The 57,671-nt window shown below is 59.7% G+C and carries 45 protein-coding genes, 1 tRNA gene and 7 pseudogenes (2 of these 53 running past the window's edge); 27 read left to right on the plus strand and 26 right to left on the minus strand.

Annotated elements, in window-relative coordinates; all coding sequences use genetic code 11:
• Together selB and ACIPIZ_RS00465 are read left to right on the plus strand one after the other, a co-directional pair.
• Nucleotides 1-1,495 carry the 3' portion of a selenocysteine-specific translation elongation factor gene (selB, locus tag ACIPIZ_RS00460; protein WP_253485327.1) on the plus strand. It extends 422 nt beyond the left edge of the window, so 1,495 of the gene's 1,917 nt are visible here — the last part of the coding sequence; the start codon falls outside the window, past its left edge; it ends in the stop codon at nt 1,493-1,495.
• A gap of 6 nt (nt 1,496-1,501) precedes the next feature.
• Nucleotides 1,502-1,597 (plus strand) — tRNA-Sec (locus ACIPIZ_RS00465).
• A gap of 227 nt (nt 1,598-1,824) precedes the next feature.
• On the opposite strand, the gene ACIPIZ_RS00470 is transcribed toward ACIPIZ_RS00465, so the two are convergent.
• From ACIPIZ_RS00470 to ACIPIZ_RS00485, 4 genes are all read right to left on the minus strand, one after another.
• Nucleotides 1,825-2,115: a type II toxin-antitoxin system RelE/ParE family toxin gene (locus tag ACIPIZ_RS00470; protein ID WP_401163265.1), complete on the minus strand. Its 291-nt coding sequence runs from the start codon at nt 2,113-2,115 to the stop codon at nt 1,825-1,827.
• Nucleotides 2,108-2,353, minus strand: a complete 246-nt coding sequence (locus tag ACIPIZ_RS00475) for a type II toxin-antitoxin system ParD family antitoxin (RefSeq protein WP_401163266.1) — start codon at nt 2,351-2,353, stop codon at nt 2,108-2,110. The genes ACIPIZ_RS00470 and ACIPIZ_RS00475 overlap by 8 nt, the downstream gene beginning before the upstream one ends.
• Nucleotides 2,354-2,524: 171 nt before the next feature.
• Entirely contained in the window at nt 2,525-3,820 is a 1,296-nt protein-coding gene (locus tag ACIPIZ_RS00480) for an OprD family porin (RefSeq protein WP_401163268.1), read from the minus strand.
• A gap of 393 nt (nt 3,821-4,213) precedes the next feature.
• Entirely contained in the window at nt 4,214-5,596 is a 1,383-nt protein-coding gene (locus ACIPIZ_RS00485; RefSeq protein ID WP_064389922.1) for an aspartate aminotransferase family protein, read from the minus strand.
• A gap of 154 nt (nt 5,597-5,750) precedes the next feature.
• Here ACIPIZ_RS00485 and ACIPIZ_RS00490 point away from each other — a divergent pair, with 154 nt between their 5' ends.
• Entirely contained in the window at nt 5,751-6,356 is a 606-nt protein-coding gene (locus ACIPIZ_RS00490) for a TetR/AcrR family transcriptional regulator (RefSeq protein ID WP_253483895.1), read from the plus strand.
• 15 nt (nt 6,357-6,371) lie between these two features.
• Here the strand turns inward: ACIPIZ_RS00490 and ACIPIZ_RS00495 are convergent, their stop codons facing one another.
• Nucleotides 6,372-7,649 carry an OmpP1/FadL family transporter gene (locus ACIPIZ_RS00495; RefSeq protein WP_401163270.1) on the minus strand — a complete coding sequence of 426 codons (1,278 nt, stop codon included), beginning with the start codon at nt 7,647-7,649 and terminating at the stop codon, nt 6,372-6,374.
• A gap of 132 nt (nt 7,650-7,781) precedes the next feature.
• Between ACIPIZ_RS00495 and ACIPIZ_RS00500 the strand changes: the two genes are divergently transcribed.
• The 5 genes and pseudogenes from ACIPIZ_RS00500 (at nt 7,782) to ACIPIZ_RS00520 (ending at nt 12,582) form a co-directional block, all read left to right on the plus strand.
• Nucleotides 7,782-8,897 (plus strand): AI-2E family transporter, encoded by a 1,116-nt coding sequence (locus ACIPIZ_RS00500; protein ID WP_122854750.1) that lies wholly within the window; start codon nt 7,782-7,784, stop codon nt 8,895-8,897.
• 96 nt (nt 8,898-8,993) lie between these two features.
• Complete coding sequence (locus tag ACIPIZ_RS00505) at nt 8,994-10,607, plus strand: mechanosensitive ion channel family protein (RefSeq protein WP_401163272.1); 1,614 nt, start codon at nt 8,994-8,996, stop codon at nt 10,605-10,607.
• A 50-nt stretch (nt 10,608-10,657) separates the two neighbouring features.
• Nucleotides 10,658-10,915: pseudogene (locus ACIPIZ_RS00510) on the plus strand (aspartate-alanine antiporter); the annotation flags it as partial.
• Nucleotides 10,916-11,204: 289 nt separating this feature from the next.
• On the plus strand, nt 11,205-12,002 hold the full coding sequence (locus ACIPIZ_RS00515; protein WP_105706307.1) for a DUF2092 domain-containing protein: 798 nt from the start codon (nt 11,205-11,207) through the stop codon (nt 12,000-12,002).
• Nucleotide 12,003: 1 nt separating this feature from the next.
• Complete coding sequence (locus ACIPIZ_RS00520) at nt 12,004-12,582, plus strand: hypothetical protein (RefSeq protein WP_105706309.1); 579 nt, start codon at nt 12,004-12,006, stop codon at nt 12,580-12,582.
• Here ACIPIZ_RS00520 and ACIPIZ_RS00525 read toward each other — a convergent pair whose 3' ends face one another.
• Complete coding sequence (locus ACIPIZ_RS00525) at nt 12,583-13,176, minus strand: hypothetical protein (protein WP_064389933.1); 594 nt, start codon at nt 13,174-13,176, stop codon at nt 12,583-12,585.
• A gap of 115 nt (nt 13,177-13,291) precedes the next feature.
• A complete protein-coding gene (gene proP, locus ACIPIZ_RS00530) occupies nt 13,292-14,794 on the minus strand; it encodes a glycine betaine/L-proline transporter ProP (RefSeq protein ID WP_064389934.1) in 1,503 nt (500 codons plus the stop codon).
• 168 nt (nt 14,795-14,962) lie between these two features.
• Between proP and ACIPIZ_RS00535 the strand changes: the two are divergent.
• A pseudogene (locus tag ACIPIZ_RS00535) lies at nt 14,963-15,331 on the plus strand (DUF2252 family protein); the annotation flags it as partial.
• A gap of 5 nt (nt 15,332-15,336) precedes the next feature.
• On the opposite strand, the gene ACIPIZ_RS00540 reads toward ACIPIZ_RS00535, so the two are convergent.
• Nucleotides 15,337-16,425: a helix-turn-helix domain-containing protein gene (locus ACIPIZ_RS00540; RefSeq protein ID WP_241088784.1), complete on the minus strand. Its 1,089-nt coding sequence runs from the start codon at nt 16,423-16,425 to the stop codon at nt 15,337-15,339.
• 47 nt (nt 16,426-16,472) lie between these two features.
• Here ACIPIZ_RS00540 and ACIPIZ_RS00545 point away from each other — a divergent pair, with 47 nt between their 5' ends.
• The 8 genes from ACIPIZ_RS00545 to ACIPIZ_RS00580 all read left to right on the plus strand — a co-directional run bounded on the left by ACIPIZ_RS00545 (nt 16,473) and on the right by ACIPIZ_RS00580 (nt 28,332).
• The gene (locus tag ACIPIZ_RS00545) at nt 16,473-17,456 is read left to right on the plus strand and encodes an ABC transporter substrate-binding protein (RefSeq protein ID WP_401163274.1); all 984 of its coding nucleotides are present in this window, start codon (nt 16,473-16,475) and stop codon (nt 17,454-17,456) included.
• 61 nt (nt 17,457-17,517) lie between these two features.
• Entirely contained in the window at nt 17,518-18,636 is a 1,119-nt protein-coding gene (locus tag ACIPIZ_RS00550; protein WP_064389938.1) for an aryl-sulfate sulfotransferase, read from the plus strand.
• Between the two features lie 161 nt (nt 18,637-18,797).
• Nucleotides 18,798-21,038, plus strand: coding sequence for a TonB-dependent receptor (locus tag ACIPIZ_RS00555; protein ID WP_401164216.1), 2,241 nt, complete (start codon nt 18,798-18,800; stop codon nt 21,036-21,038).
• Between the two features lie 84 nt (nt 21,039-21,122).
• Nucleotides 21,123-22,412: an NAD(P)/FAD-dependent oxidoreductase gene (locus ACIPIZ_RS00560; protein ID WP_401163277.1), complete on the plus strand. Its 1,290-nt coding sequence runs from the start codon at nt 21,123-21,125 to the stop codon at nt 22,410-22,412.
• A gap of 25 nt (nt 22,413-22,437) precedes the next feature.
• Nucleotides 22,438-22,995: a helix-turn-helix domain-containing protein gene (locus ACIPIZ_RS00565; RefSeq protein WP_105706322.1), complete on the plus strand. Its 558-nt coding sequence runs from the start codon at nt 22,438-22,440 to the stop codon at nt 22,993-22,995.
• 22 nt (nt 22,996-23,017) lie between these two features.
• Nucleotides 23,018-24,364 carry a glutamine synthetase family protein gene (locus ACIPIZ_RS00570; protein WP_401163278.1) on the plus strand — a complete coding sequence of 449 codons (1,347 nt, stop codon included), beginning with the start codon at nt 23,018-23,020 and terminating at the stop codon, nt 24,362-24,364.
• A 408-nt stretch (nt 24,365-24,772) separates the two neighbouring features.
• Nucleotides 24,773-27,022, plus strand: a complete 2,250-nt coding sequence (locus tag ACIPIZ_RS00575) for an AAA family ATPase (protein ID WP_122662019.1) — start codon at nt 24,773-24,775, stop codon at nt 27,020-27,022.
• Complete coding sequence (locus ACIPIZ_RS00580) at nt 27,019-28,332, plus strand: McrC family protein (protein WP_122662010.1); 1,314 nt, start codon at nt 27,019-27,021, stop codon at nt 28,330-28,332. The genes ACIPIZ_RS00575 and ACIPIZ_RS00580 overlap by 4 nt, the downstream gene beginning before the upstream one ends.
• 188 nt (nt 28,333-28,520) lie before the next feature.
• On the opposite strand, the gene ACIPIZ_RS00585 is transcribed toward ACIPIZ_RS00580, so the two are convergent.
• Both ACIPIZ_RS00585 and ACIPIZ_RS00590 read right to left on the minus strand, forming a co-directional pair.
• Nucleotides 28,521-28,937: a hypothetical protein gene (locus ACIPIZ_RS00585; protein WP_401163280.1), complete on the minus strand. Its 417-nt coding sequence runs from the start codon at nt 28,935-28,937 to the stop codon at nt 28,521-28,523.
• A gap of 71 nt (nt 28,938-29,008) precedes the next feature.
• Nucleotides 29,009-29,204: pseudogene (locus ACIPIZ_RS00590) on the minus strand (LysR family transcriptional regulator); the annotation flags it as partial.
• Nucleotides 29,205-29,324: 120 nt separating this feature from the next.
• Between ACIPIZ_RS00590 and ACIPIZ_RS00595 the strand changes: the two are divergent.
• The gene (locus ACIPIZ_RS00595) at nt 29,325-31,184 is read left to right on the plus strand and encodes an ABC transporter ATP-binding protein (protein ID WP_253483869.1); all 1,860 of its coding nucleotides are present in this window, start codon (nt 29,325-29,327) and stop codon (nt 31,182-31,184) included.
• Nucleotides 31,185-31,244: 60 nt separating this feature from the next.
• On the opposite strand, the gene ACIPIZ_RS00600 is transcribed toward ACIPIZ_RS00595, so the two are convergent.
• Both ACIPIZ_RS00600 and ACIPIZ_RS00605 read right to left on the minus strand, forming a co-directional pair.
• Nucleotides 31,245-32,543, minus strand: a complete 1,299-nt coding sequence (locus ACIPIZ_RS00600; protein ID WP_401163283.1) for a carbohydrate porin — start codon at nt 32,541-32,543, stop codon at nt 31,245-31,247.
• 105 nt (nt 32,544-32,648) lie between these two features.
• Nucleotides 32,649-35,054, minus strand: coding sequence for a glucose/quinate/shikimate family membrane-bound PQQ-dependent dehydrogenase (locus ACIPIZ_RS00605; RefSeq protein ID WP_401163286.1), 2,406 nt, complete (start codon nt 35,052-35,054; stop codon nt 32,649-32,651).
• Between the two features lie 373 nt (nt 35,055-35,427).
• Here ACIPIZ_RS00605 and solA point away from each other — a divergent pair, with 373 nt between their 5' ends.
• Both solA and ACIPIZ_RS00615 read left to right on the plus strand, forming a co-directional pair.
• On the plus strand, nt 35,428-36,606 hold the full coding sequence (gene solA, locus ACIPIZ_RS00610; protein ID WP_064389958.1) for an N-methyl-L-tryptophan oxidase: 1,179 nt from the start codon (nt 35,428-35,430) through the stop codon (nt 36,604-36,606).
• Entirely contained in the window at nt 36,603-37,382 is a 780-nt protein-coding gene (locus tag ACIPIZ_RS00615) for a MetQ/NlpA family ABC transporter substrate-binding protein (protein ID WP_122854761.1), read from the plus strand. The genes solA and ACIPIZ_RS00615 overlap by 4 nt, the downstream gene beginning before the upstream one ends.
• A gap of 43 nt (nt 37,383-37,425) precedes the next feature.
• On the opposite strand, the gene ACIPIZ_RS00620 is transcribed toward ACIPIZ_RS00615, so the two are convergent.
• From ACIPIZ_RS00620 to ACIPIZ_RS00630, 3 genes are all read right to left on the minus strand, one after another.
• Entirely contained in the window at nt 37,426-38,328 is a 903-nt protein-coding gene (locus ACIPIZ_RS00620) for a bestrophin family protein (RefSeq protein WP_150648013.1), read from the minus strand.
• A 100-nt stretch (nt 38,329-38,428) separates the two neighbouring features.
• Nucleotides 38,429-39,478, minus strand: coding sequence for an acyltransferase family protein (locus tag ACIPIZ_RS00625; protein WP_401163288.1), 1,050 nt, complete (start codon nt 39,476-39,478; stop codon nt 38,429-38,431).
• A gap of 123 nt (nt 39,479-39,601) precedes the next feature.
• Nucleotides 39,602-40,138: a family 16 glycosylhydrolase gene (locus tag ACIPIZ_RS00630; protein WP_253483864.1), complete on the minus strand. Its 537-nt coding sequence runs from the start codon at nt 40,136-40,138 to the stop codon at nt 39,602-39,604.
• Between the two features lie 184 nt (nt 40,139-40,322).
• Here ACIPIZ_RS00630 and ACIPIZ_RS00635 point away from each other — a divergent pair.
• Nucleotides 40,323-41,051, plus strand: a pseudogene (locus ACIPIZ_RS00635) (NAD-dependent epimerase/dehydratase family protein); the annotation flags it as partial.
• Between the two features lie 115 nt (nt 41,052-41,166).
• Here ACIPIZ_RS00635 and ACIPIZ_RS00640 read toward each other — a convergent pair.
• The 4 genes and pseudogenes from ACIPIZ_RS00640 to ACIPIZ_RS00655 all read right to left on the minus strand — a co-directional run bounded on the left by ACIPIZ_RS00640 (nt 41,167) and on the right by ACIPIZ_RS00655 (nt 44,596).
• Nucleotides 41,167-42,165, minus strand: a complete 999-nt coding sequence (locus ACIPIZ_RS00640; RefSeq protein WP_122661998.1) for an NADP-dependent oxidoreductase — start codon at nt 42,163-42,165, stop codon at nt 41,167-41,169.
• A gap of 46 nt (nt 42,166-42,211) precedes the next feature.
• Nucleotides 42,212-42,493, minus strand: a pseudogene (locus ACIPIZ_RS00645) (alpha/beta fold hydrolase); the annotation flags it as partial.
• A 175-nt stretch (nt 42,494-42,668) separates the two neighbouring features.
• Nucleotides 42,669-43,457, minus strand: coding sequence for an SDR family NAD(P)-dependent oxidoreductase (locus ACIPIZ_RS00650; protein WP_401163290.1), 789 nt, complete (start codon nt 43,455-43,457; stop codon nt 42,669-42,671).
• Between the two features lie 38 nt (nt 43,458-43,495).
• Nucleotides 43,496-44,596, minus strand: a complete 1,101-nt coding sequence (locus tag ACIPIZ_RS00655; RefSeq protein ID WP_064389978.1) for an alkene reductase — start codon at nt 44,594-44,596, stop codon at nt 43,496-43,498.
• A 149-nt stretch (nt 44,597-44,745) separates the two neighbouring features.
• Here ACIPIZ_RS00655 and ACIPIZ_RS00660 point away from each other — a divergent pair, with 149 nt between their 5' ends.
• On the plus strand, nt 44,746-45,333 hold the full coding sequence (locus tag ACIPIZ_RS00660; RefSeq protein ID WP_205895497.1) for a TetR family transcriptional regulator: 588 nt from the start codon (nt 44,746-44,748) through the stop codon (nt 45,331-45,333).
• 9 nt (nt 45,334-45,342) lie between these two features.
• On the opposite strand, the gene ACIPIZ_RS00665 is transcribed toward ACIPIZ_RS00660, so the two are convergent.
• The 5 genes from ACIPIZ_RS00665 to ACIPIZ_RS00685 form a co-directional block, all read right to left on the minus strand.
• The gene (locus ACIPIZ_RS00665; protein WP_401163293.1) at nt 45,343-46,347 is read right to left on the minus strand and encodes an XdhC family protein; all 1,005 of its coding nucleotides are present in this window, start codon (nt 46,345-46,347) and stop codon (nt 45,343-45,345) included.
• A 12-nt stretch (nt 46,348-46,359) separates the two neighbouring features.
• Nucleotides 46,360-47,712: a c-type cytochrome gene (locus tag ACIPIZ_RS00670; protein ID WP_401163296.1), complete on the minus strand. Its 1,353-nt coding sequence runs from the start codon at nt 47,710-47,712 to the stop codon at nt 46,360-46,362.
• Between the two features lie 17 nt (nt 47,713-47,729).
• Nucleotides 47,730-49,982: a molybdopterin cofactor-binding domain-containing protein gene (locus tag ACIPIZ_RS00675; protein WP_401163298.1), complete on the minus strand. Its 2,253-nt coding sequence runs from the start codon at nt 49,980-49,982 to the stop codon at nt 47,730-47,732.
• Nucleotides 49,982-50,437: a (2Fe-2S)-binding protein gene (locus ACIPIZ_RS00680; RefSeq protein ID WP_007915396.1), complete on the minus strand. Its 456-nt coding sequence runs from the start codon at nt 50,435-50,437 to the stop codon at nt 49,982-49,984. The genes ACIPIZ_RS00675 and ACIPIZ_RS00680 overlap by 1 nt, the downstream gene beginning before the upstream one ends.
• Nucleotides 50,438-50,514: 77 nt before the next feature.
• Entirely contained in the window at nt 50,515-51,447 is a 933-nt protein-coding gene (locus ACIPIZ_RS00685) for an AraC family transcriptional regulator N-terminal domain-containing protein (protein ID WP_401163300.1), read from the minus strand.
• Between the two features lie 230 nt (nt 51,448-51,677).
• Here ACIPIZ_RS00685 and ACIPIZ_RS00690 point away from each other — a divergent pair, with 230 nt between their 5' ends.
• The gene (locus ACIPIZ_RS00690) at nt 51,678-52,922 is read left to right on the plus strand and encodes an MFS transporter (protein WP_122854786.1); all 1,245 of its coding nucleotides are present in this window, start codon (nt 51,678-51,680) and stop codon (nt 52,920-52,922) included.
• Nucleotides 52,923-52,938: 16 nt separating this feature from the next.
• On the opposite strand, the gene ACIPIZ_RS00695 is transcribed toward ACIPIZ_RS00690, so the two are convergent.
• On the minus strand, nt 52,939-53,400 hold the full coding sequence (locus tag ACIPIZ_RS00695; RefSeq protein ID WP_401163302.1) for a hypothetical protein: 462 nt from the start codon (nt 53,398-53,400) through the stop codon (nt 52,939-52,941).
• 463 nt (nt 53,401-53,863) lie between these two features.
• Between ACIPIZ_RS00695 and ACIPIZ_RS00700 the strand changes: the two genes are divergently transcribed.
• The 4 genes and pseudogenes from ACIPIZ_RS00700 to ACIPIZ_RS00715 form a co-directional block, all read left to right on the plus strand.
• Nucleotides 53,864-55,201, plus strand: coding sequence for an MFS transporter (locus ACIPIZ_RS00700; RefSeq protein ID WP_401163305.1), 1,338 nt, complete (start codon nt 53,864-53,866; stop codon nt 55,199-55,201).
• A 24-nt stretch (nt 55,202-55,225) separates the two neighbouring features.
• Nucleotides 55,226-56,488: a gallate dioxygenase gene (locus tag ACIPIZ_RS00705; protein WP_401163308.1), complete on the plus strand. Its 1,263-nt coding sequence runs from the start codon at nt 55,226-55,228 to the stop codon at nt 56,486-56,488.
• A gap of 123 nt (nt 56,489-56,611) precedes the next feature.
• Nucleotides 56,612-56,806: pseudogene (locus tag ACIPIZ_RS00710) on the plus strand (OprD family outer membrane porin); the annotation flags it as partial.
• Nucleotides 56,806-56,904, plus strand: a pseudogene (locus tag ACIPIZ_RS00715) (hypothetical protein); the annotation flags it as partial. The pseudogenes ACIPIZ_RS00710 and ACIPIZ_RS00715, both read left to right, overlap by 1 nt.
• On the opposite strand, the gene ACIPIZ_RS00720 reads toward ACIPIZ_RS00715, so the two are convergent.
• Nucleotides 56,879-57,671: the 3' portion of a LysR family transcriptional regulator gene (locus tag ACIPIZ_RS00720; RefSeq protein ID WP_401163310.1), read on the minus strand. It continues 443 nt past the right edge of the window; the window shows 793 of its 1,236 coding nt (coding positions 444-1,236); its start codon lies beyond the right edge, outside the window; it ends in the stop codon at nt 56,879-56,881. The pseudogene ACIPIZ_RS00715 and the gene ACIPIZ_RS00720 overlap by 26 nt on opposite strands.

Consider the following 57,671-nt stretch of genomic DNA (forward strand, 5'->3'; position numbering starts at 1 on the left):
GGCGCCGATCCTGACCGTGTCGAGTCTGAGCGGGCAGGGCATTGATGGGTTACGCGAGGTGCTGCTGCAGACGCAACGTGAAGTGCTGGAACGCAACCGCGACGGCGGTTTTCGTTTGGCGATTGATCGGGCCTTCAGCGTTTCCGGCGCGGGCATTGTGGTCACCGGAACGGCGTTGTCCGGGGTGGTTTCTGTTGGCGACAAACTCACCCTCGGGCCTTCCGGAAAGTCGGTCCGGGTTCGCGGCTTGCACGCGCAAAATCAGCCCACGGAACAGGCCTTCGCTGGACAACGAGTGGCGTTGAATATCAGCGGTGAACGCCTTGAACTGGCGCAGATTCATCGTGGCCAGTGGTTGCTGGCGGAATGGCTAAATGCACCGACCCAGCGCGTCGACATTGAATTCCGACTGTTGCCCGGCGAACGCACCTTCGAACACTTTCACCCGGTGCATGTGCACCTTGGCACACAGGATGTGATTGCCCGCGTCGCGTTGCTCGAAGGCCCACGATTGAGCGCCGGTGAACGCATGTTCGCGCAATTGCTGATCAACGCGCCGGTGCACGCGGTGAAGGGCGATCGCCTGATCCTGCGAGACTCCAGCGCCCAACGTACTCTCGGCGGCGGGCGCGTACTCGATCCCTTCGCCCCGGCGCGCCAACGCCGCAGCCCCGAGCGTCTGGCGCAACTGCATGCGTTACTGAGCAGCGACAGCCTCGAGCAAGCCTTGCCCGTGCTGTTAAATCACAGCGCCGGCGGCCTCGACCCGCTGCGGCTGGAACGCCAATTCAATCGCCCGCGCTCGAGCTGGTCACTGCCGGAAAACGTAAGGTTGATCGAAAGCCGACAGGGCCCGGTGCTGTTCAACCTGCAGCGCTGGGGCCAGCTGAAATTCAACTTGCTGGAGCAACTGGCGAAGTTTCATGAACTGGAGCCCGACCAGATGGGCCCGGATCGTGATCGACTGCGGCGCTTCAGCGCACTGGCGCTGGAGCGGTCGACATTTGCCAGTCTGCTCGATGAACTACGCGAAGCGGGTGTGATCACCAGCACTGGCCCGTGGCTGCATCTGCCCGATCATCAGGTGCGCCTGAATACCGAAGACGAAAGCCTGTGGCTACAGATGCAGCCGTTGTTTGAAAACGCAGGATTCGATCCGCCGTGGGTACGCGATGTGGCGAAAATGCTCGGTCAGGACGATGCCGTGGTGCGCCTGCTGTTGCGCAAATTGGCGCGGCTGGGATTGATGCACCAGGTTGTGCGCGACCTGTTTGTCAGCGACACGGTGTTGCGGCAGATGGCCGCCGTCTTGTTGAAACTGGCCAAGGAAAATCCGTCGATCCAGGTGACAACCTTCCGCGATGCGCTAGGCTTGGGACGCAAACGCTGTATTCAGTACCTCGAATACTTCGACCGCCTCGGTCTGACCCGACGCCTCGGCGAATCCCGCCAGATCCGCCCCGACAACGCGCTGGCTAACGCCTGCGCACACTGAGTTCAAGGAAGGCAATCGCGCCCGGTGGCGCGGCCGGGCTTCAAACCCGGTTGGGGACGGCATCCGTTCCCGGGCAGGTTCGACTCCGGCTGCCTTCCGCCAATTACCAAAAAGCCAAAGAACGGCTGCCGTTGATTGATCGTTCCCACGCTCCGCGTGGGAATGCAGCCCGGGACGCGCTGCGTCTCATCCAGAGCCGAACGCGGAGCGTCCGTTGAGGCATTCCCACGCAGAGCGTGGGAACGATCAAAGAACCTGTGGGAGCGAGCTTGCTCGCGATGGCGGCTTTCCAGATCGATTAGATTTAGCGGGAGTAAAAAGGGGGCGAATTAGAGATTTCGCTGCGCTTCCATTCGGTCATGCAAGACTCTGATGATCGCAATCCCGTAAGCAGTGATTCGGAAATAAATCATGTGCCGCTCCACGCGACAATGGCGGTAGCCTGCACGTATATCGTCGCAGGCTGGCGCCGTTTTTGGCCGCTCGGCCAACTGCAAGAACGCAGAGGTGAGGGCGTCGATGTAATTATTGCCTTGATCCACGCCCCACTGGCGTGCGGTGTATATCCAGATTGCCTCCAGGTCAGCTTCGGCAGCGGGCGTAAGACGATATTCAGTCATGCTTGGTTAACATTCTCCGCTTGAATGCAACGGGATCGAATGGGCGAGGTTTTCCACTGGACTCACCCTCGCGAAGAGCTGCGCGAATTGTGTCGATCTCAGCGCTACGCTCCTGCTCACGGCGGATAAGATCGCGGATGTATTCGCTATCGTTGGTGTAATGCCCCGCCTCAATCTGCGCTTTGATCCAGTTGTCTTGCTGGTCGGTGACGGTGATGGTTTTGCGTACGGTTCCCATGATTTGGGCCTCCAGACAGATGGGCGACTGCGTGCAAATTATCATACTATTGGTGCGCTATCGAGCACTCAGGCCTGTCGGTCAAGCTATCCAAATCGCGCAGGAATGTTAGGGTTTTGGGTGCCGAATTACATAAACGCTTCTGTTGAAGATGTTAATGAACGAGCGGATTCAAAACCCCAACGGGTACTGCACCACCACATAAACCCGGTCAATATCATCCCCAGCCTGCGCCTCATTGGCCCTATGCGAAACATGCGATAGCTGCACCGACAAATCCTTCGCCGCGCCCGATTGCACGATGTATTTCAGATCAATATCCCGTTCCCAATGCTTGCCGCCATCACCTTGCTGTGGCTGATATTCGCCGCTGTCGGCATCGAACGGGTTGTAGGCGCCGCCCTGTGGCGCGTGGGTACCGTCGATGTGGCTGCCGGTGACGTAGCGGGTCATGAAAGTCAGGCCGGGGATGCCGAAGGCGCCGAGGTCGAGGTCGTAGCGCGCTTGCCAGGAGCGTTCGCCGGCGCCGTTGAAGTCGGCATATTTGATCGAGTTGGCGAGGTAGATCGAGTCGCCGCCGACGAAATCGAACGGTGTGTCGCCATTGACCCGTTGCCAGCCGAGCATCACGCCGTGCGCACCGTAAGTGTATTTTCCGGAGAGGCTGAACGCCGTGTTGTCGATGGCGCCGGCCAAGGCTCGACCGGTGTCGCGGGTGCGGTAGAGGTTGGCGTCCAGCAGAACTCCGGACTGCTTGAAATGCAGATTGCCGTAGTACTGGTGCCAGGTGTCGCTGAGTTCCGAGGCATACAGCGAACCGCCGACGGGGCTGTCGCCGAACAGATCCGCGCCGAGGAAGCTGATCCCGCCGGCTTCGGTGTTGGCGCCGTAGCCATAGAAGTCGCCACGACCGGAGGAACTGTCCTGGTTCTTGAAGGTGGTGAAGTGCCCGGCGACGAGATTCACGTTGTCGATTTCACGGCTGTTTATTAGAAACCCGGTGGCGTATTCCGGTTGCAAACGTTTGTCGGAGGTGTCGAAAACTGGCGTTTCCACGGTCATTTCGCCGAACGCCAGGGTAGTGCGCGACACCTTCAGTTTGAACGCGCCGCCTGCGTCGGAGTAATTCGATTCGCTGCGACCGCTGCTGTCGACCGGTAGCAAGCCGGTGCCGGAATGTCCTTTGCCGCCATCCAGTTTCAGACCGAGAAAAGCGTGAGCATCGACGCCGAAACCGACACTGCCTGGCGTGAAGCCCGAGGTGAAGGTGCCAATGAAGCCTTGCGCCCATTCCTGTTTGTAGTTTTTGCCGGCGGGCGAGGGTGAGCGGTAGTCGTTGCTCAGGAAGAAATTGCGGCTGAGCACTTCGGTTTTCGAATCGTCGAGAAAACCGCTGGCACTGGCGGTTGCCTGCAGACCGCAGAGCAAAGTGAGCAGGCTGAGACGCAAAGGGGCATGGTCGATCATGGTCAGTGGCCAGCAATTGAATTGGCTGAATGATCGAGGGATATCCGCTGACAAGATTGAGCCGATGTGCTGAATTGCACTGACGCCATCGCCAGCAGGGCTGGCTCCCACAGGGTTTTGTGTCGGTCACAAAATTCAGTGGGTAACCCAAATCATTATGGGAGCTGGCTTGCCAGCGATGGCGGTGGGGCAGTCAATGGAGGTGTTGACTGTGCTGCCTCATCGCTGGCAAGCCAGCTCCCACAGGGTTTTGTGTTGACCACTAAAATCATGTGCAGCACTGATCATTGTGGGAGCTGGCTTGCCAGCGAAAGCGGTGGGGCATTCAACATCCATGTCACAGAACCACCGCTTTCGCGAGCAGGCTCGCTCCCACAGGAGATGGAGGGTGGTTTACAGGACGCCGTACTCCCGGGCGGTACGGTCGACAGCGATGCGGGTCTTGTCGATCAGTTCGTCCAGCTCGGCGCGGGTGGCGATCAATGCCGGGGCCATGATCATTCGGCCCAGCGTCGAGCGAATGATCAAACCTTCTTCAAAACCAATCGTGCGGCAACGCCAGGCGATGTCGTTCTCGTTGGCAAAACGCTTGCGCGTCGCCTTGTCTTGCGCAAACTGCAACGCTGCCACCAGCCCCACACCCTGAATCTCGCCCACCAACGGATGGTTGCCGAATACTTCGCGCAGGCAGTTCTGCAGATACGGGCCGGTATCGTTCTTCACCTGAGTGACCACACCTTCATCGCGCAACGCCTTGAGGTTGGCAATGGCCACCGCAGCGGCAACCGGATGGCCGGAGTAGGTGAGGCCGTGAGCAAACACGCCACCTTTCTCGACCAACGCTTCAGCCATGCGCCGCGACAGAATCAAACCGCCCATGGGGATGTAGCCGGAGGTCAGGCCCTTGGCGATCGACAAGGTATCCGGTTCAAAACCGAAGGCCTGATGGGCAAACCATTCGCCGGTGCGGCCAAACCCGCCAATCACTTCGTCCGCGCACAGCAACACATCATATTTGCGGCAGATCCGCTGAATCTCCGGCCAGTAAGTCGCCGGCGGAATGATCATGCCGCCCGCGCCCTGGAACGGTTCGGCAACAAACGCGGCGACCTTGTCGGCACCCAGTTCGAGAATCTTGTCCTCCAGTTGCTGCGCAGCCTTCAGGCCGAATTGCTCCGGTGTCAGATCGCCTTCGTGGGCAAACCAATACGGCTCATCAATGTGCGCAACATCCGGGATAGTGCCGCCCATCTCATGCATGAACTTCATGCCGCCCAGTGCCGTCGCGGCGAGGGTCGAGCCGTGGTAGCCGTTCCAGCGGCCGATCATGATTTTCTTCTCGGGCTGACCCATCACCTGCCAGAACTTGCGCACGGTGCGGATCAGCACTTCGTTGGCTTCGGAGCCGGAGTTGGTGTAGATCGCGTGGCTGTAGTGCTTGGGCAGCAGACTGAAGAGCAGCTCCGACAGCTCGATCACCGCCGGGTGGGTGGTGTGGAAGAACATGTTGTAGTAGGGCAGTTGTTCCAGTTGTTTCGTCGCTGCTGCGGCCAGATCCTTGCGTCCGTATCCGAGATTGGTGCACCACAGACCGGACATTCCATCCAGATAACGATTGCCGTCGTTGTCCCACAGCGCCAGGCGATCACCGCTGACCATCACCCGCGGGCCTTCCTCGTTGAGGGCTTTCTGATCGACGAACGCGTGGATGTGGTGGGCGGCGTCGGCATCCTGATAATCACGGGTACTGCGGGTCGGATCGAATTCGGCGGACATGGCTGATCTCCAGAAATGGGCGAGTGAGTGCGTTCATACCAGCGGAGCACGGCTAATATTTGTCACTTTAAAATATTTTTGTAAAGAAAATATTTGTCGATGAAAAAAGATATCCGTAGGCTGAGCAGCATTGGCAAGGATCATCAGAGGCAACATGAGCGGACTCAGAGAGCGGCAAAAGGAACAGCGCAGGCAAGTGATCGCCGAGGCGGCGCTTGAACTGTTCAAGACCAACGGATTTGCCGCGACGACGCTGGATCAGATCGCCGTGCAGGCCGGGGTGTCCGCGCCGACGGTGGTGAATTATTTCGGCGGCAAGCAGGAAATTTTGCTCGCGTTGCTCAAACAACCCGACGAACAGGCCATGCGCGAGGCGCGGGCAAATCTGGACGATGACAGCGATCCGCTTGAAGCACTGTGCAAGTTCGAGCAGTTGATGACGGATTACCAGTTGCAAGCCATGCCAGCCTCGCTGTGGCGGGAACTGGCGCCGTTTCTGCTCACGGGCGAATTGGCCGAGGCGTTGAGCCCGTGGAATGCGGCAGTGATTGAAGAGACGAAAGCGCTGGTGGAGCACTTCCAACGGGCAGGGAAGGTGCGCGAGTCGATTGATCTCGATGTGGTCGCAACGCTGTTCAATCAATACGCGAACATGGCGTTCATTCGACTGGCAACCCAGGAAACTCCGGACAGAACCGCGCATGCGTTGCACATGCGCGGCGTCCTTAACCTGTTATGTCACGGCATGCTGGTGAGTTGAACACGGGCAAAATCTTTAAAACCGCCATGTGACGCCGCCGCCAACAATGTGCAACGCACTGTTGGGATAGCTGCCCGACAACGTCTGCCCATTGCGTTTGGTCTGCTGCACGTCCATATCGCCGAGCCAGACCAGCGTGTAATTAAGGTTAAGGTCGGTGTCTTCGGCCAGTTTGTAGCTCAGCCCGGTCGCCAGCCGCCAAGTCTCGTTCATCGGGTTGTCGACGGTGCGATCCTTGTCCTTCACGGCAGAACTGTCGTAGCCCACGCCCATGTTCCAGCGCAGTTTCGGGCTGATCTGGTTTTGCGCTCCGATCGACAGGTGCCAAGTGTCCTGGTATTTGCGGTCGATCGCCCGGGACACGTCACCGGCGGCGCTATCCACCGATACGCCGATGTCGGCAAATTCGCTCCAGTCCTGCCAGTTCACCGAGCTCAACAACGTCCACTGCTCGTTCAACTGATGGGCGATGCTCAGGGTCGCGGTCTGCGGAATGTTCATGTCGATTTCGAGTTCGTCGACGTCCAGCCTCGATAACGCCAGATTGAGCAGTGGGTTGCGCACGCCATGCACTGAAGGCGAGTCCTTGAACTCAAGCTTGACCTTGCTGGTGTAAGCCAGACCCACGGTGGTGCGCTCGTTCACCTGATAGCGCAGGCCCAGGTTGATCCCGGTGCCGATGTCGGTGTCTTTGTACTGCAACTTGCCATCCTCCTGGAACGGCGTACCGGGCAGGAAGGCGTTATTGTCGATGGCCATTTTTGTGTAGTAATAGCCATAGACCAGGCGCGGGCCGATGCCCATCGACAGGTCGTCGGTGATCTTGTAGGCGAAGGTCGGCTGCATTGAAATGCCGATCAGCGTCGATTCCTGGCTGAAATAGCGGCCGGCCCAGTCATCGTCGTATTTCACGCTCAGACCGAAGTTGCCATACATGCCGAAGCCGATACTGGCGCGGTCGTTGAGCTCATGGCTGATAAACAGACTGGTGCCCGGCAGGATCGGCAGCGGATTGCCGCCCTCGTTGCCGGAGAAATCGTTGTCGCCGTCGCGATCAAAGCCCAGACCACCGAATATGGCCTGACCGGTCAACGAAACCTGCGTGCCCTTGAGCGCGGCGATACCCGCCGGGTTGCTCATCAGCACGCTGGGATCGGTGGCCAGCGCCGCCGATCCGGCATTGGCCAGCCCCGCGCCTTCCTGTCCCGCTTCATACAGATCAATACCACCTGCCAACGCAGGACCAGATGAGCCCGCCAGCGCGAGAATAATCAGGGAATGCGTAGATTTCATCCCGGCGTCCTTATCAATGAAGATCAGCCTTCAGGTTTAGTCGCGAATTGGCCAGAGCACCAGTCGAGACGATTTGCCCGTTGTGAACTAGGCTCAGGTCGGTTCAACGCTGGCCCAATCAGGAGAGCCGAAATGGAAGACAAACCGCTGATAGCGTTCCAGAGTTCCAGAGCACTGCTGGATGTGCTCATACGTGCCGGTCTGATTACCGTGCTGGTGCTGTTCTGTTTCGACATCTTCCATCCGTTCCTCAATGTGATGCTGTGGGCGCTGATCCTGGCCATCACCTTGTATCCGCTGAATCAGAAGCTCGGCGCCAGGCTCGGTAACCGCTACGGCTGGGCCGCCATCGTACTGGTGCTGCTCGGGCTGTTGATTCTGATGGTGCCGCTGAGTCTGCTCGGCGCTTCCGTGGCTGACTCGGTGAAAGTCGGCATGCACACGCTGGAGGCGGGTTCGTTCGAAATTCCGCCACCACCGGCCAGCGTCGAGACCTGGCCGCTGATCGGTGCGCCGCTCTTCGGCATCTGGCAGCACGCTTCGCAGGATCTGAGCTGGGCTTTCAAGGAGCTGGCGCCGCACCTGAGCAGTTGGGGCAAAGTGCTGCTGCATCAGGCCGCCGGTGTCGGCGCAGGCATCGTGGTGTTTGTCGTCGCGATGATTGTCGCGGGGCTGATCATGACCCACGGCGAAAGCGGTCACCGCACCGCTGTCGCCATCACCACGCGGATCTCCGGCCCGGTGCGCGGCCCGCAGATCGCCGAACTGTGCACCTCGACCATTCGCGCTGTGGCACAAGGGGTGGTGGGTATTGCTTTCATTCAGATGCTGTTGATCGGCGTGGCGCTGGTGATCATGGGCATTCCGGCCGCCGGCATTCTGGCCCTGATGGTGTTGCTGCTAGGCATCATGCAACTGCCGGTGCTGCTGATCACCATACCGGTGGTGATTTATGTCTTTGCCCACGACGGCGTCAGTGCCGGCACCGTCATCTTTACCGTGTGGATGATCGTTGCCGGGCTTTCCGACAACGTGCTCAAACCGATGTTGCTGGGGCGCGGCGTGGCGGTGCCGATGCCGGTGGTGCTGATCGGCGCGTTGGGCGGGATGGTCACCAGTGGCATCATTGGCCTGTTCACCGGGCCGGTGATTCTGGCGGTCGGCTATGAATTGTTCATCGGCTGGGTGTATCAACCCGCCGATGTCAGCCGTGTTGTCGAAGACAGCCCAACGGAAAATCTGCCGTGACACTTATTGATTCGAGGAAATCTGACAACCGTTCATCGCTCAACTACGCTGGCTTACGTATCCCTATCTGACACTTGGGCGTAAGGAAACAGGCGCATGCGAAGCAGGCTGCTGACGGTTTGGATAGTAGTGTTTGCGGCGCTCTGGAGTGGACTCGGCTGGGCGGTCGATGACGCGGCCAAACCGGCCGGCGAGGCGGTTGAGCTGAAGGTGGCCAACCGCAGCATCATGTTGTTTCGCGCAACCATTCTGGGGGAAGCACCGGCCTCGCGGGTCAAACGGGCGAAGATGGTGATCAGCGAGGCGCTGGACGAAAACCCGACGCTGAACATCACCACCGACTCGATCCAGAACAGTTACATGGTGCTGATCGGTGACAAGCGGGCCTTTATCGTTGCGCCGCAGGATGTCGACAGCCTGGCCTATTCGTCGGTGCAACAGGCCGCCGAAGGCGCAGCGGAAAAACTGCGTCAGGTGGTCACTGAAACCCGTGAAGCGCGCAACCTGCAGATGATCCTGCGCTCACTGGGGCTGGCCGCCGTGGCCACGCTGATTTATGTTGCATTGCTGTGGTGCCTGGCGTATCTGCGCCGCAAGCTGCTGGCAAAACTCCCCGCGCTGATGGATCGCCACACCCGGGCGCTGAAAGTCGGACGGGTGCAACTGATCGATTCCAACTTCCTCTATCCCTTGGTCAGCCGTTTGCTCTTGCTGCTGCGCTGGCTGCTGATTTTGCTGTTGACCTATGAATGGCTGGGTTTCGTCCTGTCACGCTTCCCCTATACCCGGCCATGGGGCGAAAGCCTTAACAACTACCTGTTCGAGCTGGCGGGGTATTTGTTGCAAGGTATTGTTGATGCGATTCCCGGATTGGGCGTGGCGCTGGCGATTTTCTTCATTGCCCGTGGCGTGACTGCGTTTACCCGACGCATCCTGAGGCGCATGGCCATGCCCGGCACCTTCAGTTGGCTCAACCACGAAACCCTGCAACCGACTCAGCGCCTGACGGCTTTGGCAATCTGGCTGTTCGCCCTGGCAATGGCTTATCCATATCTGCCCGGCGCCGGCACCGATGCCTTCAAGGGGCTGTCGGTGTTGATCGGCCTGATGATTTCCTTGGGCGCGACCAGTGTCGTCGGGCAGGCCGCAGCCGGTCTGATCCTGACCTACACACGCACCTTGCGTCCCGGCGAGTTCGTCAGGATTGGCGACTACGAAGGCACTGTCACCGAACTGGGCATGTTCACCACACGCATCCGCACGGGGCTGGGTGAAGTGCTGACGCTGCCCAACTCGATGATCACCGGCACCGTCACCAAAAACTACTCGCGCACCGTGCAGGGCCCCGGTTATGTCGTCGATACGGTGGTGACCATCGGCTACGACACACCGTGGCGTCAGGTCGAGGCGATGCTGCTGGAAGCGGCCAAGCGCACCCCCGGCGTGCTGGAAGATCCACCGGCGCAGGTGTTCCAGACCGCGCTGGCGGATTTTTATCCCGAATACCGCCTGGTCGCGCAGGCCATCCCGAGCCAGCCACGTCCGCGCGCGGTGTTGCTGAGCATGCTCCACGCCAATATTCAGGACGTGTTCAACGAGTACGGCGTGCAGATCATGTCGCCGCACTATCTGGGCGACCCGCAACAAGACAAGTGGGTGCCAAGGGACAAGTGGTACACCGCGCCGGCTCAAGAACCGAAGGATCAGTGATCGCTGCTCAAGGGAGTTCGCCCCATGCTCGAATTTATCCTTCACGCCTTGCGCGCCACCCGGAAATCGGCGCGTTGCCGCCAGCGGCGCAGTGGGCGTTTTCCGAGTTCGGCTTGACCGCGTTTGGCGCGGTGGTGGGCTTGCTCGCTGGGCCGGCGGCGTTTGCCGCGATGAAAGAGCAGGGGTTGGCGCTATTGCTGTCCGGCGCGGTGGTAACGATTTTACCGCCGCTGGTGGCGCTGTATTTCGGCCGCTACGTGCTGCGCCTGCACCCGATGATTCTGTTTGGCGCACTGGCCGCGGGTAGACGCGTACGTGGTCATCGGTGGCCATGCGGTGCACCTGATCCTGTGCAACATAGGCCAAACCTCAGGGGGGCGGCGATCAGCCCGGACAGCCGCGCTTCATAGCAGCAGGCGCTGGCTTCGCTGGTTTGCAGGCGCGAGGTGATGTCCGGCTCGTCGAGGGTAATCATGGTTTCGACATCAGCGCGCAGGGGATTTGTGCGCATTGGCGCAGCCCGATACTGGCGTCTAGGCTGGACAGTCAGTCGCCCATTCGGGCGTCACGCCCAACGCAGGGACAGGAGCGGAACCGATGAAAGCCCCAGTCAGTATGGTCTGCCTGATGTTCACGCTGGTTCTCGCGCCGGGGGTCCGTGCCGATGATCCGCCCGCGACACCGGCCACACCCGTAACCGATGCGGCGGACGACACGCCGCTGGTCAACCCGCAGGTGGTCGACAAGCTCATCGACATGGGCGATTACCTGCGCAGCCTGGCGAAATTCCAGGTCGACGCCCAAGTCTCGCGGGACACCGTTCTGGAGTCGGGGCAGAAGATCAAGACCGAGTCGGTCAACACTCTGAAAGTGGTCGGCCATGATCGTCTGTATGCGAAAAGCGAAGGCGATGTGCGCACCCGAGAGTTCTTCTACAACGGCAAAAAACTCACCCAGTATTCGCCCTATCTGCAGTACTACACGACGGTGGACGCACCGGCGACCGTCGCGCAAACCCTGCACATGGTCGAGAACTACTATGGCGTGCAAGTGCCGATGGAGGATCTGTTTCTGTTCGGCAGCGACCAGGCGCAGATCGATGCCTTGAAAGCCGCGCTTTACGTCGGGCCGTCGATCATCAAGGGCCAGCTGTGCGACCACTTGGCGTTCCGCCAGGAGGGCATCGACTGGCAGTTGTGGCTGACCCGCTCGGACAAACCGTTGCCGTGCAAACTGGTGATCACCACCACTGACGACAAGACCTATCCCGAGTACAGCGCGGTCTACCAGTGGAACCTCAAACCGACGATTCCGGACAGCCAGTTCACCTTCAAACCGGGCAAGGGCGATGTGGCGATTGCGATGAAAAAAACCAGCGATCAGGGAGGGCAGTGACATGCACAAGTCAATGACGTGGAGTCTGTTGATCTCGCTGGCCACCGCAATGTTGTTGACCGCAGGTTTGGTCGCTGAGGCGGACGCCCGGGGGCAACGTGCCCAGGGCCATGCCCGCGCCAACGTCAACCGTGCGCCGGCGCCTCATGCGCAACGGGCACAGCGCATCAATGCGCCGCAGCGCGCCAACCATGTGAACGCCGGTAATCGGGTCAATTCGGGCAATCGGGTGAATGCCGGCAACAACGTCGGCAACCGCACCTACGTCAATAACAGCAATCGCAACGTCAACCGTGACGTCAATATCGACAACCATCGCGACGTCGACATTGATGTCGATGGGCATGGTCGTTATGGCTACGACGATCACTATCATCCGATCGCAACGGCCGCCGCCGTGACCGCGACGGTAGCGGTGACAGCGGCAGTGGTGGGCTCGATCTTCACCCCGGCGCAAATGCCCAGCAGTTGCGTGCAGGTGATTCGCTACAACGTCGCCTACATGCAGTGCGGTTCGACCTGGTACCAGCCGCAGTACCAGGGCAGCGATGTGACGTATGTGGTGGTCAACGCGCCGTGATCAGGCTTTCGGTACCCAGGGTTGCATCAGCGCGAGCATGCCGCGACCGCCTCGGCGCAACCCGGTGGCCAGGGCCAGCCACGACAGTTCGGTGACAATCACCTCACTGGCGGGCACCAGTCGGACTTCACCGGAGGTGCCGCCGGCAGGTCCGCCGTCGGGCATGAAGATCGTCAACCAGTCATCGACGCTTTCGACGATCAGGCACGGACGCCAGCCTTCGCCTTCAGCAATGATGCCGACCTTGGAGCCGTCCTCGTTTTCCAGCCCGGCGAATCGTGCGGTGGTGTCCTTGAACAACTGGTAGCCCGGCAAGTTGCTGAGCAACTTGTTTTCCGTGGCTTCCATGGCTCGCGCCGCCACTGAAGTGCGCGCCAGCAACCCGGCAAGAAAACACAGCACGATCAGGCCGATCAATGTCGCCAGACTGATCAGCGTGACGCCGGCCACGTCGTAATCCTTGAACATCGGCAGCAGCTTTTCCACCGGCCCGCGCAGCAGGTGAATGGCTTTTTCGAGCAGCACGACGATCAATACCAACGGCAGGATGAACAACAGACCACCGATGACGGTGGTCTTGATGAACTTGAACATGACGGCTCCTTGAATGACGGGCGATCCGCGTTCAAGGCTAGCTGATGCAGGCGAGGGGGAGGGCAAAGATGAAAAATGGCGAGGGAGTTTGCTCCCTCGCCACGTTGACAGCGCCTTAGTTGATCCGTGGATGCTGTTGCACCAGATCCTTGCGCTTGGCTTCCAGTGCGGCGATTTCTGCGTCGATGTCTTCGATTTTCTGCTCGATGTTGTCGTGGTGTTCTTGCAGCAATTCCTTGGCTTCCTCCAGGTCGGAAGCCGCCGGCGCTGCGCCACGCAGCGGTTTGTTGGCGGTTTCTTTCATGGTTACACCGGTGACAAGGCCGACCACGGCAATCACCATCAGGTAATAGGCCGGCATGTAGAGGTCGTTGGTGCTTTCGACCAGCCAGGCCACGGCGGTCGGGGTCAGGCCGGCGATCAGCACCGAGACGTTGAAGGCACTGGCAAGTGCGCTGTAACGAATGTGGGTCGGGAACATCGCCGGCAGGGTCGAGGCCATCACGCCGATAAAGAAGTTGAGCAGCACGGCGAGGATCAGCAGGCCGGAAAAGATCAGGCCGATACTGCCGCTGTTGATCAACATGAACGCCGGAATGGCAAACAGGAACAGGCCGATGCTGCCGACCACAATGAAGGGCTTACGGCCAATCTTGTCACTGATAAAACCAATCAACGGCTGCACAAACAACATGCCGACCATGATCGCGATGATGATCAACACGCCACGGTTTTCGCTGTAATGCAGGTTGTGCGACAGGTAACTCGGCATGTACGTCAGCAGCATGTAGTAGGTGACGTTGGTCACGGCGACCACGCCGATACAGGTCATCAGGCTGCGCCAGTGCTTGGTCGCGACTTCCTTGAACGAGACTTTCGGGCCGCCGGCGAGGCCTTCGCGGTCACCTTGTTCGAGTTTCTCGACGTGCTGTTGGAAGGCCGGGGTTTCTTCGAGGGCGTGACGCAGATAGAGGCCGATCATGCCCAGCGGCAGGGCGAGGAAGAACGGCAGACGCCAGCCCCACGATTCGAATTGCTCCTCGCCCAGCGTGGTCGAGATCAACACCACCACGCCGGCACCGAGGACGAAACCGGCAATCGAGCCAAAATCCAGCCAGCTGCCGAGGAAGCCGCGTTTGCGGTCCGGCGCATATTCGGCGACGAAGATCGATGCACCGGTGTATTCACCTCCGACCGAGAAGCCTTGAGCCATCTTTGCCAGCAACAGCAGGATCGGTGCCCAGATGCCAATCGAGGCATAGGAGGGAATCAGGCCGATGGCGAAGGTGCTCAGCGACATGATCACGATGGTCGCAGCGAGGACTTTCTGTCGTCCGTACTTGTCGCCCAGGGCACCGAAGAACAGACCGCCCAGCGGCCGGATCAGGAAGGGCACCGAGAATGTCGCCAGTGCGGCGATCATCTGCGTGCCGGGGTCGGCGCCAGGGAAGAACACTTTGCCGAGCACATAGGCGACAAAGCCGTAGACACCAAAGTCGAACCATTCCATGGCGTTGCCCAGCGCGGCGGCGGTGATCGCTTTGCGCATCTTGGCGTCGTCGACGATGGTGATGTCTTTCAAACCGATTGGCTTGACGGTTTTCTTGCGTGATTTCATCCGGGTTTTCTCTTTGCTGATCCATCTTGCCGCGTAGATGCCATCTATTTGATGGCGCGTGCTCTTTGGCTCAGATACATGAGGACACGAAATAATTCAGTGCTTGGCGCTTTTTTTCCCTGAGGAGAGTGTAGGAGCTGTCGCAAGGATTGCCTTGAGCGCGGAACTCTCGGCGTAGGCAAGGGCGATGATGAGGAATATTGCCTGCTCGACATCAAGGAAGCCGTCGGCGCCGCTGCACCTCGAGCCGCCCGATTTGTCCGCGAACTGTTGCCGCAGGACATGAAGCTGGAACTCGATCAGTTGAGTCAGCGCGATGCGATGCTCGCGGCCGGGTATCTGGCGCGGGTCGTCGGCGTCGCGCATGCCCGGCAAATGGATCTGGCTACTCGATCCGAGTGGATGGCGGATCTGCAAACCTGCCGAACCAAACGTCTGGATGCGCCGTCCTGGCTGTGGACCAGTGTCGTGCAACTGGTTGGCAATCACGAAAAAGGCTATCTGGAATACTGCCGGCGTTACGCGCTACAGCATTGACCGCGTTATTGGGCGAGACCCGCCAGCGCAATCCCCAACGGCTGACCCGCACCCGACGCGGCGGCCTTCATTTCATTGCGATAACCGTGCGGGCTGGTGCCCAAGTGCTTCTGGAAGGCGCGACGCATGCGCTCCTCGCGGCCAAAACCCGCTGTTTCGGCAATGCGCTTGATCGGTTCGCTGGTGGTTTTGAGTAATCGGGTAGCGGTCTCCAGCCGCAGGTTCTCCACCGCTTGCGCCGGGGTTTCGCCAGTGGCGGCGACATAGGCGCGGGCGAAGTGACGGGGGCTCATGCCGAACTGCTCTGCCAGCCGTTCGACGCGCAAATCACCGTTCAGATTCGCCGCAATCCACCCGTGCAGCCGGGCCAGACGCACATCCGGATCGGTGCGCAGGGCTTTCGATTGAGCATTCAGCGAAGCGCTGAGCTGCGGTTGTTCGGCATCACGCCACATAAACACCGTGAAATACCGCGCCAGTGCGAGTGCCGTGTGGGCACCGAGATCCTGTTCGACCAGGCCGAGGGCCAAGTCGATGCCTGCCGTGGCGCCTCCGCATGTCCAGAGGTTGCCATCGTGCAGATAAAGCGCGTCGGTGTGGCAGTGCACAGCGGGGTAACGCGCTTGCAGTTCGGCGGCGAATTTCCAGTGCGTCACTACTTGCCGACCATCGAGCAGGCCGGCTGCGGCCAAGGCAAAGGCACCCGTACCGATTGAACAGAGCCGACGGATATCAACGGAGCGGCGCCGCAGCCACGCGCAGGCCTCTTCGTCGGCTTCGAGGGCGGCCATGCCCGGTCCACCGGCGACGATCAGGGTGTCGATCAGCGGGACGATGTCATCGATCTGCTCCAGCGAACAGGTGGTCACGCTGATCCCGGAAATCGACATGACCTGACCGCCTCGCGGCGAGGCAATCAGCAAGCGGTACGGTGGGCTTGCGCTGTACGGCTCACCCAACACTCGCGCAATGGCGGCGAACACTTCCAGCGGCCCGGCGGCATTGAGCAGCAGCAGATCATCAAAGGCCAAAACCACCACGGTGCGTGTGTCCGCTGTGGCAGCAAAGGAGGGGTGTTTGGCATGGAGCGACACGGCGGGCCTCGACATACTGAAATCACTGCACAAATGAGCCTCCGACAATGCCGGTAAAACTTCCTGCTGCCAAGCGTCTGCTGGCGCTCCCCCTAAAAGCGCTGCTGTGCAGCGTTGCCTTGTTGTTCAGCCAAGCGCCGTTCGCCGTTGCCGAACCGTTGAAGGTCGGCGACCAAAGCGGCCTGACTCAAGCCTTGCTGCACGCCGCCGGCGAAGATCAAAACCTTGGCTATGCGCTGTCCTGGCACCCGTTTTTGGCAGGCACCACCATGCTTGAGGCGCTGAGCGCCGGTGCTATCGATGCCGGTGTGGTGGGCAACGCGCCGCCGGTGTTCGCTCAGGCGGGTGGCTTTGATGTGCGCATCATTGGCGTCGCAAGCGGTGCGCAAAACAACAATGCACTGCTGGTACCGGAAGGTTCGGCAGCCAAGCAGGTTTCCGATTTGAAAGGCCAGCGCATCGCCGTGGCCAAGGGCAGCAGCGGGCATTATTTGTTGTTGGCTGCGCTGCAACAAGCGGGCCTCACCCCACGGGAAGTGAACATCGCCTATGTCAGCCCGGTGGATGCGCAAAATGCCTTTGCCAGTGGCAAGCTCGATGGCTGGGCGGTCTGGTATCCGTTCGTTGGTCAGGCCACCTCACGTGGGGCGCGGGTTTTACTGGATGGCAGCGCATGGCCGGAAACCGGGCTGAATTTTACCGTCGCCAGCCTCAAGGCACTGGACGATCCGCAACGGGCAGCATCGTTAGGCGATCTGCTCGCCAGACTGGCCCGAGCCCAAGCGTGGGCCACCGCGAACCCGCAGGCCTGGGCCGAGGTGTTCGCGCAAACCACTCGACTCCCGGTTGCCCTGGTGCAAGAGATGCTCGCCAAACAGGCGCTGCGTTACGTGCCGATCGAACCTTCGGTCATCGCCTCCCAGCAGCATCTGGCCGACCTGTTTGCCAGCGAACACCTGATTCCGCGACCGCTGCAAGTCGAGCAGATCTTCGACGACCGCTTCAACCCGTTACTGCCGCAAAACCCATAACCCATTCAGTTCACCTTGCCGCGTTGCTCGCGGCGCGGATTCATACGCCTGGAGAAAAGTGATGCCTGCTCTCGAAACCACCACCCTCAAACGCCGCAAGACCGGGCTGATCGCAGTCGATCCTGCGCGCAGCGCTGGCGGCTACACGCTGTTCGCCCCGCAAACCGCAGACGGCAACGTGTTCCTTATCGACCTCGATGGCGAAGTCGTCCACCGCTGGAAACTGCCGCAGCGCCCCGGCCGCGACGCAGTGATCCTGCGCAACGGCAACCTCGGCTACAACGGCAACCATCCGCATTCACCCGACCTGTTTCCGGGCTGGTCGGTGTGGCACGGCGGCGCGTTCAGCGAAGTGACGCCGGACGGCGAAGTGGTTTGGGAACACACGGATCTGCTGCATCACCACGATGCGCAATGGCTGGACAACGGCCATCTGCTCTACACCACGGCCGAGCCGTTGAGTGCTGAGCTGGCCCGTCGGGTGGTCGGTGGGATTCCCGGCAGTGAGGCGCCGGGCGGGGTGATCTATGCCGATGTGGTCAAGGAAGTCGATCGTCAGGGCAATGTGGTTTGGGAATGGCGCAGCTGGGAGCATCTGCAACCGGAAGACTATCCGCTGCACGAGGCCTTCGAACGTCACCACTGGCCGATGACCAACGCAGTGACGCCGGGCCGCGACGGCAAGGTGATTCTCAGCCTGCGCAGCGTCTCTTCGGTGATTGCCATCCAACGTGGCAGCGGCGAAGTGCTGTGGCGTTTGGGTCACGATCTGGTGGCACAGCAGCATTGCCCGAGTGAACTGGAAAACGGCAACGTGCTGGTGTTCGACAACGGCATCTTCCGCCCGCACGTGAGCATGCCGCACTCGCGCATTCTCGAAATCAACCCGGCGACGCAACAGATCGAATGGCAGTACGCCGATACGCCCGGCTACGCGTTTTTCACGCCGTTCATGGGCGGCGCGCAGCGTTTGCACAACGGCAATACGCTGGTGACCGAGGCCAACTTTGGCCGCTTGTTCGAAGTCAGCCCGGCGGGAGAAGTGGTCTGGGAATACGTCAATCCGCACTTCGCCAGCTACCCCGATGCCGCCTCCCGCCGTTATCTGCCGGGGGAAAACAACGCGATCTTCCGTGCCCATCGTTATCAGCGCGCCGACCTGCCTTGGCTGCGTGACTGAGCACGCCCGAACCTCCACCGCAACGATCACGCTCACGCAGGCCACGCGCAGCGAAGTATCGACTCCTCTCGAAGAGCGGCTTCAGGCCGCTCCAGGAATCACCGATGAAACTTCTTTATTCGCGCAACGTTAGCGCTGGCGCCCTGGGTTTGTGCTCGTTAATGCCATTACTCCCGGCAACCGCCAGTGATCTGCCCAACAACAATGATGTGCTGCAAACCGTCACCGTCGAATCCCGGCGCCGCAGCGAAGACGCGCAGCAAGTGCCCACGGCGATGAGCGTGCTTGGCGCGCAAACCCTCGAGGAACAACGCCTGTATCGCCTGCAGGATTTGCAGCAGGCGATGCCCAGCGTCAACGTCGCGTTCATGCACGCCCGGCAATCGAGCCTGTCGATTCGCGGCTTGGGTAACAATCCGGCGAGCGATGGCCTGGAAGGCAGCGCCGGGATTTATCTGGACAACGTTTACCTCGGTCGCCCCGGCATGGCGGTGTTCGACCTGCTCGACGTCGAGCAGATCGAACTGCTGCGCGGCCCGCAAGGCACGTTGTTTGGCAAGAACACCACGGCAGGCGTGCTGAACATCACCACGCGCCGGCCGTCATCGACGCCGCAAGGCAGCTTCGCCAGTTCGGTGGGCGAGGACGGTTATTCGCAGAATCAGGCAAGTTTTTCCGGCCCGCTCAACGACACGCTCAGCGGTCGCATCGCCGCCTACAAAACCCACGAAAACGGCTACGTGAAAAACGAATTCGACGGCCACACCCTCGGTGGCGGCGTGCGTCAGGGCGTGCGCGGCCAACTGCTGTTTCAACCCAATGACGATTTCAATCTGCGCTGGCTCGCCGATTATCATGAAGAGGATTCCAGCGCTGGCACGCGCTCGTTGTTCAGCACCGGGCCGACCATCAACGGCTTCAACCGTTATGAGCAACGCGCCGCCGCGGTCGGGGCGACGCTGGTAGACGGGCGTCGGGTCAATCTGGACGCCGATCAGAACGTCACGGTGTTCCAGGGCGGCACGTCACTGGAGGCGAACTGGAATCTGCGCAACGATTACACACTGACCTCGATCAGCGCTTATCGCTGGTGGGATTTCACCCCGCGCAACGACGATGAGTTGAACGTTGATGTGATGCACAACGTCGGGCAATCAGCGCGGGACAAACAATACTCCCAAGAGATCAGGCTGGCCTCGCCGGTTGGCGAACACTTCGATTACGTGCTCGGCGCTTATTACTTCCGCCAGGAAATGAGCAACAAGGTCTTCACCGATTACGGCCCCCTCGCGGACACCTGGAACGGCACCCCGCAAGGCGCGCTGAACAACGTCACCAGCGTCGGCCACGGCGATGTCGACACCGACAGTTTCGCCACGTTTGCCCAAGGCACTTGGCACCTGACCCCGGTTTTGGATTTCAGCCTCGGTGTGCGCGGCACTTATGAACGCAAACTGGCGCAGGTCACGCGCAACGCTCCGGTCGGCGGAGCCGGGGTCAGCGGCGCAGCAGCGGCTGCCAGGGCAGGGCGGAGCGGTGCTTACGATTCCGGGGATCTGAGCCTTTATAGCTTCAGCCCTTCGGCGCTGGCGAGTCTCGCCTGGCATGTCAGCGATGAGGTGCTGGCGTATGCCTCGTTGTCCCACGGCGAGAAATCCGGCGGGGTCAATCTCAGTGTGGCGAGCGCGCCAGTCGCCGGGGCTGATTCGCTGTTGATCGGCAGCGAGCGGGCCAATGACGCCGAACTCGGCATAAAAACCACGCTGCTCGATCAGCGTCTGTTGCTCAATGCCAACCTGTTCTGGACCGTGGTGCACGGCTATCAGACCAACGCTTATGACGACGTCAATCTCACCAGTTACCTGACCAACGCCGGCACCGTGCGCAGCCGCGGTCTGGAACTGGACAGCAGTTGGCGGCCAATCTCGGGGCTGACGATCAACGTCAATGGCTCGTTCAACGACGTGCGCTATCTGTCTTACGACGAGGCGCCGTGCCCGGCGGAAGTCGCGCTGCGCCCAGGCGCGCCGGCCGCTTGCGATTTGAGTGGGCACGCGGTGGTCGGTGCGTCGAAATGGATCTTCAACAGCAATGCCAGTTATCAATGGAACCTGCAAAATGGCCTGCAGCCCTACGTCAATGGCAGTTACGCGTGGCGTTCCCATGCGGTCGGCACCGTCGATGATTCCCGCGAGGCGCAGTTGCCGGGTTATGGTCTGGTCAACCTGTCCGGCGGGGTGCGCGGCGATTGGGGCAAAGGCCAGTGGGACGTGTCGCTGTGGTTGAAAAACGCCTTCGACAAGACCTATTACACCACGCTGTGGAATTCACCCAACGGCGCTTACACCGGGGTGTTGGGCACCCCGCGCACAGTGGGCATGACGGCGCGATATGACTTTTGACCGGAGCAACTGCGGGTTGCCTGCATGAAATTATTTCTGTAGATTTTCATGAAATTATAAAAAGATAATTTCATGAGGTCGCGAATGTTTCAGCAGTCCAGCCAGCACGTCGACAGTTATTACGCTCACAGTTGCGCCGATATTCTGCGCGATCGGCCGGTTCTGGAGGGCGAGCAGAACGCCGATGTGGTGATTATCGGCGCCGGTTTCAGCGGGCTGCACACGGCGCTGCGACTGGCGCTGGCCGGTAAGCGCGTGACCGTGCTCGAGGCCAGCCGTGTGGCGTGGGCGGCCTCGGGGCGTAACGGTGGACAGGCGATTCTCGGCTGGTCGTGCGACATGCCGCCGCTGGAAGCTGCGCTCGGCCATGAACGCGCCAAGCGTTTGTGGGACGGCATGCGCTGGGCGTCTGAAGAACTGCGCGAGTTGCCGGGTCGGCATGGCTTCGATTGCGACTATCGGCCAGGGCACTTGTGGACGTCAGTGATGCCGCGTCGGGTCAGTCTGCTGACCGAATGGCAACGCGAGGCCAGCCACAAATGGGGCCACGATGACTTGCAGTTCATCCCCCGCGAACAATTGTCCGAATGGGTCGCCAGCGATCGCTATCAGGCCGGGTTGTACGACCCGCACGGTGCGCACCTCAATCCGCTGAAACTTGCATTGGGCCTCGCTGCCGCCATCGAACAGGCCGGCGGGCGCATCTACGAACAAAGCAAAGCCTTGAGTTATTCGCGCGAGGGCGCTGGCTTCCGGGTCGTCACTGAACGCGGTTCCGTCCGTGCCGATGTGCTGGTGCTGGCCTGCAACGCTTACCTCGATGAACTCGACCCGCAACTGTCCAGTTGCATTCTGCCGGTGGGAACTTATCAAGTGGCCACGGCGCCACTGACATCCGAGCAAGTGTGCGCATTGCTGCCGAGTAACGTTTGCGTGACCGACAACCAGTTCGTCCTCGATTATTTTCGGCGCACCCCCGATAACCGCTTGTTGTTCGGCGGCGGCTGCACCTATCTGGGCGGCATGCCCAAGGATATCGCTGCGGCAACCCGGCCGTTTCTTCAGCGCGTATTCCCGCAGATCAAAGGCGTCGAGGTGGAATTCGCCTGGGGCGGGCACATCGATCTGACTCTTAAACGCACGCCGGATGTCGGTTGCGAGGGTAACCGTTACTGGCTGCAAGGTTATTCCGGTCATGGCGTGTTGCCGACGCTGGCCGCTGCGCGTGCAGTGTCCGACGCGATTCTCGGCAATACGGACGAATTGGCCTTGTATCAGGGCCTGAGCAATGGTCGTTTCCCCGGCGGCAAACATTTCGCAGCACCGCTGGAGGCGATCGGCAAAGCCTGGTATCGCCTGCGTGACAGCATTTGAAGAGGCCATTTCTGGATACCCGACGATGAACAAGCAAGAAGAAATCGCCGCGCTGGCGATCCTCATCCACGACCTGCGCAAGCACAAGAAGTGGACCCTGAAAGAACTGGCCGACAAGATCGGTCGTTCGGTGGGGTTTCTCTCGCAAGTCGAGCGCGGCTTGTCGCGGCCCACCGTCGCCGATCTGACCGCGATCAGCGAAACCTTCGGCGTACCAACCACCTATTTCTATAGTTTGCCCAAGCCTAAAGAGCTGCCGTGGGTTACCCGCCCGGACGAGCGCCGCACGCTGTATTACGCCAACGGCATCACCGACATTCTGGTGTCGCCGCAGATCCGCGCCTCGTTCTCCATGCTCGAAAGTCATCTGGAAGCCGGTGCGAGCAGCGGCGAGCGCCATCTGACCGACAGCTCGGAGCAGGGCGGTTACGTCCTCGAAGGCGAACTGACGCTGTGGCTGGGCGACGACGAAGACCCGGTCACCCTGAAGGCCGGCGACAGTTTCCAGTTCGACAGCCATACCCGCTGCCGCTACGGCAACCTCACCGAGCAGCTCACCCGAGTGCTCTGGGTCTATACCTGAGAATAATAAAAGGATGAACACGATGGACGCTGTCTGCGCCGGTTTGCTCGCTGAAGTACGTGCGTTTCGCCAACGCTACCCCGAGGTGCGTTATGTCGACCTGATCTCCCTGGACATTCCCGGGCACTTCTACGGCAAACGCTACCCGGTCGACATGCTGGAAAAAGTCGCCGCCGGCAGCGCCCTGAAACTGCCGCAAAACTGCGTATTGCTGGGCGTGCAGGGCGGTTTGTTCGAGATCGGCGATTACTGCTTCCACGACGGTGACCCCGACGCCGTGCGCCGTCTGGTGCCGGGCACACTCAAACCGGTGAGCTGGGAAGCGCAGCCCTTGGGGCAGATGCTGATCACCTCGGACGGCACTGAAAAACCGATCGAATTCGAACCCCGCGAAGTCCTCGCGCAAGTGCTCAATCGGCTAGCGCGCAAAGGCATTCACCCGGTGGTCGCGTTCGAACTGGAGTTCTACCTGTTCGATAAAAAGCTGCGCGACGGCCTGCCGCAATTCCCCCGCGATGAACTGAGCGACGACGCCGACGATCAGCCGAACATGCACATCGAACGTCTGTCACGCTTCGCCCCGGTGCTCGACGAAATGGTCGAAGCCACACGCGCCCAAGGCATCGACGCCACGGTGATCACCGCCGAACTTGGCCCGGGTCAGTTCGAAATCAACTTCGGCCACCTCGACGACGGCCTGCGCGCAGCGGACTGGGCCGCCTTATTCTGCCGCAGCACCCGTGGCGTTGCGCTGAAACACGGCTACCGCGCCAGTTTCATGGCCAAGCCTTATCTGCAGCACCCCGGCAGCGGCATGCATGTGCATGTCAGTCTGTACGATGCCGACGGCAACAACTTGCTGGCGGCCAACGAACAACAAGCGCTGCGCCACGCCGTTGCCGGCTGCCTGGAACTGCTGCCACACAGCATGCCGATCTTCGCCCCGAACCAGAACGCCATGCGCCGCCTCGGCGGCACGGTGAACACCGCGACCAAAGCCAGTTGGGGCTTTGAGGATCGCGATGCGTGCTTGCGGATTCCCGAGTCGGATGAGAAGAACCTACGGGTTGAATATCGACTGGCGGGAGCGGATGCCAACCCTTATTTGGTCCTGGCAGCGATCCTGGTGGGGTTGGAGCATGGGCTGGAGGCGGGCAAGGAACCGATTGCGCCGCTGAACGAAGATCGCAACAGCGGCATTGATTTCCCCAGGGAAATGTTCGAAGCCGTACGCGCGATGCAGCATCAGCCGCAGTTGCGGGCGGGATTGGGCGGGGAGTTTGTGGATGTGTATTGCGAGAATAAACGGCAGGATCATTTGGCGTTCATGCAGGAGATTGGGGCGCGGGAGTATCGGTGGTATTTGTGAGGGGGGGGGAGGGATCTCGCATCAATGCTTATCCAATCTCAGCTTTGGAAAGCTCGGATTGATTACTCCATTCCTGAGCAGTTCACCACCGGAAGGGGTACGAGGCCGGATTCGACTCCAACTCGTCATGTCATAATGATATTGTAAGGGCTGAACGCAAGGCGCAATAACGCCTGGGCTTATCCCAGCGAGAACTACTGCGATGATTCCAGGTTACTCAGAGGAGGAGTTTTGCATGACCGTCCGAGCACCCGTGCGTCTAAATAACGCTAATTCGACTCCGCCACGCCATTTTACCCAACGGATCTTCGGTCAGTTAACTCTGCCGAAAGCTAAAACAATGCTGGAGAAAACCCCGTGAGCGATGCGCAAGGAAAGCTATTTAAAGATTGGCTGATCAACAAGGGAATGGCTCTAAATACCGCTAACAATTATCTGTCTGGGGTTAATACGGTCTCCAAGCATTTTGGCAGCAATGTTCTGCTGACCCACGACCTCGAAGAATTGCAAAAGCTGAACCGCGATTACGGTCCTGCGGGTGAGCACGCCAAAATTGGCTCCAGCAACAGTAATAACGTCCAAAGCGGATTGCGGCAGTGGCTGGAATACCAAAGACACTTTCAACAAGGAGCAATTGAAGGCTATGCCGATAAACGGGTCCTTCAGTTACTGAGCAAGGGAACGGCGGAAGAGCAGGTATGGTTTTGGGCATTAGTAAGGTGTTTCCGCGAGCGATACCCAAAGGCCGATCACTGGACGGTGAACATCAATCCTGCGGACATCCGTATTGGTGTTCGGGAACTGGACAGCCTGAAAGGGAAACCTGTGTTCACACTATATTGGTACGGAGGGGGAATTCGTTGCTCTGTGCGGGGAATTGCCGATCATCGTGCATTGATGGAAGCAAAAGAGCAGGACTGGGAAATTGACTCGACTTACTACCCCGAGTTAGCGGACATGGTCAAATGGCTCGACTCAGTAGACGAAGCACTTGAGGGAAAGCAACTGACCCTGATCGGAATGGGACTAGTACCCCGCAACTATGGTCAAGCCGAACAGGAAGATTCTGAAGTGATGACAAGAGATCAAGTGACAGAGCACGCCCTGAATCAAATTCTATTCGGTCCGCCCGGCACCGGAAAAACCTATGCCACCATTAACCAAGCGCTTGCTATTCTTGCTCCGGAATTTTTAGCGCAAAACAGCGGCAGTGACTCCGAGACGCGCGAACGCTTGAAGAAGGAATTCGATCGGTTCGTGACTGCTGATCGCTTGCGCTTCGTGACCTTTCATCAGAGCTTCAGTTATGAAGATTTTGTAGAGGGGATTCGAGCAGATTCTGACGCAGAAACCGGACAGTTGAGATATCCAATTGAAGCTGGCGTATTCAAGCGTATTTGTGATGACGCGCGAACGCAGCCAGCTACTGACCTAGGTGTTCGAGCCAACCCGGCAATCTGGAAAATTTCCATTGACGGTACAGGAAACTCTCCCAGCAAGAGCTATTGCCTGGCTAACGGCGAAGCACGCATTGGCTGGGGAAAGACCGGCGATCTACGAGAGAATTACGAACAAAATCCCTATTACCGGGACTTGGGTGCGGGTGATAAGGGAACTCTTAATTATTTTTCAGAGCAGATGGCCATAGGGGATATCTTATTGTGTATCCATTCGGCTGAGCAAATCGGTTCGATTGGCGTGGTAACAAGCGAATACCGGTATGAGAAACAGGTACCCACCGGGGTGATTTCGAACTATCAGCATGTACGTTCGGTGCGCTGGCTATATCGCGATATTAATTTACCTATCCTACCGCTCAACGATAGCCGGCAATTCACCCTGAAAACCGTGTATGCCATGAACCGTTTCACTTGGGCAGATTTGCTTTCCTATCTGCAGCAACAAGGAGTGCAGCCAGTGGAGCCGACAGTGGTTGCCTCGAGTACGGACGTTCCGTATGTGCTTATTATTGATGAGATCAACCGAGGTAACGTTTCACGTATCTTCGGTGAGCTGATTACCCTGATCGAACCCTCTAAGCGAGAGGGTGCAGAAGAGGCGCTCAGCCTGAAACTGCCGTATTCGAAAAAGCCTTTCAGCGTGCCCAAGAATGTCTACCTGATCGGCACCATGAACACTGCCGACCGATCACTCGCAGGTTTAGACATTGCTCTACGCCGACGATTTATATTTAAGGAAATGCTACCCCAGCCGGAACTCCTGGATGGTTTACTGGTGGAGGGCGTGGATATTGGCCAACTGCTAAGGGTGATGAACCAGCGCATCGAGGTATTGCTGGATCGCGAGCATTGCCTTGGACACGCCTACTTTATGCCGTTACTGAAAAACCGGAGTCTGGAGAAGTTGGAACTCATCTTCCGTAACCAAGTACTCCCTTTACTACAGGAGTATTTTTTTGAAGATTGGCAGCGCATCCAGTGGGTATTCAATGATCATCGTAAGCCTGAAGACGACTGCTTTGTGCTTCGAAAGAAACTGAATCTCACCTCGTTGTTCGGCGAAAAGGTTCGCGCAGAGGATCAGGTCTGGCGTATTAACGGTCTTGCATTTAACCGTGTCTCTGCTTATGCGGGCGTAATCGAATGCAAAACCCACGCGGGGGAGTCCGTCGAGTCGCGCGAGGGGTTAGAGGTTTGAATGCTCACGTTACCGTCCGTGAGTACGCGAGGCTCACGACAACTGCGGTTCCGCCTGATGATCTCGACTGTGCTCAGATATCTGAGACTGCCTTCGACTGGCTGTGCGAGCTGAGCGCAAGCTTTAGGAAGGGGGGCGCAACCTTACTCCAGGTCGAAGGCCGACGCTCGCTCAAATGGGACAGCTACGTGGGTGTAATTGAAACGCCTTGTGGCACAGTTCTGGAGATATTGCCCAAGCATTTTGAGAAGCATGGCTGCAAAGCCAAAAGTCGAAACCTGCTGCGCAAATTAATTCAAGTGTCCTTATCGCTGAAACCGCGCCAGGTTTCGGAGGCAGGGTTGGAGCTTTTCAATGCCCCGATTACGGAATGGGTAATAAGACAGTTCTTGGGGGAGCTGGAACACCTGGTGAAGCGTGGTATTCGCTTCGACTATCAGCGCGTTGAAGAAGACCAGCGATTTTTGCGTGGCCAACTCAACGTGCTGGCACAGATTCGCCAGCCGCCGGGGCGACAGCATAACTTTCAGGTCCGTCACGATGTGTTCTTACCGGACCGGGTTGAAAACCGTTTGCTTAAACTTGCGTTGGAATTTGTGGCAAAGAGCACTAAGGACGCCGCCAATTGGCGATTAGCGAGTGAGCTGCGCACCATTTTGGCAGAGGTGCCTGTAAGCCGGCAGGTGACACGAGATTTGCGTGCTTGGAGTCGCGATCGCTTGATGGCTCATTACCAATCAATCAAACCTTGGTGCGAGCTGATCCTTAATCAGAAAATGCCAATTGCCGTGAGCGGCGAATGGCGGGGGATGAGCCTGTTATTCCCCATGGAGAAACTTTTTGAGCGCTATATTGAGAACTGGCTGCGAACCCAGTTAAAGCCGATTGCCGAGTTAAAACCTCAGTCGGCTAGCCAATTTCTGTGCGATCACGACAACGCTCGTATGTTCTGCTTGAGGCCGGACTTGCTCATCGATACGCCGGAGCAGCGCTGGATTCTGGACACCAAGTGGAAACGCCTCGATATGTACAGGAGTGAGAAGAATTACGATCTCAGCCAGAGTGATTTTTATCAGCTTTTCGCCTATGGCCATAAATATCGAAATAGCAAAGGTGTACCGAGACTGGTACTGATTTATCCATACTGGTCAGGGTTGCAAGGAGCGTTACCGGTTTTTGATTATGGTGATGGCATGAGTTTGTGGGTACTGCCCTTTGATCTGGATAATGACCGGTTGCTGGACGCGAGCACTGCGGGTATCCCTCTGAAACAAGACACGCTCTACGCAGCGTTGGAGATGAGCGAATAAGCTGTTACCCGCCGGTGGATTACGCACATTTGGGATGGAATCAGTAGCCCCTGCTAAATTAGGATATACATCGGCTAGGGCGCTTGAACACCTTGCTCAAGATGCCCTGTCCGTATAAGCCAACGGCAAGAATCTATATCACCGGGTGAGACTTGCTGCGATCGGAGAGTTGATATAACGCGGAAAACTCAGTCGCTGCCCATGCCTCTTTTGCGCACCCAATTGATCACCAGCAAAACCCCTGCCGCGATCCCTTGCGTCCCGCACATGACCCAGATCAGAGCTGTGTGAAAAAGGAACCAGGAACTCAACCCCAACAGCACTGACAGCACGACCCCCAGCAAAAGCAGTGGCAGGTACCGTACCGTGGGGGCGTCTTCCAGTGCGTCAGCGAAGATGCTCCAGCAGGCCCATTGTGAGTACAGGGCGAGAATCAATACCAACAGAACCCACCACCCGCCTGTTATTGGTTCTGAAGTGAACACGGCGATCAGAAACGCGATGACACTCCACAGGGTAAAAACAAACGTGGTGCTGGCCGGCACGGTGTAGGCGGGAAGGGCTAGGGCGATCTGGATCAGCTTGAGAGTTTGCAGTCGAGTCATCACTACGCGCTCCTTGCGAGAACATTGAACAACGCCGATGGCTTGCGAAGTGACTATAGATCAGCGCTTCACCGGGTGCGTGCTGACGGTGTCACGAGATAAAGCCCGCCGCGCATCATGTGCCACCGCGGCAACAACGCGACCAGACGCCCGTCCGCCAGGCATTCACTGGCGATGAACTCGGGAAGTTCGGCGAGGGCCGAGCCGTCCAGCAAGGCTGGCATAAGCGTCAGCGTTGGTCGCCCGCAGCGGACCGTTAGTGAGCACAGTTGTACACGAGCCAATCACCGGCCGTGTTGAACACACACACACACACACTTTTTCACAAAGACCTCCTATGCACCAATCAATGGCAAAATCCCCCTTTGATCGGTTTGGAGACCCCACATGCTTCGTCTATTCGAACGAAGACTCGACCCTTTCCCTCCTGACGAGGTGCCGCCACCGCCCACCGGTCTGGCGCGGTTCCTCTGGGCTTGTACCCGTGGCGCGCGTGGTTATGTGCTGGCCTTGGCGCTGCTCAGTGCCGCGGTGTCGATTTATGAGGCGTGGCTGTTTTCCTTCCTCGGGCAGGTGGTTGATTTGCTCTCGACCTGGCAGGCCGGCGGGGAAGCGGCGGCGCAGGAGACGCGGGTGTTGTGGGGCATGGGCATTGTCATGGTGCTCAGTGTCGGACTGGTGGCGTTGCGCACCATGGTGCAGCACCAGATTCTGGCGATTAACTTGCCGTTGCGGCTGCGCTGGGATTTCCATCGGTTGATGCTGCGGCAGAGCCTTTCGTTTTTCTCCGACGAGTTTTCCGGGCGAGTCACGACCAAGGTGATGCAGACCGCTTTGGCAGTGCGCGATGTGTTGTTCACGCTGATCGAGATCCTGCCGGGGATCGGTGTGTATTTCATTGCGATCATTGCGCTGGCCGGCGGCTTTGCGCTGAAGCTGATGTTGCCGTTCCTCGCCTGGGTGATTTTGTTCGGGCTGGCGATGTGGTACTTCGTGCCGCGTCTGGGCAAGGTCGGGCAGGAGCAGGCCAATGCGCGGTCGATGATGACCGGGCGGATTTCCGATGCCTACACCAATATCACCACGGTGAAGCTGTTCTCGCACTCCAATCGTGAAGCGCATTTTGCGCGGGCGGCAATGGAGGATTTCAAGCTGACAGGGTTTCGCCAGATGCGTCTGGTCAGCCTGTTCGAGATCGTCAATCAGGCCCTGGTGGTGGCGTTGATCATGTCGGCGGGCGGTTATGCGCTGTGGCTCTGGCATCAGGGCGAGGTCGGCGCCGGTGCGGTGGCGGCCATCACGGCCATGGCGTTGCGCATCAATGGCATGTCGAACTGGATCATGTGGCAGATGACGTCGCTGTTCGAAAGCATCGGCACCCTGCACGACGGCATGGAGACTCTGACCCAGGGCACCAAGGTGCAGGACGCGCCGGATGCCCACGTACTGAAGACGTCCGGAGGCGCGGTGACGTTCGACAACGTCAGCTTCAATTACAACGGCGAACGGCAGGTGCTCGATGGCCTGAACCTGAGCATCCGCCCGGGGGAAAAAATCGGTCTGGTGGGCCGCTCCGGTGCCGGTAAATCCACACTGATCAACTTGCTGCTGCGCTTCTATGACGTCGACCGCGGGGAGATTCGCATCGACGGCCAGAACATCGCGCAAGTAACCCAAGACAGCCTGCGCAGTTGCATCGGCATGGTCACCCAGGATACGTCGCTGCTGCACCGTTCGATTCGCGACAACATTGCCTATGGCCGGCCCGATGCGACCGACGCGCAGATTCGCAGCGCGGCAGCCAGCGCTCAGGCCGATGAGTTCATCAGCCAACTCAGCGACCGCCAGGGCCATACCGGCTACGACACCCTAGTCGGTGAGCGCGGGATCAAGTTGTCCGGTGGCCAGCGTCAGCGTGTGGCGATTGCCCGGGTGATGCTGAAGAATGCGCCGATCCTGCTGCTCGACGAAGCCACCAGCGCGCTGGATTCAGAAGTCGAAGTGGCGATTCAGGAAAGCCTCGACGAGATGATGCAGGGCAAGACCGTGATCGCGATTGCTCACCGCTTGTCGACGATTGCAGCGATGGACCGCCTGATCGTCATGGACGAAGGGCGCATCATCGAACAAGGCACCCACAGCGAACTGCTGGAACGCAACGGCGTGTATGCGCGGCTCTGGCAACATCAGAGCGGCGGGTTCCTCGGTGAGGATCAAGGCGTGGCGGAGGTTCTGGATCAGGCCTGATGTTCGAACACAAAAAAACCGGCATTGCGCCGGTTTTTTTGTGCCTGCAAACCCGAGGGTTTACAGCGACGCTTTCACCTGCAGACCAAACACCAACGCATTGTCGATGTCCTGCCCGGAGAACGCGCCCGGCTCGATGATGTATTGCATGTTCGGACGCAGGGTCAGCCATGGCGTGGCTTGATAGCCGTAGCCGAGCTCGATCAGTTGTTCGGCGCTGTCCAGGTTCGGGAACGCGGCGCCATTGTCCAGCGCGGCGTCTTGCTGCACATCGCGGCTGCGCGGGTTCGGCACGGCGCGACCGTAGCCCAAAGCGACGGTGTCACGCGGGCGACCTTCGAACGGTTTGTACAAAACCACGCCGGTGCCGTACCACTTGCTGAACGGCGAAGCCGCTTCGCTGGCCGCCGAATATTGGCCGAAGGCATGCAGGCTGCGGCCTTCGGACGACTCCGAGCGCCACACGGCTTGATCGACCAACAGATAATGACCACCGCGACCGGAGACTTCTTTACTGCTGCCGATGCGTTTCACGTCGGAGCTGTCGTAGTAGTAACCGACTTTATATTCACCCGGCAGCTCGCCCGCGTGCTTGTACACCAGCTCGATCGGCACCACGGTGCCGGTGGTGTGTTTCGGGCCCAGGTGCCAGGCACGGCTGGAGTTGCCGTTGCTCTCCGGATCGACGTTGAACGCGGCCACGCGCAATTGCCACGACGGCGACAGATCGTATTTCACCCGCACACCCAAGTGCGCGTTGGGGTAGTTGGTCCAGCCGCTGCCACCAGACATGTTCAGCGGGTGACCGCAGAAACCGGCGTTCATGAAGTTGCACAGAATGCCGCTGTCGAGGCCACCGAGGTCATTGCCCATGGCCATGTAACCGAATTTCACGTTGAGCGCCGGGGTGAACAGGCTGCGCTCGTAGCTGAGTTCGGTCAGGCGCGTGTACAAGCCGCCGTAGTTTTCCTGGATCGGCAAACGGTTGCCGACCAAGTCTTCCGAAGCGCTGTTGCCGCGACGGTCATTGATCGTCAGTTGGACTTTACCGGCGTTGTCGAAGCCATACAGTTTGCTCAGATCGAACTGCACGCCGAGCTTGATGTTCTGCGAGTAGCGCGCCGAGCGATGCAGGCCACCGTCAGCGTTGTAGGCTGTTTCGCCGCTGTAATCGCCGGTGAACTTGATGCCTTGTTCATCCATCTGGTGACGCAAGCCACCCCAGTCGCCGGTCAGGGTGCTGCGGCTCAACAGATCGGCATCGTTGTCCGCCAGCGCGGGGAGGGTGGTGGTGCACGCGACGCCCAGCAACAGGCCTTTGAACAGGTCGGAACGGGAAAAACCAACAGCCGATAGCATGTAAATCTTCCTGCGGAAAACATGAGCAATAAGGGGGAAAGCAGCGCGGCACCCGAAGGTGCCGCGCTCGAAGCAAGCGTCCGCGCTTAACGTGGACGCAGTGGTTTACGGCAAGGCGTAAGCCATCACGTAGTCGCCGCGATCGGTCGACTGACGCGCGCCACCGGCGGTGATGACGATGTATTGCTTACCGGTTTTCGGCGAAACATAGGTCATCGGGCCGCCCTGGCTGCCGACTGGCAGGCGTGCTTTCCAGACTTCTTCACCGTTGCCGCTGTTGAACGCGCGCAGGTAGAAGTCCTGGGTGCCGGCGATGAAGATCAAACCACCTTGGGTCGACAGGGTGCCGCCGAGGGTTGGCAGACCAATCTTGATCGGCAAGTGCATGCGGATACCCAGTGGACCGGTGTCTTCAACGGTGCCGACCGGAACCTGCCAGGCGATTTTCTGGGTCTTCATGTCGATCGCCGTCAGCGTGCCGAACGGTGGTGCCTGGCAAGGAATGCCGGCTACCGACAGGAAGCGGTTTTTGTTCACGGCGTAAGGCGTGCCTTTCAGCGGAACGGCGCCCATACCAGTGTTCAGCGCTTCGCCACCGCCAGCGGCCTGGCCTTTGTTCTGCGACGGGATCATTTGAATCCACAGACCCAGGCGCATATCGTTGACGAAAATGAATCCGTGTACCGGGTCAGTGGAGAGGCTGCCCCAGTTCATGCCACCCAGCGAACCCGGGAAGCTCAGCGATTTGTCCATGCCCGGCGCGGTGTACAGGCCGTCGTAGCGCATGCCTTTGAAGTCGATGCGGCAGAGCAATTGGTCGTACGGCGTGGCGCCCCACATGTCCGACTCGGTCAGGTGCTGGGCACCGATTTCTGGCATGCCCACCGATTTCGGCTGAGTCGGGGAGTACGGTTCGTTCGGGATGTTCGCCGCTTTCACCGGGACTTCTTTAACGTCGGTCAGCGGTTTGCCGGTGGCACGGTCGAGCACGTAGATCTGCCCGGCCTTGGTGCCGATGACCAGCGCCGGAATGCTTTTGCCGTCCTTGGTGAAGTCGATCAGGCTCGGCTGCATCGGCAGGTCGAAGTCCCAGAGATCGTTGTGCACGGTCTGGAATACCCAGCGCTCGTCACCGCTGGTGGCGTCCAGCGCGAGGATCGAAGCACCGTAGGTGTGATCGAGTTTGCTGCGCTCGACACCATAGATGTCGGTCGACGAACTGCCCATCGGCAGGAAAACCGTGTTGGTCGCCGGGTCATAGGACATCGGCGCCCAGCTGTTCGGCGTGCTGCGCACATAGGTGCTGCCGTCGGCCGGAGCCTTTTTATCCTGCGGGTTGCCCGGGTCGAACGCCCAGCGCATGGCGCCGGTGATCACGTCGAAACCACGGATCACGCCGCCGGGCATGTCGGTCTGCACGTTGTCAGCTACGCGACCGCCAACCACCACGGTGGTGCCGGCCATCAACGGAGCGGAGGACAGCTGATAGTAGCTGTCCGGCACGTTACCCAGACCGGCCTTCAGATCAACCTGGCCGTTGTTGCCGAAACTCTGGCAGAACTCGCCGGTGTCCGCATCGACCGCGATCAGGCGCGCATCGATGGTGTTGGTCAGCAGACGACGCTGGCAATTGGCGGCCGGCGCAGGCTTGGCTTCGATGATCGACGAGTTGCTCGGCTTAGCAATCGCTTTGGTGGCGTCGAAATAGGCCATGCCACGGCAGCGCTGCCAGACTTTCGACTGCGCGTTGATCGCGTTCTTCCACAGCTCTTTGCCGGTGTCGGCATCCAGCGCAATCAGGTTGTTGTGCGGGGTGCAGATGAACACCTTGTTGCCAACCTGCAGCGGAGTGAGCTGGTCTTCGGCGCCGTTGCCATCGCTCTCGGCGACGTCACCGGTGTGGTAGGTCCACGCGACTTTCAGCTTGTCGACGTTGTTGCGGTTGATCTGGTCCAGCGCGGCGAAGCGGCTGCCACCTTCGGTATTACCGTAGTGCGCCCAGTCTTTTTGCGCCTTGTCCGGCTCGACCGGGGTCAGGCCCGGGCCGGTGCCGGTTGCGGCAACGGTCGGGTGCGCGACGAACATATTGCCGGCCGCGACAACCACGCCGACCGCCAGCACCGCCGCCACGGCGTAAGCGCCGCGACCGGCAACACCGCCGTTGGCACGCTTGAGCAGCGGATAGACCAGTGCGACGACCAGGCCGATCACGCTGAACATGAACAGGCGCGAGAACACCGGCCAGAACACCAGGCCAGCATCGATCACCGCCCAGATCGCGGTGCCCACCAGGAACGCGGCGAACAACCACGCACCGGCAAGCTTGAAGCGCGCGATCAACAGACCGGAAACGGCCATGACCAGGCCACCCAGCAGGAAGTACCACGAGCCTCCCAGGCTGACCAACTTCACGCCGCCCGCAGCCAGCGCCAAGCCGAGCAGGGCGATGACGACGCCCAGCCCGATCAGAATGAATTTTGATATGCCCGAGAGGCGTTGACTCTGCTTCACGTTGAGTGTCCCGTTGAAATGAGGCGCGCATTATATAGTTAGGTAACTACCTAGTTAAATCACAAATTTCAACGTGAAGCGTAGTTCGCGGATTCGACTCGCGCCTGAGGCGGTCTCAGATGCGGAAATGTCTGTCGAAATGCACACAAAAATCACGGTTCTGGCAGATTTGTTGTGAGTTGTGACAGGTGTCTGAGGTCGTGTCCTCAGGCGTAAATCATTTTCTTCGGGTTGTAAATGCGACGAATAACCGCCCAATGGACCGAGACAGAGCGGTCAGCGGATGCGTCGAGCTATATGGATATGCTTTTTTAATCTTGGAATTCGCCGTGTTTTACCGCTCAACTGGCGCCTTTTTGATAGGTGGCTATTGATGTCCGAGCGATGTGAGGTGGTGGTTCTGGGCTTGGGTGCCATGGGCGCGGCCACGGTTTATCAGTTGGCGAAAGCGGGGGTGAATGTCGTCGGCATCGATCGGCATCACCCGCCGCACAACCTCGGCTCCAGCCACGGCGATACGCGCATTACCCGGCTTTCGGTCGGAGAAGGCGCGCAATATGTGCCCATTGTGCGCAACTCACATCGCATCTGGCGTGAACTTGAGGCGCTGACCGGCGAGTCTTTGTTCGAGCAATCGGGCCTGTTGGTGCTGACGTCGAGCGCCGAGTACGATCCTGAAGATCCATCCGACTTCACCTTGCGCACCATCGGCCTGGCGCAGACTTACGGCATCGAGCACGAAGTCCTGTCCGCCGAGCAGATTCGCCAGCGCTTCCCGCAATTCGCCAACGTGCACGACTCGGCCATCGGCTATTTCGAACCGGGTGGCGGCTTTGTGCGCCCGGAGCGCTGCATCGATGTGCAGCTCAAACTGGCCGAGCAACACGGTGCGACGCTCTACAAAGGCGAGACCGTCACCGGGATCAGCTCGAACGAGGAGGGTGTCACGGTCACCACGGACCGGCGCACGCTGTTTGCCAACAAACTGGTGATCAGCGCGGGCAACTGGAACGGCGAGTGGCTCGGTGAGCCGTATGAGAACCTGCTGAGTGTTTACCGGCAAAAGCTGTTCTGGTTCGAACTGGAAGAGAACGCCGGACTGGTCGGCCACTCACCGACGTTCATCTTCACCCACGGCCGCGGCGACGACAAAATCAACTACGGTTTCCCCGCGTTACCCGGCGAAAGCAGCATGAAAATCGCCACCGCGCAGTACCACACCTCAACGTCAGCGCAGGCCATCGACCGTACGGTTTCAGCGGCCGAAGCGCAGGACATGTATGAGCACCAGGTGCACAACCGCATCGCTGGCGTGACCGCGAAAGTCGTCAAGTCCGCCGTCTGTGCCTACACCGTGACCCCGGATCGCCATTTCATCATCGACGAGCATCCGTCGCTGCAACACACCCTGTTCGTCTCGGCCTGCTCCGGGCACGGCTTCAAGCATTCCGCCGCGCTCGGCGAAGCCTTTGCCCAGTGGTGCATGCGCGGCTCGAGCGACCTGGATCTGACCTCTTTCTCCCTGAAACGCTTCGAAGGAAAACTATCGTGAAACGCGTCGCGCTCTCCGTAGCACTGCTGGTCGCCGCCCTGGGCAATGCCTATGCCGAAACCCTGAAAATCGCCGTGGTGCCTGTGCCCCACGCCGAAATCCTCGAGTTTTTGAAACCGGAGCTGGCCAAGGAAGGGGTGACGCTGGATGTCAAAGTCTTCTCGGACTACATCCAGCCCGACCGGCAGACTGATGAAGGCTTGCTCGACGCCAATTACTTCCAGAGCAAACCGTATTACGAGGCCTACAAAAAAGACCGCCCGAGCAGCGATCAAGTGCCGATTGTGGCCGTGCACATCGAACCGTTCGGCGCCTATTCGAAGAAGATCAAAAACATAAGCGAACTCAAGGATGGCGCGACCATTGCCATTCCCAACGACCCGACCAACTCCGGCCGTGCGCTGCTGCTGATCGCCAAACAAGGCCTGATCACCCTGAAGGATCCCGACAACATCATGGCCACGCGCCTGGACATCGTCAGCAACCCCAAGCATCTGAAGTTTCAGGAACTCGAAGCGGCGATGTTGCCGCGGGTGTTGAATCAGGTCGACATGGCGTTGATCAACGCCAACTACGCGCTGGAAGCCAAACTGGTGCCGCACAAAGACGCGCTGTTTATCGAAAGTTCGGAGTCGCCGTACGCCAATTACCTGTACGTGCGTCGCGACAAGGCCAATGCGCCGGCGGTGCAGAAGCTCGGCGCGCTGCTTAATTCACCGCAAGTGAAGCAGTTCATTCTTGAGCGTTATCACGGCGACGTGGTGCCGGCGTTCTGACTCCGTCGGGAGCCGGCAGAAATGCTGACGGCTCCCGACATCTTCAAGCGTTCTCTTCAATCCGGCGCACGTCACCCAAAGAGTCACGCTGCATTGACTGCAGGTTCTTCTCGATGGTTTCGCACAACGCTTCCATCTGAATCTGGTGTTCGCTGTGGCGAAACGGGCTTTGCAGATCGGTGCCGATGCGTTCGATGGCCAGCAGCATGAAGCCGACCACGGTCGAGGCCAGCGGCGTAAACCAACCCAGTGACTCGACCAGGCCGATCGGCACGATCAGGCAGAACAGCGAAATAAACAGTCGTGGGAAATACACGTAAGGGTAGGGCAGCGGCGTATTGGCAATCCGCTCCATGCCGCCCTGGCTGTTGGACAGGTCCACTAATGTCGACTCAAGCCGCGCTAGGCGAATGCTGTCCAGGCGCCCGGCCTTGTATTCCCGAGCCAGCAAGGTCGCTGACCCGGTTAGGATATCGTTGGCAAAGTTATTGGTGGTGCCACTGCGGGCGAATTCATTGGCGGGAATGAAGGCGCGGACCTCCTCAGGACAAGGCTGGCCTTGCAGATGCGCCGCGAGGCAATTCACGTAGGCGACGTGGCGGCGCAACAGGGTCGACTTGACCGGATTGACCTCGCCATCGGGATCATCCAGCAGCGTCAGCACCTGGCGAGCGAAGCTGCGCGAATTGTTGATCATCGAACCCCACAACGTGCGTGCTTCCCACCAGCGGTTGTAAGCGCTGCTGTTGCGGAAACTGATCAGCACGATCAATGCCGAACCCAATAACGTCAGGGGCATCAATGGCAGATTCAGCTTGGCGTTGAGGAACAGCATGAAGTCGACGGTGACGGCGATGTCCCAGAGCAGCAGCCAGAACAACGCCCAGCCGACATAACCCAGAGTCTTGATGATCAAACGGTATTTTCTGACGATGGCTGCTTTCAAACGGAAACCTCGTGGTGAGCGGTAAGCGATAACGCCTTAGCTCGGACGCTGTTTTCGGGGGAAAGGTTCGCTAAATCGCTTCAGCTTTCGTCGCCACGGGCTAATTAGCCCGGAGACGATTGAAGGAAAATGACAGGGACCTTTTCATTAGTCTGGCCATCGGCGTTTCGATATTTTCGTGAATGACATAGGACGCCGCGATCATCAAAGCCACGGTGCCCCACAGCAGCAGGTGCGCATTCACCCCCGGATAGGCCATGTTGAAGATGATGAAACCGATCATTTGATGGAGCAGGTACAGCGGGTAGGTGAGGGCTCCCAGGGACGTCCAGTTCATTTCTCCGATGGCCGCTGTTTTGTTGGTTGCGATCAACAGGAAGGTCATGAAGAACACGATTATCACGCTGCCGATGATCGAGGGATCGTATTGCGTTGCATATTTGCTTTCGATCGACTCGGCCCAGGTAATGGCGGTGAAGGTGGCCAAGGCCAATGCGCCCGCCACCAGGGCGATGCGGGGTTTTGTCATACCCTTTGCCCAGATCAGGTAGAACGTGGCACCGGCGATAAAGTAGGCCGCGTAATCGGTGATGAGTATCGAGCGCAGCTTTTCAAAAGCGAGCACTTCCGCTGTGTCCGACACCAGCAGCCAGAGCACCAGGCAGGGTTCGATTTTGTCTATTTTCTTCAAGGCCAGGAGAATCGAGATCATCAGGTAGAACTTGATCTCTACAAACAGTGACCAATACACGCCGTCGATGGGCGGGACGCCGAGCAGGTCGCCAAGGAACGTCATGTTGATCAGGTATTGATAAAGATCAGCGCTGAATCTGGGCTGCCCGAAAGCCAGTGTGATCAAAAACGTGAGCGTGCAGCACACCCAGAACGCCGGGCACAGGCGCACCACGCGGGAGATGAAAAACACCTGCAGATTGTTGCTCGAAGCGGTCATCAGGATGACAAATCCGCTGATCATGAAAAACAGTTCCACGCCCAGGTAACCGTACTTGGCCACCTCGGCCAGCAGCGGATAGGGCATGACCGACATGTCGCCCCGCGCATAGCCGCGAAACGCGTAGTGAAAAATCACCACGGCGAGGGCTGCGAGGAAACGCAGCAAATCCAGCTCCTTCAGTCGTCGGTTGTTCATGTATGGGCGCTCCGGAGGTGTTAGCGCTGATCGAGAACTGACGACTCTGCCGAGTGAAATTCGACCCAAGGCGCAAGCTATGGCAGCAGGAGGGCGTCGACTGTCCCTGGCTTGTTGTGACGGTTATGGACCGCGTTGCCACATGCGGATGTAGTCGACCTCGAAGGTGGACGGCAGATCAGCGTCATCGACCACGCCGAACCATTTCCACATGGCCTCACTGTCAAAGACGATTTGCATCGGGAAGAAGAAGTGGCGGTTCTTCGATTCCCTGACCAGCACGCCATCGACGTACCAGCGCAGGGTGTCGGGCTGCCAGTCGAAGCCGTAGACATGAAAGTCACTGGCCAGGCGCCAGGGGCTGATCCAGGTGCTGCCGTTGGCGATATGTTCTTTACTGTGCGGCGTTGCCCATAGGTGGGCATTCATATTGTAAGAACGGTCCGAGGCTGCGCCTTTGGTTTTACCGCCAATTTCAAAGATATCGATTTCAGTGGCGTTGTCCGTGAAGCCCGTCCACGCCAGCCAGAACGCGCTCGACGCTGCGGAGTTCATCGGTTTGGCGCGTGCTTCGTAGTAACCGTAGAAACCGCGTTCACGGGTACGGACCATGGCTGAGGTGTAATCCTTGAAGCCAAGCTCGACGTACTTCTGCGGCAAGGTTTCCTTGCGAAAGACAATGTTCAGGTGGCCGTTGCTGACGCTGGCATTGCGTGGGGTGAACAGCGCCGGTTTGCGCCCGAGCGATTCGTTGCCGATGGCATTGTTGACGTGCCATCGCGCGGGGTCGAGGCTGCTGCCGTTGAAGTCGTCGGACAGCGTCGTGTTGAATGCCCAGCGCCCGGCCGCTCAGGCGGGTGTGCGCTATTCACTCGACAATCCGGATGCCTATGCGCAATCGAATCTGTTGGGCTTCCTCAATGTGCTGGAAGCCTGCCGGCACTATCCACCCGCGCACCTGATCTACGCGTCGAGCAGTTCAGTGTACGGCGCCAACAGCAAGCTGCCGTACAGCGTCGATGACGCGGTCGAGCATCCGGTGTCGCTGTATGCCGCCACCAAACGCGCGAATGAATTGCTTGCCGACAGCTACTGCCATCTCTATGGCCTGAAGGCCAGCGGGCTGCGGTTTTTTACCGTCTATGGGCCATGGGGCCGACCGGACATGGCGTTGTTCAAGTTCACTGAAGCGATCCTTCAGGGGCGTCCAATTGATATTTATAACCAGGGCCAGATGGCGCGGGACTTTACATACGTCGATGACGTTGTCGAAAGCATCGTCCGCCTGTGCCCGAAGCCGCCAACGCCCGACAAAGACGCCCAAGGCAGTCACCGGATTTTCAACCTCGGGCGTGGCAGGCCGATCGCGCTGCTGGATTTTGTCGACTGCCTGGAGACGGCATTGGGCATAAATGCTCAGCGCAATTTGTTACCGATGCAGGCAGGCGATGTCGTCAAGACCTGGGCTGATGTTTCGGCGCTGGCAGACTGGATCGGGTTTTCGCCGCAGGTGGAGGTTAAAACCGGTGTGGAGCAGTTTGTACGCTGGTATCGCGAGTATTATCGGGTGTGAGTAATCCGGTGGGGAGTGGCCAGAGCAACTGCCATCTCGGGCGCGACGCCGGGTCGGGCGCCTTAAAAGGCGCCTTTTTTTATGCATTCGCGCTTTTCATCAATAGGCAGCGTCTTCATTTGATCGAAACAACAACCTTGCCCTTGGCGCGTCCCTGCTCGACGTATTTCAGCGCCTCTGCCGCTGATTCAAAGGGGAACGCTTGATCAATCACCGGATTGATGATGCCGGCTTCTACCAGCGCTCTGATGTGTTGCAGTTGGGCGCCGTTGGCGCGCATGAACACGAACGTGTACCTGACGTCTTGCTTGCGTGCCTTGCGCCGAATGCCGAGGCTCAGCAGACGCATGACCTGCTGCAAAGGCCAGGACAAGCCTTGTTCTTTTGCGAATTGCGCGGTGGGTGGCCCGGAGATGGAAATCAGCTGGCCACCGGGCTTGAGTACCTTGAGTGATTTCTCCAGGACATCGGCGCCGACGCTGTTCAACACCACGTCGTAGCCGTGCAGGACATTTTCGAAGTTGTGCTTTTTGTAGTCGATGACCACGTCAGCCCCCAACGCCTTGACCCATTCGACATTTGCGGTGCTGGTGGTTGTGGCGACAAAGGCACCGAGGTGTTTGGCAAGCTGAATGGCAACGCTGCCGACGCCGCCGGAGCCCGCGTGAATCAGCACCTTCTGGCCCTGTTGCAGGCGGGCGGTGTCGACCAGCACTTGCCAGGCAGTCAGTGCCACCAAGGGCAGGGATGCGGCTTGCGCCATGCTGGTGTTGCGTGGTTTCAGGGCGATCGCATTTTCGTCCACGGCGATCCACTCGGCGAAGGTGCCGATTCGCGCTTGCGGCGGGCGAGCGTACACCTCGTCTCCGGGTTTGAAGCGTGTCACTTGCGAGCCGACCTCAGTCACCACGCCTGCCAGATCGTTGCCCAGAATCAATGGAAACGAGTAGGGCAGGATCAGCTTGAATTCGCCTGTGCTGATCTTCGAGTCCAGCACGTTGACACTGCTGGCATGGACCTCGATCAATACGTCGTGAGGACCCACTGCAGGGGCTGGCGCTTCGCCGAGGCGTCCGGGGTGCCTGCCATAGCGATCAATCAGAAAGGCTTTCATCGAGGTGCGGCTCTTGTCGGTTGAAGGGAGGGTAGCCGGGGCGTGGTCAGGCATCGAGGAACGCCTGCGCCTTGGCCACAAAATCAACGTGGTGCTGGAAAATCCCGCCGTGACCGGCATCCTGATAAATCACCAACTCTGCGTTGGGGATACGCCTGGCCAGTTCAAACGAATTGACGCTGGGCACCATGATGTCGGTGTCGCCGTTGACGACCAGCGTTGGTGCCCGCAAGCGTCCAAGGTCTTGCGGCGGCTGTTTGCCCCATGCGGTGATCGCTTTCAACTGGCGCAGGAAAGCGCGGGGCGTCGGGCCTTGGTCGCGATAGGCAAAGCGAACGCCGTTTGCGGTGACGGACTGGTTTGCCGCGTCGATGAATGACGTTGGCGAACCCGAAGGGGGATTTGTCTGTATTGAATTCATGACTACTCCGGATTGCAGGACGGATTCGATGCAATGCCTTGTGCTTGCATCGAATCCGCCGCACATGCTCGCTCCCTGAAGATCAGTCAGGCGTCTGGTAGCGCTGGGCAACCGCTGACTGGCGGATTTGCCCCAGCAGGCCCTGACGCGCGTTCTGCAAATCGTCCCAGCGTTGCGCTTCGTGCAGCGGCGGGATGGTGACCGGTTCGCGACGATCGAAACCGACCAGGGCAGCATCCACCAGATCGCCCACTTCCATGATTTCGCTCAGGGTATTGATGTCGACGCCGGAGCGATCCCAGATTTCCGTGCGCGTGGCCGCCGGCAGCACGGCCTGCACGTAGACGCCCTGAGGCGACAGCTCCAGGCTCAAACCTTGGGACAGGAACAGCACGAATGCCTTGGTCGCACCGTAGACCGTCATGCCGAATTCCGGAGCGAGGCCCACCACCGAGCCGATGTTGATGATCGCACCGTCACCGGCCTTGGCCAGGCGTGGCGCGATGGCGCTGGCGAGCCGCACCAGCGCGGTGGTGTTGAGGGCGACCAGTTGCGCCACTTTGTCCGTGCTTTGCTCGACAAAATGGCCGGACAACGCGGCGCCAGCGTTATTGACGAGGATGCCGATGCGGGCGTCGTCGCGCAGGCGGGTTTCCAGCGTTGTCAGGTCGCCAGGTTGGGTCAGATCCGCCGGGATCACATCGACGGCGACGTCATGCTCGCTGCGCAAGCGCGCGGCCAGTGCATCCAGACGCGCCTGATCGCGGGCGACCAGCACCAGATCGTGACCGCGTTGCGCAAAGCGCTCAGCGTAGACCGCGCCAATGCCGGTGGAGGCGCCAGTGATCAGAACAGTAGGGCGAGTGCTCATGGGTATCTCTCTTTCAGGACGTTAGAAACAGAACGCGTTCAGCTTGCGCTGACGCTCGATTCAGCCAGTGTCGGGTAATCGATGTAGCCTGCCGCGCCGCCGCCATAGAGGGTGGCGGGATTGAACGCGGACAACGGCGCGCCATGTTTCAGGCGCTCCACCAGATCCGGATTGCCAATGAACGGACGACCGAAGGCAATCAGGTCGGCCTGGTCTTCAGTGAGCTTCGACGTCGCCAGATCGAGGTCATAGCCGTTGTTGGCGATGTAGGTGTTTTTGAAGCGCTGGCGCAGGGCGGCGAAATCGAAGGGCGCCACGTCACGCGGGCCGCCGGTCGCGCCTTCGACCACATGCAGGTAAACCACGCCGAGGACGTCGAGTTGTTCGACGAGGTAATCGAATTGCGCCTGCGGATCGCTGCTGGAAACGCCATTGGCCGGCGACACCGGTGACAGGCGCACGCCGGTGCGGTCTGCACCGATCTCACTGACTACCGCCGCCGTCACTTCGAGCAATAGCCGCGCGCGATTTTCAATCGAGCCGCCGTAAGCATCAGTGCGCAGATTGGCGTTGTCCTTGAGGAATTGATCGAGCAGGTAGCCGTTGGCACCGTGAATTTCCACGCCATCGAAGCCCGCGGCGATCGCGTTGGCTGCCGCCTGACGGAAGTCGTTGACGATGCCCGGCAGTTCGCTGCTGTCCAGTGCGCGCGGCTCGGAGACGTCTTCGAAACGGTTGTTGACGAACACTTTGGTAGCGGCGCGCAGCGCAGAAGGGGCCACCGGGGCGGCGCCGTTTTCTTGCAGGTCAACGTGCGAGACGCGGCCGACATGCCACAGTTGCAGAAAGATTTTTCCGCCCTGGGCATGCACCGCATCGGTCACGGTGCGCCAGCCGTCGATCTGTGCCGGCGTGTAGATCCCCGGGGTGTCCTGATAACCCTGGCCCTGTCGAGAGATCTGCGTGGCTTCGCTGATCAGCAAACCGGCGCTGGCACGCTGGCTGTAATAGGTCGCCGCGAATTCGCTGGGGACGAAATCTTGACCAGCGCGATTGCGTGTCAGCGGCGCAAGAACGACGCGGTTCGACAGCGTGAGATTGCCCAGCGTGTATGGGGAGAACAGGGTTTGCTCGGTCATCTGATGTTTCTTCCGTGCCCGTTAATGAAGATCGATGGTGCGAGCAATTAGGATGATGATCGAAATCTAAACTGTCAACGGTTTTGATTATGGCCAACATCTATGTATCATCGGACCCAGGATTTCCCCGGTAACACGAGGTATTGCACGTGAGAGTGACCAAGGCCCAGGCGCAGGCCAATCGAGAGCACATCGTTGAAACCGCCTCAGAGCTGTTCCGTGAGCGCGGCTTTGACGGCGTCGGTGTGGCCGATCTCATGGCAGCCGCCGGTTTTACCCATGGCGGTTTCTACAAACACTTCGGGTCGAAGGCCGACCTGATGGCCGAAGCCTCGGCGTGCAGTCTGGGCAAATCGCTGACCGGCGCTCAGGCACTGGATGTTCCGGGCTTCATCAACGTCTACGTGAACAGAGAGCATCGCGACGGACGTGGCGACGGTTGCACCATGGCCGCGCTGGGCGGCGACGCGGCGCGCCAGTCGGATGAGGTGAGAGCGACGTTTGCCGAGGGCATTGAGCAAACCCTGCAGACACTGGGGGACAAATACCCGACGGCGCCGGAGGCCGAGGCGGGTGAGGGGCGCAAGAAGATGATTGACCTGCTGTCGCGGGCCGTCGGCGCGATTATCCTGTCGCGTGCCTGCCCGGATGATTCCGCGCTGGCAGACGAGATTCTTGAAGTGTGCCGCGCGCAAATGCTCGCTTCGTTGCCGGCCGATAACGCCGACGCAGAGTAGCAGCGCGGCTCACTCTGTCAGCGCTTTGGCCTTGGCAATGGAAAACGCTTGCGGCAGGCTCGCGCCATTCTTCGCCGCAAGAATCTCGGCCATCACGCTAACGGCGATTTCCGCAGGTGTCTTGCTGCCAATGTAGAGGCCGATCGGCCCGTGCAGGCGTTCAAGCGACGCCTCGGTTTCACCAAAATGCTCGATCAGGCGTTCGCGGCGCAGTTGGCTGTTGCGCCGCGAGCCGATCGCACCGATGTAGAACGCCGGACCGTGCAGCGCTTCGAGCAGGGCCAGATCGTCGAGTTTGGGGTCATGACTCAACGCGACGATGCAGGTGCGCAGATCGACCGCGAAGTCGCGGACCACGTCGTCCGGCATGCCGACGATGCGCTCCACGCCATCGACCGCCCAGGTTTCGATGTACTCGGGACGCGGGTCGCACACCGCCACTTTGAAACCGTTGAACAAGGCCATGGTCGCCAGATACTCGGCCAACGCGCCGGCACCGATCATCAACATCCGATAGCCCGGCCCCAGAGTGTTGAGCATCTGCGCGCCATCGAAACTGAATTGTTCCGGCGTCGCGGTCGGTTCGAGCATCACCTGACCGGACTCCAACGCCACACGCCGACGCACCAATTGCCCGGCATCCAGTTGCACCAGCAACGCGTCAAGCGACTGCCACGCCGGGTTGAACTCAAGGATCAGTTCCAGCGTGCCACCGCACGGCAAGCCGAAGCGATGCGCTTCATCGGCACTGACGCCATAGCGCACCACTTGCGGTGCGCTGTCGCTAAAAGCGCTGCCGCCATGGGCCGTGGTGTAGCGATGGATCAGATCATCCTCAATGCAGCCGCCGGACACGCTGCCCACCACGCGACCATCGTCACGCAACGCCATCATCGAACCCGTCGGACGCGGTGAAGAGCCCCAGGTGCGCGCCACCGTAGCGAGCAACACACGCTCGCCAGCGGCAAGCCAGTCCCGCGCTGTGCGCAGGACCAGCAAGTCGATGCTTTCCATCAAAACCTCCTCTTAGCGCATCTGCAGAATGATCGGACTGCTGCTGGCCGGATCAGTATGTTCACGCAGTTTGCCCACCGCCTGCACATCGACCGCACCGCCCTGATTACCCCAAGTGCTGCGCATGAACGTCAGCACTTCGGCGATCTGCTGATCCGACAGCTGTTCACGGAAGGCCGGCATGCGATAGGCATCCGGCACGCCAGCCGCGACGACACGCTGCGAGCCATTGAGGGTGATGTTGATCGCCGAGGCGCTTTCCTTGGCCAGTGCAGAAGTCGCGCCGGCCAGCGGCGGCATCCATTCAGGTTGACCCTTGCCGTCGAGACCGTGGCAGGAAGCACAGCGCGCCACGTAGGTATGAGCACCGGGCGAGTCCAGACGTTGCGCTGCCGAAACCGCTTGGTACTGCCAAGGTGCGCCATCCCGTTCGCGATCCCCGGGAAGCGACTTCAGGTAGTGGGCAATCGCGCTCAAATCATCATCGCTCATGAACTGCGTGGAGTTGTTGAACGCCTCAGTCATCGAGCCGTAGACCACCGCGTGTTTATTGCGACCGGTCTTGAGGAACTGCACGATCTCCGGTTCGCTCCAGCGGCCCAGGCCAGTGTTGTGATCATCACGCAGGCTCGGTGCGTACCAGCCATCGAGCAAAGCACCAGCGAGGTATGGCTTACCGGCCTCATCCAGTGCCTTCTCGTTGAACGCCAAACCGCGCGGCGTATGGCAACTGCCGCAGTGCCCGGCGCCCTGAACGAGGTAAGCGCCACGGTTCCATTGTTCATCCTGCGACGGTTTCGCCGCATACGGCTCGGCGTCGACAAACACGCCATTCCACAGTGCAATCGGCCAGCGCAGGTTCAGCGGAAAAGGAATCACGCTGGGGATGTTCGCCTGTTTCACCGGCGCCACGCCTTTCATGAAGAACGCATACAGCGCGCGCACGTCATCGTCACTGAGCTTGGCGTAGGACGGGTAGGGCATCGCCGGATACAGACGGCGACTGTCGGGCGCCACGCCGTGGCGCACCGCTCGGTCGAAGTCCGCCAGGCTGTAGTGGCCGATGCCGGTCTCCGTGTCCGGGGTGATATTGGTCGCATGGATTGAGCCCAGCGGCGTGGCCATTTCCAGGCCGCCGGCGAATGGCGCGCCACCCGGCACGCTGTGACAGGCCACACAATCACTGAGCCTGGCGACGTATTCGCCACGCGCGACCAGTGCCGGGTCGATATCGGCCACGGCGATCTGATGGGTTTCAAGGCGCGAGACGGGCTCGCGGGTGACATACCAGGCCAGCAGGCCTGCCGCGACCAGGCACGGCAATGCCAGCCAGCCAGCGGTTCTTGCGAATCGGCTGTTGTTCATGGACGCTCCGGCGCTGATCAAGTGAAGGTGTGTCGGCTCATGGGCAGGCTGCGCACCCGCTGACCGGTTAGTGCTGCCACCGCGTTAGCGACGGCGGGCGCGACCGCTGGCAACGGCGGTTCACCGATGCCACCCATTTTTTCCCCGCTCTCGACCACACGCACATGGACCCGAGCCATCCGCGCAGGCGGCAGGATCTGATACAAGTCGTAGTTGCGCGCCCGGGGTTTACCATCAATCCACACGGCTTCTTCCACCAGGGTTTGCGACAGTCCCAGCGCCACGGCGCCATTGACCTGAGCCTCGACGATTGCCGGGTTGACGATGCTGCCCGGGTCAATCGCCTGCCAGATGTCGTGCACCTTGACCTGACCGTTCTCGATGGACACCTCGGCGATCACCGCCGTCTCTGTACCGAATGGCGAAGCCATGGCCACGCCGCGCGCACGTTTGCTGCCATCCTCGGCGGTAAAGGGCCCGCGCTTCCAGCCGCCCGACAGTTCACCGACCGCTTGCAGCAAAGTGGTCAGGCGTTTGTTGTCGCGCAGCAAATGCAGACGCAGGTCGAACGGGTCTTTGCCGCCCTTGTCGGCCAGTTCATCGAGGAACGATTCATAAAAGAAGTCGTTGAGCGAATTGCCCACCGAACGCCAGTAACCGAGCATCGCCGGGCCTTTGGCGTAGATCTGCGCGATGCGTTTGTTGGGGATCGCGTAGGATTTGCCTGACAACCCTTCCAGCGCCGTCGGGTCGAGTTTTTCACCCTGCTTGCCGGCGAGGGCTTCGGTCGGGCCTTCGGTGGCACTGATCGCTTCGATTGCCAGCGGCCAGCCATCACTGTCCAGCGCGGCACGGAAGTTCACCGCAGCCACGGGACGGAGCACGTCACGCAGGAACTCTTCCTCGCGACTCCAGATCAGCTTGACCGGACGGCCAACGGCCTTGGACAGCGCAATCGCCTGCGGATAGGGACTGGCCGAGTCGTAGAGAAAATGCCGGCCGAAGAACCCGCCCAGCAGCGGCGAATGCAAGGTGATGCGCGACGGGTCCAGCCCTGTGCGTTTGGCGATGTCGGCGCGGAACATGTCCGGCGCCTGATTCGGCAACCAGACTTCCAGCGAACTGTCCGGGTTGAATCGGGCCAGTGCCGAAGGAGGTTCCAGTTGGCCGTGGTTCAGGTATTGATTGTGGTAAGTGGCGTCGATCCGCGTCTTGGTTTCCTTGAGAATCGCCGCCACGTCGCCTTCATGTTCATCATCTTTGGCCGGGCCTTTATCTTCAGCAAGGCGCTTGAACCAGCCATCGCTGGAAAAGTCGGCGGGCATCGGCCGCACTTTGCTCTCAGCCGTTGGTTCTTGCCAGTCGACCTGAATCGCCTCGACCGCACGTTTGGCGTGCCACCAGCGCTCGGCGACTACCGCCACGGCACCCGGCAGACGGTGCACGGAATGCACGCCTTTCATTGCCTTGACCTGCTCTTCGTTGCGCAGGTTGCCCACGGTCATGCCCAGGCGCGGGGCATGTTGCACGGCAGCATGGAGCATGTCGTCGACTTTGAGATCAATGCTGTACAGCGCTTTGCCCGTGGATTTGTCGTAGGCATCGAGGCGCTTCACCGGTTTGCCGATCCAGCGGAACTGGCTCGGATCACGCAGTTTCACAGTGGCCGGATCGGGAACCGGCAGATCCATCGCGCGCTCGGCCAGTTCACCGTAAGCCAGCGAGCGCCCCGACTTGGCATGTACAACCTTGCCAGGTTCGGTGCTCAACTCGCTCACCGGCACGCCAAGTTGCTGCGCGCCCGCCTGCAATAACATGGCGCGGGCGAGGGCGCCAAGGCGGCGCATCACCGGGTAACTCATGCGCACCGACATGCTGCCGCCGGTGATGCGCATGCCGTTTTCCAACACCACATAGGCCTCGCCGGGCGGTGCGGCTTCGACCAGAAAGGTCGATGGATCGGCATCCAGCTCTTCACCGACGATTTGCGCCATCGCGGTGAACGTGCCTTGCCCGCCTTCCATGAACGGGCAGAGCAGACGCACGCGGTTGTCCGGGCGGATCTCGAGAAACGCCGGCACCTGCGTGCCGCGTTCGGCCGTCGCCGCTGCAACGGCAGCTTGCACCCGCGTCGCACCCAGCGGCAGGCCGAAACCGAGGACCAGTGCGCCGACGGCGGTACCGGTGAGAAAACGTCTGCGCGATACATTGATCGGCTCGTGCAGATCCAGCACCGAGGCTTGCTGTGAAGGGTCGATTCGAACGTTCATCACGCGTCTCCCTTGCCGGCCAGCTCATGCACGGCAGCATGAATGGCGTTGTAGGTACCGCAGCGGCACAGGTTGACCATCGCCGCTTCGATCTGCGCATCACTCGGTTTGGGGTTTTGCTTGAGCAGCGCGGTGGCGGCCATCACCTGCCCGGACTGGCAGTAACCGCACTGGGCGACCTGCAGATCGACCCAGGTCGCGACCACCCGTTTGCCCACGTCATCGCTTTCGATAGCCTCAATGGTGGTGACCTCGCGGCCAACCACACCGGCCACCGGCGTGACGCACGAGCGCACCACATTGCCGTCCACCAGCACCGAGCAGGCGCCGCATTGCGCCAGCCCGCAGCCGTACTTGGTGCCGGTCATGCCCAGATCATCGCGGATCACCCACAGCAAGGGCGTATCGGCGTCGGCATCGACCTGATAGGTCTTCTGGTTGATTCGTAGTTCCATGGTTCACCCGCTGATCATCGGTTGACGTACATTGTTATGAGCGGTGACACGCGGCGAGGCGGATCACCGTTTTTCGTTCAATTCGCGACTGTGCCAAGCGCTTCTGCCTCGAATGGCTGCCCGCGCAGGAGGGCGATGTCACGACTTGGCGCGGTGCCGAACAGCCGGCCATATTCGCGGCTGAACTGCGAAGGGCTTTCATAGCCCACCGCAAACGCCGCCCGCGACACGTCGAGGCGCTCGACCAGCATCAGCCGCCGCGCTTCGTTGAGCCGCAGCCATTTCTGGTACTGCAGCGGACTCATGCCGGTGAGCTGGCGGAAATGATGGTGAAAGGTCGGCGCGCTCATCTGCACCCGCGCGGCCAGATCGTCGATGCGCAGGGCATCTGCGTAGTTGAGCTTGAGCCAGTCAATCGCCTTGGCGATGCGATAACCCTGACCATCGACGGCCGTGATCTGCCGCAGCCGTGCACCTTGATCGGTATGCAGCAGCCGATAGTGGATCTCGCGCAAAATCAGCGGCGCCAGCACCGGGATCGCCTCGGGTTCGTCGAGCAATGCCAGCAGGCGATCGAGCGCGCCCGCCAACGCCGACGACAGACTGCCAATCGCGGCGCCCGTGCCCGTTGCAGGCTGCCGCTTGGCCGGTAAGCCGCTTTTGGTGATGACCTCGGCGAGCATGCTGACATCCAGCTTCAGTACGAGGCCGACACAGGGCCGCTCGGGGCTGGCAAGCATCACTTCGGAGTTGGCGGGCAGATCCAGCGAGGTCACCAAAAACCGCGAAGGGTCATAGCTGTAACCCTCGCCACCTACCCATAGGCGCTTCTCGCCGCGACCGACGAGAATCAGGCTGGGTTCGATCATGCACACCACCGGCGGCGCTGGTTGGTCGCGACGAAACAGCGACAAGCCGGGTATGGCCGTGGCGAAATCGCCCGGTGCGCTCACGCGCGGGTCTATGTGCAATGCCAAAGGCGATTCCTCGGGCAGAGGGGTAGGGATCATGTGGGGTCACTCCTGTTGACCGAACTCTAATCCGCGCGCGAGACGTTTCCTATCCATCACCCTGCATCGCCAGAGGATCAGGCAAGCATTCAAGAGGAATGCACTAGGGAAGGGGCGGATTGACCGGGAGAATGTGTCTATCTGTTACAGGGGCAGTGCTCGCAAGAGCGACAAAATGCTTGCCCCTGCGCATCACACCCTTACGTTTTTTCGCACCACAGGTCGTTCCAATGACATTTCCTTCTACAGATCCTTCTAAAAGAACAGGCGGCTGGAGCGCGGTGCTGGCCATGTCGCTGGCCGCATTCGCTCTGGTCGCTTCAGAATTCATGCCGGTCAGTCTGCTGACGCCGATTGCGGCAGAACTGCACATCACTGAAGGCCAGGCCGGGCAGGGGATTTCCGTGTCGGGCGCCTTTGCCTTGATCACCAGCCTGTTGATCGCCTCGGTCGCCGCGCGCATCGAACGCAAGAAATTGCTGCTGGGCCTGACCTTGCTGATGATCGTCTCCGGTACGGTCGTCGCGGTCGCGCCGGGTTATCCGTCATTCATGTTTGGGCGTGCCCTGATCGGGATCGCGATTGGTGGTTTCTGGTCATTGTCGGCGGCGACTGCAATGCGTCTGGTGAAGCCTGAACAGGTTTCGCGAGCGCTGGCCATCGTCAATGGCGGTAACGCCTTGGCCACGGTCATCGCCGCTCCGGCGGGGAGCTTTCTTGGCTCGCTGATCGGCTGGCGCGGCGCGTTCTTCTGCGTGGTCCCAGTCGCAGTGCTGGCCGCCGTGTGGCTGCTGATCAGCCTGCCGTCCTTCAAGGTCGAGCGCCAGGCCGGAAGCGGCAACGTTCTGCGGTTGATGAAACAATTGCCAGTGGCCTTGGGCATGGTCGCCGTCAGCGTGTTTTTCATGGGCCAGTTCATGCTGTTCACCTACCTGCGGCCCTTTCTTGAAGGCGTGACGGGCGTCAGTGTTTCAACCTTGTCGTTGATGCTGCTGGGGTTGGGACTGGCCGGTTTTATCGGCACCTTCCTGATCGAAAGATTTATGGGTCGCGGCCTCTACCGCACGTTGACCGTCATCCCGCTGATCATGGCGGCCATCGCGCTGGCGTTGGTCAGCTTCGGCAAATCACCGCTGCTGACCGCCGTGTTGCTCGGACTTTGGGGACTGGTTGCCACGGCCGCGCCGGTCGGCTGGTGGACATGGCTGGCGCAGACGCTGCCGGATGATGCGGAAGCCGGAGGCGGACTGCTGGTAGCCATTGTGCAACTGGCAATCGCGGGAGGCGCAATCATTGGCGGTCTGGCTTTTGACCTGAGCGGTTACAAAGCTACATTCGAGCTTAGCGCTGCGGTGTTGGTCGTCGCGTCTGTGCTGGCCTGGTTGGCGGGGCGCAATGCCACTGAAATTCATCTTGTTGAGTCGGCAGCTCATTCGAACGCTGTTTCCGGCGATCCTGAGACCCGATTTGTCTGATCAAGCAGAAGGCTGCTTAGTGCACCAATGACGGTTGGGTCGCGACCGAGACAGTGAAGACCACGACAAACAGCACGACGACTCCCCAGAACATCACCATGACTGTCAGCATGACGACCCTAAGGCCTTGATAAAGCCTGCGCAGCCAATGGCCTTCGGGTTTTGCGTCTGCGCGGGTTCTGAGTACGCCTTTCAAGTAAAAACCGAGGAGCGCCAACAGCGCGCCATCAATCGCCAGCGCAGGCAGGCCGGCTATGGGGAAAATGCTTTCCCACCGATAGAAAGAAGACCGGCTCAGAAAGACCACATAACAAGTCAGACTGCCGTAGGGCAGTGCTCTCCACCATTTGCCGGCCAGCGCCCCGACCATCAGGCACATGATCACCATGAACGGGCTGAGGAGAATATGGATCATCCATTCCAGTACGTTGGGCAAGTAGTCCGGGGAATGGATGTTGCGCCAGAGGTGTTCCAACATTGATCGGGGTCCTTCCTTCCAGGGAGTCAGTGTTGCTGCGGTGCTTCCATGCTGCTGCACGGTATCGGCGTGTTTTTGGGTTACATAAGGGTTGTTGTGTAAATCAGGGGCTTGCGGACTACGCCGGAGCATGCCCGGGCGCTGGAAGGGTTCAAGGTCGCGCGCAATGGCGTGCCGTCCGTCGTGCGTGAGAAACGGTTGAGCGAACCGATTACGCAACAGTTATTGGCGTTTCGGCATCCTCTAGCGGCCGCTCGCGCCACGGTCATCAACACCTCGCTCTACCGCGGCTCTGTTTTTATCTTTGCGCATCCCCCGATAAGAAAAACCGATACCTGCTTAAGGATTTCCCAGAGGCGGGCGGTATACCTGCGGCTTTACAGTCACCTCCATCGTTCAGCGTGGACGGTCTACTTACAGGCCTTGTCCGTCGGGACTTCTACAAAAATAAGAAGGTGACAGCATGAGTAGTGAAACGGTCGATATCAAAGCATGGATCGACAACCGCAAAGTGGTCCCGTACCAGTGGCTGATTATGGGTTTATGTTTTTTTATCGTGCTTTTCGATGGCTTCGACGTCGCGGTGATGGGGTTTATTGCCCCCTCGCTGATTCAAGAATGGGGATTGTCGAAAGCGGCGTTCGGCCCGGTGATGAGCGCGGGCATGATTGGGCTGGCGATCGGCGCGCTGACCGCTGGCCCTTACGCCGACCGAATCGGCCGCAAGAAGGTGCTCCTGACGGCGGTGACTGGCTTCAGCGTGCTCAGCCTTGCATGCGCCTTTGCACGTAATCCCTACGAGCTGGCTGCCTTGCGTCTGCTGACCGGTGTGGCGCTGGGCGCAGCGTTGCCAAACACCACCACACTGCTTTCCGAGTATTTGCCGGAACGCAATCGGTCACTGTTCATCACGATCATGTTCACCGGATTCAATATGGGTTCGGGGTTGGGCGGATTTCTCGCCGCGTGGTTGATTCCCCATCACGGCTGGCAGTCGGTGTTGCTCGCCGGCGGGATTCTGCCGATGTTGCTGCTGCCGTTGATGTGGCTGTTGCTGCCTGAGTCGGCGCGTTTTCTCGCCGCACGCAACGCGCCCGCCAGCCAGATTGCCAAGGTGCTGAACAAGCTGGGCGGCACGTTCAGCGCAGCGACGAAATTCGTCATCGCCGAACCGCAGGCTCAGCAAAAAGCACCGCTGCGCTTGCTCTTCACCGATCACTATCGTTTCGGCACTCTCGCCTTGTGGGCAACTTACTTCATGGGGTTGCTGGTGATCTACCTGACCATGGGCTGGATGCCGACCCTGCTGCGTGAAGGTGGGCTGTCCATAGAACGGGCCGCGACCATCACCGGACTGTTCCAGATTGGCGGTACTGGCGGCGCCATCGTGGTTGGGTGGGCGATGGACCGGCGCAATCCGAACGCGGTGATTGCCACGTCTTACGCTCTGGGTGGCGCTTTCATTCTGCTGCTGGGCGCCTTCAGCCTTGAATCGGGCCTGCTGGCATTCGGCGTGGTGGCGGCAGGTTTCTGCATGAGCGGCGCGCAAACCGGCCTCAATGCTTTCGCGCCCGGTTACTACTCGACGGACTGCCGCGCCACGGGCGTCAGCTGGATGCTGGGTATCGGCCGCTTCGGGGCTATCTTTGGTTCACTCATCGGTGGCGCGGTGCTCAGCCTCGGGCTGGGGTTGCCGCTGCTGTTTGCCCTGTTGAGCGTGCCTGCCTTTATCGCTGCACTGGCGATCCTGGCCAACGGTCATGCACGGCGCCGAGTCAGTCGGGCCTTGCTGGCGCATTAATCTTTTTCAACAAAGGAACTCGTTATGGCACGCATCATTGGTGGCCTCGCTGTATCTCACACCCCGACCATCGGCTTTGCGGTCGATCACGACAAACAGCATGAGGCCGCCTGGGCGCCGATCTTCCGTGGCTTTGAGCCGATCAAGGTGTGGCTGAAGGAGCAGCAACCGGATGTGCTGTTCTATATCTTCAATGACCACGTGACGTCGTTTTTCTTTGATCACTATGGTGCCTTTTCCCTCGGTGTCGATGAGCGTTACGAAGTCGCCGATGAGGGCGGTAATCCACGCGAGTTACCGGGGATCGCTGGCCATGCGGCGCTGTCACGGCACATCGGCGAGAGCCTGGTGGCGGATGAATTCGACATGAGTTTCTTCCGTGACAAGCCGCTCGATCATGGCTTCTTCTCGCCGATGTCGGCGCTGTTGCCGTGCGAGCCGGACTGGCCGGTGGAAATCGTGCCGCTGCAGGTTGGCGTGTTGCAGTTCCCGGTGCCGAGTGCGCGGCGTTGCTACAAGTTGGGTCAGGCGCTGCGCCGGGCGATTGAAAGCTACCCCGAGGACTTGAAAGTGGCCATCGTCGCGACCGGCGGCGTTTCCCACCAGGTGCACGGCGAGCGCTGTGGTTTCAACAACCCGGAGTGGGACCAGCAGTTCATTGACCTGTTGGTCAATGATCCCGAGCGCCTGACCGAAATGACCCACGCCGAGTACGCCGCGCTGGGGGGTATGGAAGGTTCGGAAGTGATCACCTGGCTGATCATGCGCGGCGCGCTGTCGGCCACGGTGAAAAACCTGCACCAGGATTACTACCTGCCTTCGATGACCGGCATTGCCACACTGCTGCTGGAAAACCAGGATCGACCCGTTCCCGTCGACGTCGTTGCGCGGCACTTGCAGCACATGCAGCATCAGTTGGCGGGTATCGAGAAGCTTGAAGGCACCTATCCGTTCACCCTGGAACGCAGCGCCAAGGGCTATCGGTTGAACAAGTTTTTGCACCGCATGATCGAGCCGCATTGGCGTCAGCGTTTCCTCGACCAACCCGAGGCGCTGTTCGATGAAGCAGGGCTGAGCGATGAAGAGCGGGATCTGCTGCGACGCCGCGACTGGCGCGGATTGATTCACTACGGGGCGATTTTTTTCGTGCTGGAAAAGCTCGCTGCCGTGGTTGGGGTGCCGAATCTGCAGATCTACGCGGCGATGCGCGGACAAAGCCTCGATGAATTCATGAAAACCCGTAATCAGCAGGTGCTCTATTCGGTAGCGGGCAAGGCCCCACGCTAACGACACGGCGTCATCGGCGGCTCGTTCCGGGCCGCTTCGCAACACCCTTGAATGACTTCACTGCGCCCGGCTCATGCGGGCGTAGCGGACTGCTTCATCCCAAAAAAACGGATAACAATAACAATGAAAATCACCGCCAATACCCGCGTAGTCTTCACGCTGTCCGTCGTTTGTGCTCTGCCTGTCGAGGCGAGCGACGCAGGCTTTGTGGAAGACGCCAGCGCCAATCTCAACCTGCGCAACTTCTACATCAATCGTAATTTCACCAACCCGGCCAATGCGCAGGGCAAAGCCGAGGAATGGACACAGAATTTCATAACCTGCGCTGGCGCAACTCGAGCATTCGCCGCGATTACAGCAGCAATGAGTTCGACGAGAGTCGCTTGATCATCAGCTATCCGTTGAGCCTGCTTTAAGCGCCTCATTGGCCTGAGTTCGGATCACCCGGCGGATCATCTCCATCAACGCCTGCGCCACCGGTGAGTGCAGGCAGCCGCTGCGGTAGGTCAGACCAATGGCTCTGGCGGTCTGTTTCAGCTCCAGCGGTAAAATGCACAACTCGCCGGACGCGATCTCCTGTTCCAGCTGATGCGCTGAAACGGCCGCGAGCATGTCCGAGCGTAACAACAGTCCGCGAATGATCGCTATGTCGGCGCTTTCCACCACCGGGGAAGGCGCCGGAATGCCGAAACCGGCGAAGCAGTCGTCGAGCATTTTGCGCGCCGGAGAACCGGCGCGCGGCAATACCCACTGCGCGTTAGCGAGATGATCTTGCAGGCCGGTTTTGCCGTAGAGCGGATGATCACGCCGCGCAAGCACGACCATTTCCTCTGTCAGCAGTGACTCACCGACCAAGTCGCTGGCATAAGTCGATGAACGCAGTGCACCCAAAATGAAATCCACATCGCCGGCACGCAACTCGGTCGCCAGCAGGTCGAAGGGACTCTCATTGGTGATCACTTGAATGCCGGGATGCTCTGCCATCAGGCGCACGATGGCCTCGGGCAGGATGCGCGTGCGGCCGAGGGGCAGGGCACCGACGTGCACAACACCGTGCAAGGCACCGCGAAGGGCGGTGATGTCGCTGTCGATATGGCGCAGTTCGTTCAGCGCACGGCGGATTGCAAACAGGATGTCATGACTCGCGCGGGTCGGTTGCAAACCACGCGGCGTGCGCTCGAAC

This window comes from Pseudomonas sp. NPDC087690 (genome assembly GCF_044743175.1).
Lineage (GTDB): Bacteria > Pseudomonadota > Gammaproteobacteria > Pseudomonadales > Pseudomonadaceae > Aquipseudomonas.

What these genes read in the sequence shown, in the direction of transcription:
- ACIPIZ_RS00500 (WP_122854750.1), top strand. Translation starts at nt 7,782, where the DNA reads ATGGAAGACAAACCGCTGATAGCGTTCCAGAGTTCCAGAGCACTGCTG.
- solA (WP_064389958.1), top strand. Translation starts at nt 35,428, where the DNA reads ATGTCCGAGCGATGTGAGGTGGTGGTTCTGGGCTTGGGTGCCATGGGC.
- ACIPIZ_RS00550 (WP_064389938.1), top strand. Translation starts at nt 17,518, where the DNA reads ATGCCTGCTCTCGAAACCACCACCCTCAAACGCCGCAAGACCGGGCTG.
- ACIPIZ_RS00495 (WP_401163270.1), bottom strand. Translation starts at nt 7,649, where the DNA reads ATGAAATCTACGCATTCCCTGATTATTCTCGCGCTGGCGGGCTCATCT.
- ACIPIZ_RS00555 (WP_401164216.1), top strand. Translation starts at nt 18,798, where the DNA reads ATGCCATTACTCCCGGCAACCGCCAGTGATCTGCCCAACAACAATGAT.
- ACIPIZ_RS00670 (WP_401163296.1), bottom strand. Translation starts at nt 47,712, where the DNA reads ATGAACAACAGCCGATTCGCAAGAACCGCTGGCTGGCTGGCATTGCCG.
- ACIPIZ_RS00665 (WP_401163293.1), bottom strand. Translation starts at nt 46,347, where the DNA reads ATGGAAAGCATCGACTTGCTGGTCCTGCGCACAGCGCGGGACTGGCTT.
- proP (WP_064389934.1), bottom strand. Translation starts at nt 14,794, where the DNA reads ATGAAATCACGCAAGAAAACCGTCAAGCCAATCGGTTTGAAAGACATC.
- ACIPIZ_RS00570 (WP_401163278.1), top strand. Translation starts at nt 23,018, where the DNA reads ATGGACGCTGTCTGCGCCGGTTTGCTCGCTGAAGTACGTGCGTTTCGC.
- ACIPIZ_RS00485 (WP_064389922.1), bottom strand. Translation starts at nt 5,596, where the DNA reads ATGTCCGCCGAATTCGATCCGACCCGCAGTACCCGTGATTATCAGGAT.
- ACIPIZ_RS00565 (WP_105706322.1), top strand. Translation starts at nt 22,438, where the DNA reads ATGAACAAGCAAGAAGAAATCGCCGCGCTGGCGATCCTCATCCACGAC.
- ACIPIZ_RS00700 (WP_401163305.1), top strand. Translation starts at nt 53,864, where the DNA reads ATGAGTAGTGAAACGGTCGATATCAAAGCATGGATCGACAACCGCAAA.
- ACIPIZ_RS00705 (WP_401163308.1), top strand. Translation starts at nt 55,226, where the DNA reads ATGGCACGCATCATTGGTGGCCTCGCTGTATCTCACACCCCGACCATC.
- ACIPIZ_RS00685 (WP_401163300.1), bottom strand. Translation starts at nt 51,447, where the DNA reads ATGATCCCTACCCCTCTGCCCGAGGAATCGCCTTTGGCATTGCACATA.
- ACIPIZ_RS00655 (WP_064389978.1), bottom strand. Translation starts at nt 44,596, where the DNA reads ATGACCGAGCAAACCCTGTTCTCCCCATACACGCTGGGCAATCTCACG.
- ACIPIZ_RS00595 (WP_253483869.1), top strand. Translation starts at nt 29,325, where the DNA reads ATGCTTCGTCTATTCGAACGAAGACTCGACCCTTTCCCTCCTGACGAG.
- ACIPIZ_RS00505 (WP_401163272.1), top strand. Translation starts at nt 8,994, where the DNA reads ATGCGAAGCAGGCTGCTGACGGTTTGGATAGTAGTGTTTGCGGCGCTC.
- ACIPIZ_RS00625 (WP_401163288.1), bottom strand. Translation starts at nt 39,478, where the DNA reads ATGAACAACCGACGACTGAAGGAGCTGGATTTGCTGCGTTTCCTCGCA.
- ACIPIZ_RS00640 (WP_122661998.1), bottom strand. Translation starts at nt 42,165, where the DNA reads ATGAAAGCCTTTCTGATTGATCGCTATGGCAGGCACCCCGGACGCCTC.
- ACIPIZ_RS00675 (WP_401163298.1), bottom strand. Translation starts at nt 49,982, where the DNA reads ATGAACGTTCGAATCGACCCTTCACAGCAAGCCTCGGTGCTGGATCTG.
- ACIPIZ_RS00695 (WP_401163302.1), bottom strand. Translation starts at nt 53,400, where the DNA reads ATGTTGGAACACCTCTGGCGCAACATCCATTCCCCGGACTACTTGCCC.
- ACIPIZ_RS00585 (WP_401163280.1), bottom strand. Translation starts at nt 28,937, where the DNA reads ATGACTCGACTGCAAACTCTCAAGCTGATCCAGATCGCCCTAGCCCTT.
- ACIPIZ_RS00490 (WP_253483895.1), top strand. Translation starts at nt 5,751, where the DNA reads ATGAGCGGACTCAGAGAGCGGCAAAAGGAACAGCGCAGGCAAGTGATC.
- ACIPIZ_RS00520 (WP_105706309.1), top strand. Translation starts at nt 12,004, where the DNA reads ATGCACAAGTCAATGACGTGGAGTCTGTTGATCTCGCTGGCCACCGCA.
- ACIPIZ_RS00475 (WP_401163266.1), bottom strand. Translation starts at nt 2,353, where the DNA reads ATGGGAACCGTACGCAAAACCATCACCGTCACCGACCAGCAAGACAAC.
- ACIPIZ_RS00525 (WP_064389933.1), bottom strand. Translation starts at nt 13,176, where the DNA reads ATGTTCAAGTTCATCAAGACCACCGTCATCGGTGGTCTGTTGTTCATC.
- ACIPIZ_RS00480 (WP_401163268.1), bottom strand. Translation starts at nt 3,820, where the DNA reads ATGATCGACCATGCCCCTTTGCGTCTCAGCCTGCTCACTTTGCTCTGC.
- ACIPIZ_RS00515 (WP_105706307.1), top strand. Translation starts at nt 11,205, where the DNA reads ATGAAAGCCCCAGTCAGTATGGTCTGCCTGATGTTCACGCTGGTTCTC.
- ACIPIZ_RS00650 (WP_401163290.1), bottom strand. Translation starts at nt 43,457, where the DNA reads ATGAGCACTCGCCCTACTGTTCTGATCACTGGCGCCTCCACCGGCATT.
- ACIPIZ_RS00600 (WP_401163283.1), bottom strand. Translation starts at nt 32,543, where the DNA reads ATGCTATCGGCTGTTGGTTTTTCCCGTTCCGACCTGTTCAAAGGCCTG.
- ACIPIZ_RS00690 (WP_122854786.1), top strand. Translation starts at nt 51,678, where the DNA reads ATGACATTTCCTTCTACAGATCCTTCTAAAAGAACAGGCGGCTGGAGC.
- ACIPIZ_RS00560 (WP_401163277.1), top strand. Translation starts at nt 21,123, where the DNA reads ATGTTTCAGCAGTCCAGCCAGCACGTCGACAGTTATTACGCTCACAGT.
- ACIPIZ_RS00470 (WP_401163265.1), bottom strand. Translation starts at nt 2,115, where the DNA reads ATGACTGAATATCGTCTTACGCCCGCTGCCGAAGCTGACCTGGAGGCA.
- ACIPIZ_RS00575 (WP_122662019.1), top strand. Translation starts at nt 24,773, where the DNA reads ATGGCTCTAAATACCGCTAACAATTATCTGTCTGGGGTTAATACGGTC.
- ACIPIZ_RS00680 (WP_007915396.1), bottom strand. Translation starts at nt 50,437, where the DNA reads ATGGAACTACGAATCAACCAGAAGACCTATCAGGTCGATGCCGACGCC.
- ACIPIZ_RS00545 (WP_401163274.1), top strand. Translation starts at nt 16,473, where the DNA reads ATGCCGGTAAAACTTCCTGCTGCCAAGCGTCTGCTGGCGCTCCCCCTA.